This is a genomic window from Streptomyces sp. NPDC097617, assembly GCF_044761485.1.
Classification (GTDB): Bacteria; Actinomycetota; Actinomycetes; order Streptomycetales; family Streptomycetaceae; genus Streptomyces.
Genome location: NZ_JBIWCL010000012.1, coordinates 168165 through 225167, shown reverse-complemented (window position 1 = coordinate 225167; position 57003 = coordinate 168165). Strand labels below are relative to the sequence as shown.

The following is a 57003-nucleotide window of genomic DNA, read 5'->3' as shown; positions in this document are numbered from 1 at the left end:
GCCAGCACGTCATCCCGTTGTTCAACTGACGCCGGCGGCGCGGGGCCGACCGAAGGGTCGGCCCCGCCCCGCGTTCAGGCCCGTGAGGTCCTCCGGTGGGACAGGGCGTTCAGGAGCGAGCGTGCGTTCCGCAGCGTTGAACTGAGGGCTCTCGAGCTGAGGACGCAAGGGGCCGAGCAGGGCGGCCAGCAACACACCGGGTCTGACGAGGGACGTGGGCGGGGCCTGGAGGGCCAGGACGTCCGTCAGCGCCGTGGCGGCACGGAACGAGCCGGTCGCCGTGCGGGACAGGCGGCTGACGCTGACATCGCCGAGCGGTTCGGCGTGCTGCAGCAGGTCGGCCAGGATGGGGTGGCGCAGCGTACGGGCGAAGGGCTCGAAATGCTCGGCGGCGCGGGTGGGCTCCCCGCCTGGGGCTCCCATCAGGCTGACGTGCCGGCGGTCGCCGTCGATCGGCAGAATGCCGCCGGCCTTGGCGGGCTGCCGCAGAAGCGGGTCGGCCTGCACGCCGACGACCGGCCAGCCGCGTGTGGGGACCGGGGCCCGGTAGAGGCGGCTCGCATAGACCATGCCGGAGTCGAGACGCTCCTCGGCGAGGCCGGTGAGTCCGAGCCGGGCAAGCTACCGGGGCAGCCGGGAGGCCCGGCCGGAGGCGTCGCTGACCAGGTCGGCCCGTAGTTCCGCCTCGATGCCGTCGGCATCACGCAGTCGTACGCCCTTGACGGCACGGCGGTCGCCGAGCAGCCCGACCACCTTGGTGTGCGTACGGACGGTGACCCGCGAGTCCTTCAGGACCTGCTCGCGGACCACGAGGTCTGTCAGGTCCCGGCTCGCGGTGATCACGTAGTGGGTGGCGCGCTGCCAGCGCCGGTACCAACCCTCGGGCGAGTAGATCACCATGTCGGTGGTCACCGGTATGCGGTCGGCGCCCGCGGCCATCAAAGGGTCGATGCTGCCCGGCAGCAGGGCGTCGATGGCCTCTGCGCCGCCGGCCTGCAGCCAGTGGATATGGGCGGCTGGGGAACCCCGGTGCGCGGTTCGGGCCCTGCGGGCAGCTCGTGGGCCTCGAGGATCTCGACGGAATCGGCATGTTCCTTGACCGCTGCTGCCGCGAGCATGCCGGCGAGGCTGCCCCCGATGATGACGACACGCCTGGGGGCGTGGCTCGTGGCTCGGCTCATGGCGGGCTGCCTTCTGCGCGGGCGCGATGGTGCGCATGGACGTTCCGGACTGCGGGCGAAGCGAGCGCCAGGAACAGCGGAACCGGGTCCCCGGCGCGCAACTCCGATGTCGAAGGGGTGTCTTGCAGGGACTCGGTATGCGTCCACTGCCGCTCGCGAGCGGCCCGGATCATGGTCGCATCCGCGGCGACCGCCGCGGAAGAACCACCCGTCCACGTGCGTCCGGGGCGGCGGCCGACGGCCGCCGCCCCGGACAGCCGGCCCGCCCCGGCCCGTGGCGGGCCGGAGCGGTGACCGGTGTTCGGTCAGGGAAGGAGCGGGACGAGGACGAGTGTCAGCGGCGCAGTCACGGAGGAAGCGGCGTAGCAGCTCGTCCCCGCGAAGGACGCGGTGTAGCTCGTCGCCGTGATCACCGTGCTGGGAACCGTCAGCGTCGGCGGGGCCAGTGTCGCCACCCCGCCGACGTTGGTGAGTGCGGTCCCGAGGACGACGGGCCCGAGCGTCGTGTTCGCCCTGAAGGTGACCAGTTGTCCCGGGAGCGGAGCGGCGGTGGAGGTGACCTTGAGCGTGGCGCTCATCGACTGGATGACGAACGTGCCGTTCGTCCGCAGGCGGATCTGCGCCGGGGCCGCCGTCAGCGTCGTGGGAGCCGGGTTCACGGTCAGGTTGGCCGACGTTGCCGAGGGACTGTGGCAGGTACCACCGTTGTAGACGGCGGTGACCGTGCCGCTGGCGCCCGCGGTGGTGGTGACGCAGGCCGTGCCGCCGGCGTTGAGTGTCACGGTCTGGACGAAGCCGCCGGGGCCGGTGAACGTGACCGTCCCGGCGGGCGTGCCGCTGCCCGGCGCGACGGTGGTGACCGTGGCGCAGAACGTCACCGGGCGGCCGCAGACTGCGGGGTTGGGGGTGATGGTGAGCGCGGTCGCGGTCTGGGCGTTGTTCACGGTCACGCTCGTCGCGCCCTTCACCGGCTTGAAGCATCCGTCGCCGTTGTAGACGGCGGTGACGGTGCCGCTGGTGAGGCTGCTGGTGGTGACGCAGGCCGTGCCGGCGGCGTTCAGGGGGACGGTCGTGTTGAGTCCGCCGGGGCCGGTGAAGGTGACGGTTCCGGTGGGGGTGCCGCTGCCGGGTGCCACTGCGGTGACCGTCGCGCACACCGTCACGGACTGGCCGCATACCGAGGGGTTGGGGGTGACCGTCACCGAGACCGCGCTGGCCGCCTGGTTGACGGTCACCGGCGCGGTGCCGGTCGACGATGAGAGGCATGCGTCGCCGTTGTAGACGGCGGTGACGGTGCCGCTGGTGAGGCTGCTGGTGGTGACGCAGGCCGTGCCGGCGGCGTTCAGGGGGACGGTCGTGTTGAGTCCGCCGGGGCCGGTGAAGGTGACGGTTCCGGTGGGGGTGCCGCTGCCGGGTGCCACTGCGGTGACCGTCGCGCACACCGTCACGGTCTCGCCGCATACCGAGGGGTTGGGGGTGACCGATACGGTGGTGGTGCTGGCGGCCTGGTTGACCGTCACGTCGAAGGGAGCGCCCGAGCCGGCGAAGCAGGTGTCGCCGTTGTAGGTGGCCGAGTACGTGCCGCTGGTGAGGCTGCTGGTGGTCAGGCAGGCTGTGCCGTCGGCATCCAGCGTCAGTGTCACGTTGAGTCCGCCGGGGCCGGTGAAGGTGACGGTTCCGGTGGGGGTGCCGCTGCCGGGTGCGACTGCGGTGACGGTGGCGCACACGGTCACGGTCTCGCCGCATACCGAGGGGTTGGGTTCGACCGTCACCGACACCGTGCTGGCCGCCTGGTTGACGGTCACGTCCAGTGAGCCCGTCGACGGCAGGAAGCAGGTGTCACCCGCGTAGGTGACGGTGACCGTGCCGGTCTCCAGCGCGGTCGTGGTGACGCAGGCCGTGCCCCCGGCGTCCAGCCCCGCGACAAGAGTGCTGCCGTCGGGCAGCAGGAAGGTGACGGTTCCGGTGGGGGTGCCGCTGCCGGGTGCCATTGCGGTGACGGTGGCGCACACGGTCACGGTCTCGCCGCATACCGAGGGGTTGGGTTCGACCGTCACCGACACCGTGCTGGCCGCCTGGTTGACGGTCACGTCCAGTGAGCCCGTCGACGGCAGGAAGCAGGTGTCACCCGCGTAGGTGACGGTGACCGTGCCGGTCTCCAAGGCGGTCGTGGTGACGCAGGCTGTGCCGGCGGCGTTCAGGGGGACGGTCGTGTTGAGTCCGCCGGGGCCGGTGAAGGTGACGGTTCCGGTGGGGGTGCCGCTGCCCGGCGCGACCGCGGTGACGGTGGCGCACACGGTCACGGTCTCGCCGCACACCGACGGGTTGGGCTCCGCGGTCACCGCCACCGCACTGGATGCCGGGTTGACCGCCAGATCCACGGTGCCGGTGGACGAGGAGAAGCATTCATCGCCGTTGTAGGTGGCGGTGACCGTGCCGGTCTCCAGTGCGGTCGTGGTCAGGCAGGCTGTGCCGCCTGCGTCCAGGGTCACGGTCTCGTTGAGTCCGCCGGGGCCGGTGAAGGTGACGGTTCCGGTGGGGGTGCCGCTGCCCGGCGCGACTGCGGTGACCGTGGCGCACACCGTCACCGTCTCGCCGCACACCGACGGGTTGGGCTCCACCGTCACCGACACCGTGCTCGACGCCTGGTTGACGGTCACCGGCGCGGTGCCGGTGGACGAGGAGAAGCATCCGTCGCCGTTGTAGGTGGCGGTGACCGTGCCGGTCTCCAGTGCGGTCGTGGTCAGGCATGCGGTGCCGCCGGCGTCCAGGGTCACCGTCTCGTTCAGTCCGCCCGGGCCGGTGAAGGTCACCGTTCCGGTGGGGGTGCCGCTGCCGGGTGCCACTGCGGTGACCGTCGCGCACACGGTCACGGACTGGCCGCATACCGAGGGGTTGGGGTCCACGGTCACCGAGACCGTGCTCGACGCCTGGTTGACCGTCACGTCGAAGGTGCCGGTCGACGAGGAGAAGCAACCGTCGCCGTTGTAGACGGTGGTGACGGTGCCGCTGGTGAGGCTGCTGGTGGTGACGCAGGCTGTGCCGGCGGCGTTCAGGGGGACGGTCGTGTTGAGTCCGCCGGGGCCGGTGAAGGTGACGGTTCCGGTGGGGGTGCCGCTGCCCGGCGCGACTGCGGTGACGGTGGCGCACACGGTCACGGTCTCGCCGCACACCGACGGGTTGGGTTCGACCGTCACCGACACCGTGCTCGACGCCTGGTTGACGGTCACCGGCGCGGTGCCGGTCGATGCGGAGAAGCAATCGTCGCCGTTGTAGGTGGCGGTGACCGTGCCGGTCTCCAGTGCGGTCGTGGTGACGCAGGCTGTGCCGCCTGCGTCCAGGGTCACCGTCTGGTTGAGTCCGCCGGGGCCGGTGAAGGTGACGGTTCCGGTGGGGGTGCCGCTGCCGGGTGCGACCGCGGTGACGGTGGCGCACACGGTCACGGTCTCGCCGCACACCGACGGGTTGGGTTCGACCGTCACCGACACCGTGCTCGACGCCTGGTTGACCGTCACGTCGAAGGTGCCGGTCCCGCTCGCGTAGCACTCGTCGCCGCCGTAGACGGCGGTGACCGTGCCGGTCTCCAGCGCGGTCGTGGTGACGCAGGCCGTGCCGCCTGCGTCCAGGGTCACCGTCTGGTTGAGTCCGCCGGGGCCGGTGAAGGTCACCGAGCCCGACGGATTGCCGACGCCCGAGGAGACCGGTGCCACGGTGGCGCAGAGCGTCACCGTCTGACCGCAGACCGACGGGTTGGGCACCACCGAGACCGTGACCGAGACGGGCGCAGGGTTGACGACGTGGAGCGTCAGCGGGGAGTTCGACCCGTTGAAGTCCGCGTCGCCGGTGTAGAAGGCGGCTGCCTGGTGGAGGCCGACGTCCAGGCCGCTGAAGCTGACCTGCGCCTGCCCGTTTATGGCCACGGGGGCGGTCAGTACCGGACCGTCGTCGCTGACGATGAAGGACACCAGCCCGGTGGGAGTTCCCGCGCCCGGCGGAACGGGGGTCACCTGGGCGGTGGCGGTCACCGTCTCTCCGCAGACCGAGGGTTCGGGGGCGAAGGCCAGCGTGGTGGTGGTGTTCGCGAGCGTGACCTCCTGGGTGTCCGCGCCCGTGGACGGGTCGTACTCCGCGTCGCCGGAGTAGTTGGCCTCCATCCCGTGGAGACCGACCTCCAGATCGCTGGTCGTGTACTGTGCCGTGCCGCTCATGTCGAGCGGCACGGTCACGACGGGCGTGCTGTCGACGACGAACTCGACGCTGCCGGTCGGGGTGGGGCCGGCGACTTCCGGCTGGACGGTGGCGGTGAAGGTGACCGACTGTCCGAAGACGGACGGATCCGGTGCCGAGGTCACGGTGGTGGTCGAACTGGCCATGCTGTGGCTCCCTTTCGGATGACCCGCGGAAGCAGATGAATCTCCTCGCCCGTATGGCGCTCGGCGAAGCACGGAACGCACGGGAAAACGCTGGTGGGACGTTCCGTTAAGAGCCCTTGTCCACATGGAGTCGGGGCACATCACCTGCTGATATCAGCAGTAGGCCTTCCGGCTGAGGACTTCGGCTAGACGGGTGAACAGAACACCACTCGTTCGGCTCAGCGCACTCAGGCGCGCGAGAGGCGATAAACCCGGATTATGCGGCGCCTTGGTGCACTCTCGCGAGAGGAAAGGTTTCCCTTTCGGTCGTTTTCCCGGGCACACAACTGGGCGGTGCCGGGGGTGTACTCACGCTCTCAGGACAGTCTGGCGGACTCACGGGCGTAAGAGAAAGGATTCCGCGCTGAGTGAATCATGTTATTCCTTCGCGGCATTTGCAATACCAGGGGTGCCACGGCACGCCGCAGCCCCCCGGTGCACCGGCTGTGCGGTACGCCGAGGGGCTGCTGGTGGGGGCGTCGCCCTTCCGGCGGTCCGCCGGAGTGGGCGGGCCTACTGGCGGACCGCCGTGATGGAACCTTGCCCGCCTGCCCTCTTGTTGGCGGCGTCGGCCTCCTGCCGCGTGGGGTACTGGCGCGTGACCCCGTTGGGCAGGACCAGCCGGTAGACGAGCGTGGACCGGCTGGCGCGTCCGCAGTTGCATGCCATGGTCTTCCTCCTTCTGTTCGGCCGCTCCGGCGGCCGGTCAAGGGGGAGGGCCGGGGGAGTTCCGGGGCAGGACCGAGCCCCCGACTCGTTCCCTTTGCCCTTTATCCCCGGGCACCGCACGCCGACACTCGCCGCCGTATAGTCATATTTATGCGTGGCGGCGATGATGGGGACTATTCCAACGTGCCGGTCAGTCAAGCCAGTTGGCGGCGAGGCCGGTGAGGTAGGAAAGGGTGAGCGCCGTGGCGCCCGCCTGGAACCACGTTTCCTCGCCGGCCCAGTGGGCGAGCACGGTGACGGCGCCCGCGACCCAGATGCTGACGCACCATCCGCAGGTGACCAGATAGGCCGGGTGGGAGTCTTCGCCGAAACGGTCGGCGATCCGGGAGCGGAACCCCGCGGCGAGGGCGTCCTTGGTGACGAATCGGGTGACGCGACAGACTGTGCCGAGCGACAGGAGGAAGATCAGCGCACTCATGGAATTCATCGTAGGGTTCCGCCCTCCTCCCCTCTCGTGTTTTCTCGAATCCGGCGGGAGGTCGGATCGGCCGGGAATGCGGGTAAGCGCCTGAGTGCCGTGCGGAAAATTTCGAGTCGGGTGAGACGGTTGGGTCGCCATGTAGCTTTTGGTGTGGGTTTCCTGCGCTTGGCCGGATCGTTAATTCATGACGTCTGCGGCATTTCGGGAGGCCGAACCGCTCGGGGTGGTCGCCCGCGTACTTCGAGTTCGCGAACCGGCTCTCGCTGTACGGGTCGTCGTTCCCGAACAGCAGATCGCCGCCGGGAACGTACTCGAAGGTGGCGCGAGCGGACATGGGGGCGACGGAGCCCGCCGCGCGAGACCTGCCTTCTCCGGAGCCGCTTCACCCGGTGGACATCCCGTGTCCAGACGCCGGTACGGAATCGGCAGTGGGGTTTGTCGGTCGGGCGTGCTTTGCTGGAGGCATGATCGATGAGTTCCTGGCCCAGGGCCTGTCCGATGTGGAAGAAGCCGTCCGCAAAGCGGCGGCGATCGAGATCATGCCGAGATTCAGGCAGCTCGCCGAGCACGAGGTCGACGAGAAGAACGGCCCCCACGACCTGGTGACCGTGGCCGACCGCAAGGCCGAGGAGTACCTCACCGTCGCCCTGACGCGGCTGCTGCCCGGCTCCGCCGTGGTCGGCGAGGAGGCCGTGCACGCGGACCCCACCGTCTACGAGGCGCTGCGCGCCGACGCCCCGGTGTGGATCGTCGACCCCGTCGACGGCACCCGCCAGTTCGTGAACGGGGACCCCGCCTTCTGCACCCTGGTGGCGCTGGCCGTGCGCGGGGAGATCCTCGCCTCCTGGACCTTCGCCCCGGCGCTGGAGGAGTTGGCGACCGCCGTGCGCGGGCAGGGCGCGTACGTCAACGGCGAGCGGATCCGCAGCGGTTCGCCGGATCCGGGCTCCGCGCTGCGCGTCGCCATCGCCCACCCGCTGTACACCAGCGACGAGGACAAGCGCACGCTCGCCCGCCTCGACGTGCCCGGTGTCGCCTCCCGGCCGTGCGGTTCGGCGGGCCTGGAATACCTGAAGGTCGCCCGCGGCGAGATGGACGGCCTGGCCTTCACCTGGCCCTCGGCCTGGGACCACGCGGCCGGTCTGCTGCTGGTCGCGGAGGCCGGCGGCGCGCAGAGCACGGTCGGCGGGGTCCCCTTCCGGGTGGACCGGGACAATGCGCTGCCGTTCGCGGTCGGCCGCGACGAGGCCACCGCCGTACGGATCCGGGAGCTGCTCAAGGGGGCCTGACCCGAATCAGGGGTGTCCCGGCCGCCGCGTGCGGAGCAATATCCTGGGGGTGCAGGCGCCGCCGGAAACGAAGGAGTCGCAAGTGCCGTCGATTCTCGATGTGGTCGTGGTGGGGGCGGGGCCCAATGGGCTGACAGCCGCCGTCGAACTGGCCCGGCGCGGCTTCTCGGTGGCCGTTTTCGAAGCCGCCGACACGGTCGGCGGCGGAGCCCGGACCGAGGAGCTCACCCTCCCCGGCTTCCGGCACGACCCCTGTTCGGCGGTGCACCCGCTGGGCGCCGGCTCGCCGGTCTTCGCCACGATGCCGCTGAAGCGGTACGGGCTGGAGTGGCTGCACGCCCCGCTGCCCATGGCGCACCCCTTCGACGACGGCACGGCCGCCGTGCTCTCCCGCTCGGTCGCGCAGACGGCGGCGTCCTTCGGGCCGCGCGACGCGGGAGCCTACCGGCGTCTGGTCGGGCCGTTCCTCGGCAAATGGGACACCCTGGCCCGGGACTTCATGTCGCTGCCGAGCACCGCACTGCCCCGGGATCCGCTCACCCTCGCCCGCTTCGGGCTCAAGGGGCTGCCGCCCTCCACCTGGCTGCTGAGCCGCTTCCGCGACGAACGGGCCCGGGCGCTGTTCGCGGGCCTGGTCGCACACGTCATCGCACCGCTCGACGGGATCGCCACCAGCGCCGTCGGCCTCGTCTTCGCGCTGGCCGCGCACGCGAACGGCTGGCCGATGCCGCGCGGCGGCTCGCAGTCCGTCTCCGACGCCCTCGCCGGGTACCTGCGCGACCTCGGCGGCACCATCCACACCGGCTTCGAGGTCAAGCGGCTCGACGACCTCCCGCCGGCCCGCACCTACGTCTTCGACACCTCGCCGACCGCGCTGGCCCGGATCGCCCGCCTGGGCCGCGCGTACGACGGCTACCGGTACGGCGCCTCCGTGTTCAAGCTCGACTACGCGCTGGACGGCCCGGTCCCGTGGACGGCCGAGGAGCCGCGCCGCGCCGGCACCGTGCAGATCGGCCCGCGCGCCCGGGACATCGACGCCGCCCTGCAGCTCGCCTCGGGCGGCCGGGCCCCGCGCGCCCCCTTCCTCATCACGGCGCAGCCCAGCCTGGTCGACCCCGGCCGGGCGCCCGAGGGCAAGCACGTGTTCTGGGCGTACGGACACGTCCCGGCGGGCTGGGACGGCGATCTCACCGAGGCCGTCGAATCCCAACTGGAGCGCTTCGCCCCGGGCTTCCGCGACCTGGTCCTCGCCCGCGCCACGGCCGGCCCGCCCCAGCTCGCCGCCCGCAACCCCAACTACGTGGGCGGGGACATCGCCTGCGGGGCCGCGTCGGGACTCCAGCTCCTGCTGCGCCCCAAGCTCTCCCTCACCCCCTACACGACGGCCCACCCGGCGGTCTTCCTGTGCTCCTCGGCGACGCCGCCGGGCCCGGGCGTCCACGGCATGTCCGGGCACAACGCCGCGAAGGCGGTCTGGCGCCACCTGCGAAAGGACTCCTGATGGTCCGCATCGTCCTGGTCCTCGGCGACATCACCGCCGAGAAGGCCGACGCGATCGTCAACGCGGCCAATTCCTCGCTGCTCGGTGGCGGCGGCGTGGACGGAGCCATCCACCGGCGCGGCGGCCCGGAGATCCTGGCGGCCTGCGAGGACCTGCGCCGCTCGCACTACGGCAAGGGCCTGCCGACGGGCGGGGCGGTCGCCACCACGGCCGGCCGGCTCCCCGCCGAGCACGTCATCCACACCGTGGGCCCGGTCTTCTCGCGCGACGAGGACCGCTCCGCGCTGCTGGCCTCCTGCTACCGCGAATCGCTGCGGGTCGCCGACGAGCTGGGAGCCCGTACGGTCGCCTTCCCGGCCATCTCCACCGGCATCTACGGCTGGCCGATGGACGACGGGGCGCGGATCGCGGTGGAGACGGTGCGCGGCGCCCGTACCGAGGTGCGGGAGGTGCGGTTCGTGCTCTTCGACGCGGCCGCCTTCGAGGTCTTCGAGGCGGCGGTGGCCGCCTCCGGCTGAGGCGTACCGCGGGATGCTGTCAGCGCGGCGACCTGCCCGCCGCGCCCGGGGCGGGCCGCGGGTAGGTCCGGGACTGCTTGACGCTGCCGAACGCGAAGCTCGACTCGATCGAGGCGATCCCGGGGATGGCGTGGATCCGGTGGCGCACCAGGGATTCGTAGGCTTCGAGGTCCTCGATGACGACCCGGAGCAGGTAGTCGCTGCTGCCCGCCATCAGGTAGCAGTCCTGGATGTGCTCGATGACCGCGACGTGCTCCTCGAAGAGCCGTACCGCCTCCGCCGTGTGGCGCTCCAGGCGGATCCGCACGAAGACGGTGACCGGGAGTCCGAAGGCGACCTGGTCGACCATGGCCGTGTAGCCGCGGATCAGACCCGCCTCCTCCAGCCGTCGTACGCGGCGCAGACAGGGGGAGGGGGACAGTCGGACACGGTCGGCCAGGTCCTGGTTGGACAGGCGCCCGTCGGCCTGCAATTCCCTGATGATCTGCAGATCGACTGCGTCCATGACCCCTCCTTGGCAGATTCTGCCCCAAACGTATGTCCGAGCGGCAGAACTGGCAATCGGCTGCCCCGGCCGAAGCCCTAGCGTTGCCCTGGCACGGACCGGACCGGTCCGTGCATCAGAGGCTGGAGCAATTCCTTGGTCGCGACGCACACCACCCGGGCGACCCCGCCTCCCGATGCGGCGGGCCCGCGGGCCGGACACCCCGGCCGGCGCGGGCTCTCCCCGCAGGCCGAGGGCATGCTGGCGCTGCTGGTGACCGTGTCGATCTGGGCGGCCTTCGCGCTCAGCGCCCGCGCCCTGAGCGGCTCCTCCCTGCTGCCCGCCGACGCGGCCCTGCTGCGCTTCGGCGTCCCCCTCGTCGTCCTGCTCCCCGCCCTGTGGCGGCGCCGTCGCGCCATCGCCGCGGTGCGCCCCGGACCCGCCGTGAAGATCATCTGTGGTGCGGGGGTGCCCTTCTTCCTGGCCGCGATGCACGGCGGCGCCCTGACCTCCGCCGCCTTCGTCGGCTCCATCGTCCCCGGTATGGTCCCGCTGTTCGTCTCTGCGATCATGATCCGCCGCGGCCACGCCGCTCCCCGGGGCATGCAGGCGGCCGGGCTCGCGCTGATCGCGGCCGGTGTGGTCGCCCTGGTCTGGCGCTACGTGGTCCCCGTGGACACCGACGTCCTCGAGGGCGCCGGCACGCTCCTGGTGGCCAGCGGGCTGTGGGCGCTCTACACGGTGGGTCTGCGCGAAGTGGACCTCGATCCCGTCGGATCGATCGGACTGCTGTGCCTGCCCTCCTTCGCCGTGATCGGGGCCCTGGTCCTGACCGGGGTGCTGCCGACCGGGATCGCGCACGCCGCGGGCAGCGACATCGTGCTGTTCCTCGTCGTGCAGGGGCTGGGCGTCGGACTGTGCGCGGGCCTGCTCTACGCCTTCGCCATCCGCCGGCTCGGCGCCGAGCGCAGCGCCGTCGTCGGCAGCCTCAGCCCCGTCGCCGTCGTCCTGCTCGCCGTCCCGCTGCTCGGCGAGACACCGACCCTCGCCGTGCTCGTCGGCGTGCCCCTCATCACCGCCGGCGTCTTCCTCGCCAACCGCCGCCCCCGACCCGAGGTTCCCGCAGATGCTTGAGCTCCTTCCCCCGCCGCCCACCGACCCGCTGTGGGACCTGACGTACGAGTTCGGCAGCGACGAGCGGCCCGAACGCCTGAACCTCGTCCTCGGCGTCTACCGGGACCAGACGGGCACCACGCCCGTCATGACCGCCGTGCGCGAGGCCGAGATCAGGCTGGCGGAGCGCTCCGACTCCAAGGAGTACCGCGGGCTCTCCGGCAACGCCGCCTTCAACCGCTCCCTGCTGGAGCTGGTCCTCGGACCGAGCGGGCCCACCGACCGGGCCGCGGCCGTGCAGACCGTCGCGGGCTCCGGCGCGCTGCGGCTGCTGGCCGACCTGATCTGCCGGACCCGCCCCGGGACCACGGTGTGGATCAGCGATCCCGCCTACGTCAACCACCGGCCCATCCTGGAGGCCGCCGGGCTGCGCGTGCGCACGTACGGCTGGCGCGACGCCGAGGGCGGCTTCGACACGGCCGGCGTGCTGAGCCAACTGCGGGACGCGCAGCGGGACGATGTCGTCCTGCTCCAGGGCTGCTGCCACAACCCCACCGGCGTGGACCCGCTGCTGGACGACTGGGAGGCGCTCGCCGAGTCCGCCGTCCGCGCCGGCTGGGTGCCCTTCGTCGACCTGGCCTACCACGGGCTCGGCGACGGCCTGGAGGCCGACCTGCTGGCCACCCGGATGCTGGCGGCCCGCGTCCCGGAGATGCTGATCGCGGTCAGCTGCTCGAAGAACTTCGGCCTCTACAGCGACCGCGTGGGCTGCGCCCTCGTGATCGGCTCCTCGGGCCAGGCCGTCCGGCACGCCGAGACGGCCCTGCAGAACGCCGCCCGGACCCTGTACTCGATGCCGCCCGAGCACGGCGCGGCCGTCGTGACCACGATCCTGCAGGACGAAGGGCTGCGCGCCGCCTGGCGGGCGGAACTGGACGTCATGCGGGGCCGGATCATGGACAACCGGGCCGATCTGGTCGCCCACCTGAGCGCGCTCGGCTGCGCGGAGCAGGCCCGCTCGCTCGTCCGGCAGAAGGGCATGTTCTCGATGCTGCCGCTGTCCTCGCACCAGATGCTCCGGCTGCGCAGGCAGTACGCCGTCTACGGCACCACCTCGGGGCGCATCAACATCGCGGGCATCCCGGCCCACCGGATCCCCGACCTCGCCCGGGGCATCGCGGGCGTGCTCGACGGCCCCGAGCCGGCCGACCGGATCCGGATGCTCCCGCGGCAGCAGTCCGCACCTGCCGCCGTGCTGCCGTAGGCCGCGGCGGCGTCCGGGTACGGCGGCCCTGCCCGGACGTAGGCTGTAAGGAGATCCGCGTCGTGCTCCGCACGAGCCCGACGGAAGGGGCAGCCATGAGCGCATGGCCTCTCTCGCGAGACGGCCCGGGGCCCGGGGCCACGCTCTGGGCGCCCGAAACGGTCACCGCCGTCCCGTACAACGCCCAGACCCCCGCGGCCGCGCTGACCGAGCCGGTCACCCCGGTGGGAGCCTTCTTCGTACGCGACCACTTCGGCATCCCGGGCACCGCCCCCGGCCGCTGGCGGCTGCGCGTCGGCGGCGCCGCGGCCGCCCCCTTCGCCATCGGCTACGAAGAGCTGCTCGCCATGGAGCACCGGGAACTCGACGTCGTGGTCGAGTGCGCGGGCAACGGCCGCGGCGAGATGACGCCCCGCCCGCCGGGCCTGCCGTGGAGCCAGCAGGCGGTGGGCTGCGCGCACTTCGCCGGCGTGCCCTTCCGCGCCCTCGCCGCACGCGCCCTGATCGCGCCGGCCGCGCTGGAGATCGTCTTCACCGGAGCCGACCGCGGCCCGGTGGGCGGCCGCCCGACCCCCTTCGAGCGCAGCCTCCCGCTCGCCGTGGCCCTCCACCCCGACACCCTCCTCGTCACCCGTATGAACGGAGAGCCGCTCGCGCGCGAGCACGGGGCGCCGGTCCGGCTCGTGGTCCCCGGCCGCTATGCGGTCGCCGACGTGAAGTGGCTGGTCGGGGCCCGGGCGGTGACCAGCCCGTTCATGGGGGTCTTCCAGAGCGAGGAATACCTCTACCTGGCCTCGCGCGGCACCCCCGAGGGCCCCGTGACGAGCGTGCGGGTCAAATCGCTCATCACCGAGCCCGAACCCGACACGGCCGTGCGCCGCGGCCACGAGACCCTCGTGCGCGGCCGCGCCTGGTCCGGCGGCGGGGTGGCGCTGCGCCGCGTCGAGGTGCGGGCCGAGTACGAGGACGACGACCGGCACCGCGAGTGGGGCTGGCACGAGGCCCTCCTCGAACCGCCCGCCGGCCCCTACGGCTGGAGCGGCTGGTCGTACCGGTGGACACCGCGGCGGCCCGGACCGTACCGGCTGGTGTCCCGGGCCACCGACGCACGCGGCGAGACACAGCCCCCGCACGCCCCGTGGAACGCCCGCGGATACGGCTGCAACCCGGTGGCCGGCGTTGAGGTGGTGGTCGTGTAGCGGCGGACACAGAGCCCCGCGCCCACGCCTCGGATAGGGTGAATCGGTAGGAATCAGGCCCCCCGGGGTGAGGTCGGTGCGTTGGACACTTACCAGTCGACGAGCGAGGTACCCGAGCAGCCGGCCGCGGCTGTCGGGTACGCGGGCGTGCTCCGCGAGCTGCTGCCGATCGCCCTGTGGCGGGAGGACGCCGACGGGTGCATCGTCGAGTGGTCGCTGGCCGCCCAGGACCTGCTCGGGCACCGCCCCGAGGACATCATCGGGCGGCCCGGCGCCGCCGTGCTGGTCCCCGAGGCCAACCGCGAGCTCGCCGACCAGCTGACCCGGCGCGTCCAGTCCGGCGAGACCGTCGTCGGCACCCTCCCCGTGCGCCACCGCGACGGCCACCGGGTGCCGATGGAGATGTGGATCGTCCCCGCCGTCGACCCGCGGGGCCGGATGGGGGCCATGCTCATCGCCGTGGAGACCTCCGAGGTGCTCCACATGCGCGACTCGCTCGCCGCCCTCCAGAGCCTCTTCACCCAGTCGCCCATAGGCCTCGCCACCCTCGGCACCGACCTGCGCTTCCTCCGGGTCAACGACGCCCTGGCCCGGATGAACGGCGTCTCCGCCGCCGAGCACCTCGGCAAACGGCTCACCGAGGTGGTCCCCGGGGTGAACGCCCTCGCCCTGGAGGCGACGATGCGGCAGGTCCTCGAACGGGGCACCGCCGTCGTCGACGTCCGCCGCACCGGCCGCACCCCCGCCGACCCGGACAACGACCGGACCTGGTCCTGCTCCTACGCGCCGCTGCTGGACGGCTCCGGCCGGGCCCTCGGCGTGATCGCCTCGCTCATCGACATCACCGAGGGCCAGCAGGCCCAGGCCGACGCCGAACGGGCCCGGCACCGCTTCGCCCTGCTCGCGGAGGCGGGCACCCGCATCGGCACCACCCTGGACCTCCACCAGACCGCCCAGGAGATCGTGGACGTGCTGGTGCCGCAGCTCGCGGACTCGGCCGACGTCCAGCTCCTCGAAGCGGTCCTGGGCCCCGACGAGGGCCCGGTCCCCGCGGCCTCCACCCGCGGTGTGCTGCGCCGCCTGGCGGCCCGGTTCCCCGACCCGGCCGCCCCCACCGCGAAACTCGCCCCCGGCCAGACCTTCCAGATCCCCATGGGCACGACCTACGAGCAGGTCATCACCGAGGGGCGGCCCATGAACCTCTACCTCTGCGACATCCCGGCACTGATCACCTCACCGCGTGCCGAGGCCCTGCGCGGCTACCTCGCCACCCTGGGCTCGGCCCGGCTGATCCCGCTGGTCGCCCGCGGCACGGTGCTCGGCGCGGTCGCCGTGACGCGCACGCGCGAGCGGGAGCCCTTCGACGAGGAGGACTGCGTCCTCGCCGACGAGCTGGTCGCCCGCGCGGCCCTCAACATCGACAACGCCCGGATGTACACCCTCCAGCGCCAGGCCGCCCTGACCCTCCAGCGCAGCCTCACCAACAGCGCCCTGCCCGAGGTCCCCGGCCTCGAACTCACCGGGCGCTACCTGCCCGCCAGCGACCACGACGTCGGCGGGGACTGGTTCGACGCCATCCCGCTGCCCGGCGGCCGGACCGGTCTGGTCATCGGGGACGTCATGGGCCACGGGGTGCACGCGGCCGCCGTCATGGGGCAGCTGCGCACGGCCGTACGGACCCTCGCGCGCCACGGCGTACCGCCGGCGCAGTTGCTGCGCTCCCTCGACGCCGTCGTGGCCGACCTCGGCGAGGACGAGATGGCCACCTGCGTGTACGCCGTCCACGACGCGACGTCCGGGGTCTGTGCGATCGCCCGCGCCGGCCACCCGCCGCCCGCCGTGGTCCGCCCCGACGGGAACATCACCTTCCTCGACGGCCCGCCCGGGACCCCGCTGGGCGCGGGCGGGCGGGACTTCCGCACCGAGGAGGTGCGGCTGCCCCCGGGGAGCCTCCTCGTGCTCTACACCGACGGCCTCATCGAAGCCAGGGACCGCGACCTCGACGAGGGCATGGAGCAGCTGGCGGGGGCCCTGCGGCAGGTGGAGCGGCCGTTGGAGGAGCTGTGCGACGGCATCCTTCGGCTGCTGCTGCCCACCGCCCCGCAGGACGACGTGGCGGTGCTGCTGGCCCGTACCCGGCAGGCCTGAAGCCCGAGCCCCCCGACCGCGGGGCCGCGGCCCCGCGGTTCACCAGGCCAGGTCCTCCAGGGCGTCCAGGTCCAGCGGGTCCGCCTCCTGCGGCTCGGGTCCCGCGGTCAGCGGCAGCTCGGCCCAGATGACCTTGCCGCGTTCGGTGTAGCGGGTGCCCCACCGGTCGGCGTACTGGGCGACGAGGAACAGTCCGCGCCCGCCCTCGTCGGTGGTGGCCGCGTACCGCAGGTGCGGTGAGGTGCTGCTGCCGTCGGAGACCTCGCAGATCAGGCTGCGGTCGCGCAGCAGGCGCACCCGCACGGGCGCGCTCCCGTACCGGATGGCGTTGGTGATCAGCTCGCTGAGGATCAGCTCCGTGGTGAAGGAGATCTCCTCCAGCCCCCACGCGGCGAGCTGGGCGGCGCCCGCGTTGCGTACGCGCGAGACGGCCGAGGGCTCGCCGGGCACCTCCCACTCGGCGATCCGGTCGGCCTCCAGCCGCCGGGTGTCGGCGACCAGCAGGGCGATGTCGTCGCTCGGCACCGGGAACAGCATCTCGGCGAGCACGTCCGCGCAGGTCTGGTCGGGGCTGCGGCCGGGCCGTGCGAGGGTCTCGCCCAGCAGGCGCAGTCCGGCGTCGAAGTCGCGGTTGCGGTCCTCCACCAGGCCGTCGGTGAACAGCACCAGCCGGCTCCCCTCGGGGAGCGTGAACGCGGCCGCCTCGAAGGGCATTCCGCCGACGCCGAGCGGCAGTCCGGCCGGCAGCTCGGGGAACTCGACGTCCCGGCCGGGGCGGATCAGCGCGGGTCCGGGGTGGCCGGCGCTGGCCATCTGGCACCGCCCGGAGACCGGGTCGTAGACCGCGTAGAGGCAGGTGGCACCGGTGACCCCGGCGGACTCGGCCACCCCGTCCGGGGCCTCGGCGTCCGCCGTGTCCCCGTCGACGCCCGCGATCGCGATCCCGGTCTCGTTCTGGTCGATCCGGTTGATCAGCTCGTCGAGATGTCCCAGCAGCTCGTCGGGCGGCAGGTCCAGGGTGGAGAAGTTGTGCACCGCGGTCCGCAGCCGGCCCATGGTGGCCGCGGCGTGCACCCCGTGTCCGACGACGTCGCCGACGACCAGCGCCACCCGGCCGCCCGGCAGCGGGATCACGTCGAACCAGTCCCCGCCCACCCCCGCCTTCGCGGGCAGGTAGCGGAAGGCGACGTCCACGGCGTTCTGGGCGGGCAGCACCCGGGGCAGGAGGCTGCGCTGGAGGGTCACGGCCATCGCGTGCTCGCGGGTGAAGCGGCGGGCGTTGTCGATGGAGACGGCCGCGCGCGCACCCAGTTCGGCGGCGAAGGACCGATCCTCCTCGTCGAAGGCGTCCGGGGTGTCGGCCCGCCAGAAGTTGGCCATGCCCAGCACCACGCCCCGGGCCCGCAGCGGTACGGAGATCAGCGAGTGCAGCCCGTAGTCCAGGGCCACCCGGGTGCCCTGGGCGTCCTGGGCCCGCCAGCCCATGGCCGCCTCCAGATCGGCCGCGAGCACCGCGTGCCCGGCGTTCAGGGCCGCCGCCATCGGGGCCGTCGGCACGACGAAGCGGATGATGTCGCCGACCGGCTGGAGCGGGGAGTCCGCGCGGATGCCGGTGATGGCCGCCCGGCGCATCTCCGTGTAGACGCCACCGGCCGGCGAGGGCTCGTCGCCGTTCAGCACCGGCTCCAGCAGCTCCACCGTGACGAAGTCCGCGAACCGCGGGACGGCGACTTCCGACAGCTCCTCGGCGGTCCGCACCACGTCGAGGGTCGTACCGATCCGCACGCCGGCGTCGTACAGCAGCTGGAGGCGGCTGCGGGCCACCTCGGCGCGGCCGGAGAGCGCGGCGAGCTCGGTGGAGTCGCGCAGGGTCACGACGCTGCCCGTCGACATGCCCTTGTACTTCGCGGTGGGCCGCACGTTGACGGCGAGCAGCCGGTCGCCCGCCAGGTGCACGTGGTCCGTCACGACCAGGCCGGAGGAGAGCAGCTCGGCGGTGCGCGGGTCGAGGCCCAGGTCGGCGACGTGCCGGCCCTCGGCCTCGTCCGGCAGCGCGAGGAGCCGGCGGGCCTCGTCGTTGGCCAGCACGAGCCGCTGGTCGGCGCCGACGATGACCACGCCCTCGCGCACGGCGTGCAGGACGGCCTCATGGTGCTCGTTGATCCGGCTCATCTCCGCGGCGCCCAGGCCGCGGGTCTGGCGCCGCAGCCGACGGCTGACCAGGGCGGCGCCGCCGGTGCCGAGCAGCAGGGCGCCCGCGGCCGCGCCCAGCAGGAGAGGGAGCTGGCCCTCGACGACCTCGGAGACGTTCTCGATCTGTATGCCGGTGCCGACCAGTCCGACGACCACGCCGTCCGCGTTGAACACCGGGACGACGGCCCGGACGGCGTCGCTCGGTTCGCCCGTGAACGTCTCGGTGAAGGCGTGACCGGCGACGGCGCGGCTGAGGTCACCGGTGGCCCGCCGGCCGATCAGCTCGGGCTGCGAGTCGGTGTAGCGGATGCCGTCGGTGGTCATCACGGCGATGAAGTCGACGCCCGAGTCGCGGCGGGCGGCCTCGGCCAGCGGCTGGAGCACGGCGGTCGGATCCGCGGCGATCAGCGCCGATGCGAGACCGGGGGAGTGCGAGAAGGCCTCGGCCGCCGCCAGCGAGCGGTGGCGGGCATCGCGCTGGCTGTCGAACTGGGCCTGCAGTACCAGGGCCACCGCTCCGGCGGCGATCAGCAGGACCACGATCACCGCCTGGAGGGCGAAGACCTGACCGGCGACGCTGTGGGCCCACCGGGACGGGCGTGCGAGCAGGCGCGAGCCCCACCCGGTCGGCTGGCGACCAAAACGTCCGGTCATGAGCCATTTCTAACACTGTCCGGAGGGTTTGGTGTGGCCGCCGGTGCGGCTACCGGTACGCAGGAGGCCGCACGGTACGCCCGAGGGCCGAGACCGACGTGCGCGGTGAAGTGCTGGCGGAAGGTGACCTCGCTCGCGAAACCGGCCCGCCGGGCCACCTCCGGCACGGGATGGTCGGTGCGTTCCAGCAGCTTGCGGGCGGCGTCCAGCCGGTGGCGCAGCAGCCACCGGTGCGGGGTGGTGCCGGTGGCGGCCGCGAAGTGCCGGGCGAAGGAGCGCGGGGACATCCCGGCCCAGCCCGCCATGGTGGCCACGGACAGCGGCTCGTGCAGTGAGCGCAGGGCGCGGGACCGTACGGTGGCCAGCGCCTCGGCGGTGCGGTCCGCGGCCGGGACGGGCCGGTCCAGATACTGGGCGTGGTCCCCGGTGCGGAAGGGGCCCGTCACCATGGAGCGGGCGACGGCGGCGGCGGCCTCGGCGCCGTGCGCCTCCCGGACCAGGTGCAGGCACAGGTCGATCCCGGAGGCCACCCCGGCGGAGGTCCACAGCCCGCCGTCCTCGACATAGAGCGGGGCCTCCTCGACCAGGATCCCCGGATAGCGGGCCGCGAGCTGCGGGGCCAGCCACCAGTGGGTCACCGCCCGTCGGCCCTCCAGCAGGCCCGCTTCGGCCAGGATGAACGCCCCGGCGCACAGGGCGGCGACCGGCACGCCCCGGGCGTGCGCCTCGCGCAGGGCGTCGAGGACCGGCTCGGGCGTCGGATCGGCCGGTTCGTCCAGGGCCGGTACGACGACCAGGTCCGCCGTGGCCAGCCAGTCCAGCCCCCGGTCCGGTTCCAGGGTCAGCCCGCCGGGCAGCGGGATCGGACCGGGCTCCGCCGCGCACCGGCGCAGCTCGAAGCCGGGCACCCCGGCGCGGCTGCGGTCGGGGCCCCAGACCTCGGTGATGACAGCGAGGTCGAAGCTGCGGATACCGGGCTGGACGACGATGGCGACACGGCGCATCCCGTCAGTCTGCCAGGGGCCCTACTGCCGGGGGGAACTACTGCCAGCCTGGCAGGATCCCATCGGTACCGGACCCTGCGGCCGCTGTCGGGCCCGCGCCCCCGCGGACAGCATGGAGCCATGACAACGACCGCGATCGAGATCGCCCCCGACAGTGCCCTGCTGGTCATCGACGTACAGAAGGGCTTCGACGAGGAGTCCTTCTGGGGGCCCCGCAACAACCCGGCGGCGGAGGAGAACATCGCGGCCCTGATGGACGACTGGCAGGCGGCCGGCCGGCCGGTCGTCCTGGTGCAGCACACGTCCGTGCAGCCGGGCTCCGTCCTCGCCGCCGACCGTCCCGGCCACGCCTTCAAGGACCTGGTCGAGAAGCGGAGCAACGGCGCCCTGGTGGTCACCAAGACCGTGAACTCCGCCTTCTACGGCACCCCGGACCTGGCCGAATGGCTGCGGGAGCGGGGTATCGGTCAGCTGGTGGTGGTCGGCATCCAGACCAACATGTGCGTCGAGACCACCGCCCGGATGGCGGGGAACCTGGGGTACGACGTGCTCGTCCCGTTCGACGCCACCCACACCTTCGACCTCGAGGGTCCGGCGGGGCTCTCCCTGACGGCGGACGAGCTCGTCACCGCCACGGCGGTCAACCTCCAGGGCGGCGGCTTCGCCCGCGTGGTCAACACGGCCGACCTCCTGTCATAGCCCTGTCCGGGCAATTCCACGGCCGTGCCCGCGCCGAATTCAGCCCCTCCGGCGTTTGAGGAGCGGGTCCGGGCGGAGCCCGGTGCCCGGCGGAGCCGGGTTTCCCGGGGGCTCCGCCCGGACCCCGCGCCAAACGCCGCCGAGGCCAAAAAGACGGCGGCCGGTTCAGAGAATGTCGGCGGCGACGTTGGCGGCCACCTGCTCCAGCAGGGGGCCCGCGTTCGGGATGGACTTGGCCGGGTCGGGCTCCAGGTCCGTGAGCGGGTACGCCTTGCGGATCCCGGCCCCCTCGAGGGCCTCCTGGGTCAGCAGCAGCCGGCCGCAGACCGCCACCACGGGCTTGCCCGCCGCGCGCGCCGCGGCCGCGACGCCCGCCGGGGCTTTGCCGTGCAGGGTCTGCTCGTCGAGGGAGCCCTCACCGGTGATGACGAGCGTGGCCCGCTCCAGCGCGGGGGCGAAGCCCAGTACCTCCAGCATCAGCTCGATGCCGGGACGGAACGTCGCACCGAGCAGCAGGGCCCCGTAGCCGATGCCGCCCGCGCCGCCGGCACCCGGGAGCACCGCGCACCCGGCGGCCTTCGCGCCGATCGACTTCTCCAGTACCACCGCGAAGTGGGCCAGCGCCGCGTCGAGCGTCGCCACGTCCTCGGGCGAGGCGCCCTTCTGCGGGCCGTAGACAGCGGCGCAGCCCTTCGGGCCGGTCAGCGGGTTGTCCACGTCGCTCGCGAGGACGAAGTCCACCTCGGCGAACCGCGGGTCGACGCCGGACAGGTCGGCCGAGGCCAGGTCGGCCAGTGCGCCGCCGCCCGGACCGACCGGTTCGCCGTTCGCATCCAGGAACACCGCGCCGAGCGCGGCCAGCATGCCGGCGCCGCCGTCGGTGGTGGCGCTGCCGCCCACGCCGAAGACGATCGATCGCGCGCCCGCGTCCAGCGCGGCCTTGAGGAGTTCGCCCGAGCCGTACGTGGTCGCCGTCAGTGCGGCGAAGGTCCCCGCCGGCAGCAGCTGGAGGCCGGAGGCCTCCGCCATCTCGACCACCGCGGTGCCCTCGCGCAGCGCGAAGGCGGCCGTGACCTGGTCGCCGAGGGGCCCGGTGACCCGTACCTCCCGGCGCTCGAAGCCGGCTGCCACGGCTGCCGCGACCGTTCCGTCGCCGCCGTCCGCGACGGGGAGGGTCTCGATCTCCACGTCCGGTACGGCCCTGCGCAGGCCTGCCGTGACCCGCTCCGCGACCTGAACGGCCGTGAGCGAACCCTTGAATTTGTCCGCGGCGATGAGCACGCGCGCGGCCTCAGTTACTGCTCCGTCCGTCACCTTGCTATTCCCTTGCTATCGAACAGTGCAGTCGCGCCCCCATGAGCTTATCCGGAGGATCCTCCTACGCCCATGAGTGGCCTGGGCCACACCCGGCGCGCCATGCCCCTAAAGAGTGATATACGCCTGCATAGTGTGGCCGCATGAGCGCGGAATCACTGGAACAGTCACCTCCGGACCCTCCCGGAGGGGGATCCGACGGTCCGGCGGACGGCGCCCCCGACCACGTCGTCGTCACCGTGGGTGTGCTCGCCGTGTTCGCCGTCGTCGCCTGGGCGGCCCTGGGCAAGGACTCCTTCGACACCGCGTCGGGCACCGCGCTCTCCTGGGTGCTGGGCAACTTCGCCTGGCTGTTCGTGATCGCCGCCGACGTCTTCCTCGTCATGTGCGTCGTGCTCGCCATCAGCCGGTTCGGCCGGATCCGCCTCGGCGCCGACGACTCCGAGCCGGAGTTCACCAACCTCGCGTGGATCGCGATGATGTTCAGCGCCGGCATGGGCATCGGCCTGGTGTTCTACGGGGTGGGCGAGCCGCTCACCCACTACCCGGCGCCGCCCCCGGCCTCCGGGGCGGCCCCCGGCACCGGCGCCGCCGCCCTCGAGGCCATGGAGTACCCCTTCTTCCACTGGACCCTCACCCCCTGGGCGATCTACGGCATCGTTCGCGATGCTGGACGCCCTGCCGCTCTCCACGGTCACCTCGTGGGTCGCCATGGTCCTGGTCATGACCTACTTCGTCACCAGCGCCGACTCGGCTTCCCCCTGGTGATGGGCTCGCTCACCAGCCGCGGCTCCCTCAACCCGCCCACCTGGCTCGTCGTCACCTGGGGCGTGCTGATGGCCGCCGTCGCCGCCGTCCTGCTCGTCGCGGGCGGCCTGAAGTCGCTTCAGACGGCCACCATCCTGGTCGCACTGCCCTTCGTCGTCGTCATGCTGCTGCTCTGCTGGGCCCTGGTGAAGGAACTCCGCACGGACCCCGGCGCCGGCCCCACCCGCCACCACGCCCTGCACGGGATGCGCGACGCGGTCCGGGCCATGGTCGGCGACGCCATCACCGAACAGGGGACGGCCCGCCACATGCGGCTGCGGCGCGCCGCGGAGTCCAGGGGGCGGGACCACGAGGACGGGCCCGGCGCCACCGCGACCTGACGTCGGTAGGGTGGCCGCGTGACCACCACGGATGACTACGCCACGTACATCGCGAGCCTGCCCCGGGTGCTGGCCGGTGCCGCCGCCCTCTACCGGGACGTCGAGGGCCGGGTCCTGCTCGTCGAGCCGAACTACCGCGAGGGCTGGGCCCTGCCGGGCGGCACCATCGAGTCGGACCAGGGCGAGTCGCCGCGCACCGCGGCCCGCCGCGAGAGCGCCGAGGAGATCGGCCTCGACCTCCCCCTCGGCCGCCTGCTCGCCGTCGACTGGGTGCTGGGCAGCGGTCGCCCGCCGCTGGTCGCGTACGTCTACGACGGCGGCGTGCTCGACGAGGCCCAGCTCGCCTCGATCAAGCTCCAGGAGGACGAGCTGCTCTCCTGGCGGTTGGCCGAACCCGGCGAACTCGCCTCCTACCTGCTCGGATCGCTCGGCCCGCGCATCCAGGAGGCGTACCGGGTCATGCGGTCGGGCGAGGGCACCGCCGAACTCGAGAACGGCCGCCGCCCGGTCGCCCCGTAGACGACGCGGATAACACCGGGCTTACTTCGACCAGGACAGAATCAGCAGATGATCACGATGTACGCCTGGCCCAGCACGGCCGACGGGCCCGACGCCCTTCCCATGGTGCACTTCACCACCGACCAGCAGGCCGGTGGTGAAGTCACTGCGGAGGGGACCCCGGTCTGGCTGTTCGACACCGCGATACGCGAGGGCGGCTGGGTCCAGTTCACCGACTTCGAGGGCTGGTCCGTGCCCGCCGCCGGCTGGCAGGCCTTCTACCGCCGCGAGGACGACCTGCTCGCCGTCACCGGACCCGGCTCCTGCGAGGGCTGGTACCAGGGCAACCTCGGCGCGGACGGCGACTGGGTGGCGGCCGCCGCCACCCAGCAGAGCGTCGTCCTGCTCGCCGCCCCGGTCCAGCACCCCTCGCTGTACAGCTACGCGGTGGAGGCGGGCGCCGCGTTCGCCCTGCTGGTCCCGCTCCTCGTGGTCTGACCGGTCCGGCCCCCGCGCGGTCAGGCCAGCAGCTTGGCCTTGGCGCGGTCGAACTCCTCCTGCGTGATGTCGCCCTTGTCCTTGAGCGCGGAGAGCTTGTGCAGCTCGTCCGCGCTGCCGCCGGAGCTCGCCGTCTTCTGGACGTACTCCCGGAAGGCGGCCTCGTTCTCCTGGACCTGCTTCACGTCCCGCTCGCCCATGCTCCTGCCCCGGGCGATGAGGTAGACGAACACGCCCAGGAAGGGCAGCAGGAGTACGAAGATCAGCCAGCCGGCCTTCCCCCAGCCGCCGAGGCTGTGGTCACGGAAGATATCCGTGATGATCTTGAAGAGCAGGAAGAACCACATGATCCACAGGAACAGGTACAGCATCGTCCAGAAGATGTTGAGAAGCGGATAGTCGTCCATGCCGGACTCCGATCATGTAGCGGTATCTCATTGATACAACCGCTTCATGAGGTCCGCACGCGGAGCGCTCAGGCCCCCTCACCGGACTCGAAGGCGAGCAGGCGCACCTTGCGGTCGACCCCGCCGCCGTAGCCGGTCATGCCGCCCGACGCGCCGATCACCCGGTGGCAGGGGACGATGATTCCGACCGGGTTCTTCCCGTTCGCCAGGCCCACCGCGCGCGAGGCGTTGGGCTTGCCGAGCCTGGCCGCGAGCTCCCCGTAGGACCACGTCTCGCCGTACGGGATCCGTACGAGCTGGTCCCAGACGCTGCGCTGGAAATCAGTGCCCTCCAGGCGCAGCGGAAGATCGAACGCGGTGAGCTCCCCGGCGAAGTACGCGCTCAGCTGCCGCACCACTTCGGGGAAGGGTGCCTCCTCGGCGGCCACCCGCTCCCCGAAGGACTCCTCGGCGGGCCGGTGCCGCTGCCCGGTCATGTAGAGGCCGCTCAGGACCCCGTCCGTGGCGACCAGCGTCAGCGGGCCGTAGGGGCTCTCGACGAGGGTGTGCCGCTGGGTGGCGTTCGTGGTGGTAGGCATCGCTGGTGCTCCTCAGACGGGCAGGTGGTTGATCGGGTGGGCGTCCGTGGCCCACAGGTACTGGACGGCGTACGCACGCCAGGGCCGCCAGCCGGCCGCCCTGGCGGTCAGCGCCGAGGGGGTGGACGGCAGCCCGAGCCCCTGAGCCGCCCGCCGGACCCCCAGATCGGACGGCAGGAAGGCATCGGGGTCGCCGAGCGCCCGCATCGCGATCACCTCGGTGGTCCACGGGCCGAAGCCGGGCAGCGCCGAGAGCTGCGCCCGCGCCGCTTCCCAGTCGCTGTCGAAGCCGAGCGGCAGGGAGCCGTCGGCGAGCGCGGCCACCAGGGTCATGAGGGTGGCGCGCCGGCTGCGCGGCAGGGCCAGGGACTCCGGATCCAGCCCGGCGAGCGCCTGCGGGGAGGGGAAGAGGTGGGTCAGCCCGCCCAGCGGGTCCTCGACGGGCTCGCCGTACGCGGTGACCAGGCGGGCCGCGTGCGTGCGCGCCGCCGCGGTGGACACCTGCTGGCCCAGCACCGCCCGTACGGCGAACTCCGCCGCGTCGACCGTACGGGGCACCCGGCGCCCGGGGGCCTTGTCCACGAGAGGGGCCAGCAGCGGATCGGAGCGCAGCTGCTCGTCGACGGCCTCGGGATCGGCGTCCAGGTCGAGCATCCAGCGGCAGCGGCTGATGGCGATGGTGAGGTCGCGCAGGTCGGTCAGGGCGAGCCGGCAGCCGATGTGGTCGGGTTGCGGGGTCAGCGCCACCACGCCGGTGCCGTACGGCAGGCGCAGCGTGCGGCGGTAGGCGCCGCCCCGCCACTCCTCGACGCCGGGGACGGCGGTCGCGGCGAGGTGCCCGAAGAGGTTGTCGGGGTTCAGCGGGGCCCGGAACGGCAGCCGCAGGCTGATCGTCCCGGGGATCCGGGGCGGGGCGTTCCTGCCGCGGCCGGCCTTGACGGCCCGCTCGCGCAGCTCGCTCGGGGACAGGGCGAAGACCTCGCGGACCGTGTCGTTGAAGGTCCGGATGGAGGAGAACCCGGCGGCGAAGGCCACATCGCCCATCGGGAGCTCGGAGGTCTCGATCAGCACCCGGGCGGTCTGGGCGCGCTGGGCCCGGGCCAGGGCGAGCGGACCGGCCCCCAGCTCGGCGTTCAGCTGCCGCTCCACCTGGCGGGCGGAGTAGCCGAGCCGGGTGGCCAGCCCCGGCACGCCCTCGCGGTCCACGACCCCGTCCTGGATCAGCCGCATCGCACGCGCGACGGCGTCGGCGCGGGCGTTCCACTCGGGCGAACCGGGACTCGTATCGGGCCGGCACCGCTTGCAGGCCCGGAACCCGGCCTGCTGGCAGGCGGCGGCGCTGGGCAGGAAGGTCATGTTCTCGACCTTGGGAGGCACCGCGGGGCAGCTGGGCCGGCAGTAGATCCGGGTGGTCAGGACGGCGGTGAAGAACCAGCCGTCGAAGCGGGCGTCCTTCGACTGCACGGCCCTTACGCAGCGCTCGGTATCGGTGTGCATGGCTCTAGGATCCGGTGTCGCCGTACCGCCGGCTGGCGGTTTTCCGACATCAAGCCTAGCGCCGACTGCGGGTCGGTCGCGTTCGTCGCCCCGGGCCCCGGGAAGCGAGAAGCCCCCGGATGCCAACGGCATCCGGGGGCTTCTCCTGGTACAGCTAGCGCAGCGTCGCGGCGCGGGCCTCACGGCGGTTGTGCCGGAAGGTATTGGCCTTGCGGGTCGTCGCGAACAGCGGAATCGTCGCCGCCATCGCGATCTGCAGGGCGCAGCCCGCCTGGAGCAGCAGCTGACCGCCGGGGGCGTCGAACGCCCAGGCCGCCAGCAGCCCCATCGCGCTGATGATCCAGCAGAGCATCGCCACCGCGAGGACGCCCCGCGGCTTGGGGTACTCGACCCGGCTCACCATCAGCCAGGCCACCCCGATGATCGCCAGCAGCGTCGGGACGAACGGCAGCTCCAGCAGCACGATCGAGACGACCGTCAGCGCGCCGAAGGGGCTCGGCATGCCCTGGAACATGCCGTCCTTCATCGTCACGCAGCTGAATCTCGCGAGTCTGAGCACCACCGCGAGCAGCACGACGATCGCGGCCAGCGCCGACATCTTCTGGTGCGCGTCGACGGCGACCATGCCGTAGACGAGCACGAAGTAGGCCGGAGCCAGGCCGAAGCTGATCAGGTCGGACAGGTTGTCGAGCTCGGCACCCATCGGAGAGCTGCGCAGCTTGCGGGCCACGATCCCGTCGAAGAGGTCGAAGACCGCGGCGAGCAGCATCAGTATCACCGCCGTCGCGGCGCTGTTACGGGCCATGCCCGATTCGCCACCGCCGGTGAGGTGCGGAATGAGGATTCCGGTGGTGGTGAAGTACACCGCCATGAATCCGCACGTCGCGTTGCCGAGCGTGAGGGTGTCCGCTATCGACAGCCGCAGCGAGAGCGGCATGTCGTCCTCGGCGGACTCCTCCCCGGCAGGTTCGGGAACCCAGCCCGCGGCCGGAGTCTCAGGGTCAGTCACGGTCAATTCGTGTCACCCCCGCGGTGGTGGCCTGACCGACCTCGACCGCGACCTCGACGCCCTCGGGGAGGTAGATGTCGACGCGGGAGCCGAAGCGGATCAGACCGATGCGTTCGCCCTGCTCCACCTTGGTGCCGGCCGGCAGGTAAGGGACGATGCGACGGGCGACGGCGCCGGCGATCTGCACCATCTCGATGTCACCGAGTTCGGTGTCGAAGTGCCAGACAACGCGCTCGTTGTTCTCGCTCTCCTTGTTGAACGCCGGGACGAATCCGCCGGGGATGTGCTCCACGGACGTCACCGTGCCCGCGAGGGGCGCGCGGTTGACGTGGACGTTCAGCGGGCTCATGAAGATCGCGACCCGGGTCCGTCCGTCCTTCCACGGCATGATGCTCTGCACCACACCGTCGGCGGGCGAGATGACACGGCCCTGAGCGATCTCGCGCTCGGGGTCGCGGAAGAACCACAGCATGCCCGCGGCGAGCGCGGTGGCGGGCACGGCCGCCGCGGCCCAGCGTCCGGACTTGCGGGCCCGGGTGAGGCTGAGCGCCGCGGTGGCGACGGTCGGCAGAAGCCACGGCGATGCTCCGCGCGCGAGGCGTACGCCAAGGAGGCTGTCGCGAGGTGCAGAGGTTTGGCTGTGGGGCATGGATGACCTTCGTAGCGGGTGATTGCCGCGCCGCAAACAGGGGGACGGGACGGCGGCTTTACTGGAATGCTATCGGTTGCACGCAACAACTGGGCAAGCCAGAAGCCGAGTCGATGACCGTCAGCCAGTTACTGCCAGTGATCCTTTCGCAACGAACCCATGGACGATTCGCCGCAAAAGGGACTTTCAGCCCTGGAGTCGATACTCCTCGAGCAGGCGTCGCCCGATGATCATTTTCTGGATCTCGGCGGTACCCTCGCCGATCAGCAGCATCGGGGCCTCCCGGTAGAGACGCTCGATCTCGTACTCCTTCGAGAATCCGTATCCGCCGTGGATGCGGAAGGCGTCCTCCACGACCTCCTTGCAGTACTCGGAGGCGAGGTACTTCGCCATCCCTGCTTCGAGGTCGTTTCGTTCCCCGGAGTCCTTTTTGCGTGCCGCATTGACCATCATCGCATGGGCGGCCTCGACCTTGGTAGCCATCTCGGCCAGCTTGAACTGAATCGCCTGGTGCTCGGCGATCGGCTTGCCGAAAGTATGACGTTGCTGGGCATAAGAGACACCCAGTTCGAAAGCACGCTGAGCGACGCCGCAGCCACGGGCCGCCACGTTGACGCGGCCGACCTCGACCCCGTCCATCATTTGGTAAAACCCTCGGCCGGTCTGGCCGCCGAGGACCCGATTGGCCGGAATGCGCAGTCCGTCCATGATGAGCTCGGTCGTGTCGACGCCCTTGTAGCCCATCTTGTCGATCTTGCCGGGGATGGTCAGGCCCGGACGCACCTCACCGAAGCCCGGCTCCTTCTCCACGAGGAAGGTCGTCATCGACTTGTGGGGCGCCGTGCCCTCCGGGTGTCCTTCGTCACTTCGCACCAGAACGGCCACCAGGGTGGAGCTGCCGCCGTTCGTCAGCCACATCTTCTGGCCGTTCAGGACGTACTCCTCGCCGTCCTTCACCGCCTTGGACGAGATGGCCGACACATCGGAGCCCAGCGCCGGCTCGGACATCGAGAACGCGCCGCGCACCTCGCCCAGGGCCATGCGCGGGAGGAAGTGGTCCTTCTGTTCCTGCGTGCCGTGCTGCTTGATCATGTACGCCACGATGAAGTGGGTGTTGATGATGCCCGAGACGGACATCCAGCCGCGGGCGATCTCCTCGACGCACAGGGCGTAGGTGAGGAGCGACTCACCCAGGCCGCCGTACTCCTCCGGGATCATCAGGCCGAAGAGGCCGAGTTCCTTGAGGCCGTCGACGATCTGCTGCGGGTACTCGTCGCGGTGCTCGAGCTCGGTCGCGACCGGGATGATCTCCTTGTCGACGAACTCCCGGACGGTCTTGAGGATCTCCCGCTGGACGTCGGTCAGCCCGGCGGTCTGGGCGAGTCGGGCCATGGCTACTTCCCCTGTTCCTTCAGCGTGGGGCGGCCGGGCTGCTCGCCGCCGCGCTCCTTGATGTACGTCTCGGTCGGAACCATCACCTTGCGCCGGAAGACGCAGACGAGGGTGCCGTCCTGCTTGTAGCCCTTGGTCTCCACGTAGACGATCCCGCGGTCGTTCTTCGACTTCGACGGGGTCTTGTCGAGGACCGTGGTCTCGCCGTAGAGGGTGTCGCCGTGGAAGGTCGGCGCCACGTGCCGCAGGGACTCGATCTCCAGGTTGGCGATGGCCTTCCCGGAGACGTCCGGCACGGACATGCCGAGCAGCAGCGAGTAGATGTAGTTGCCCACGACCACGTTCTTGCCGAAGTCGGTGGTGTTCTCGGCGTAATTGCTGTCCATGTGGAGCGGGTGGTGATTCATGGTCAGCAGACAGAAGAGATGGTCGTCGTACTCGGTGACCGTTTTTCCGGGCCAGTGCTTGTAGACCGCCCCGACCTCGAACTCTTCGTACGTGCGTCCGAACTGCATGGTGCTCAGGCCTCCGGGATTTCGAACTTCGTCGTGCGCTCCATACCGCCGGCCCGGCCCTTGCCCGCGATGACCAGGGCCATCTTGCGGCTGGCCTCGTCGATCATCTCGTCGCCGAGCATCGCGGAGCCCTTCTTGCCGCCGGCCTCCGAGGTGCACCAGTCGTACGCGTCGAGGATCAGTTCGGCGTGGTCGTAGTCCTCCTGGGAGGGGGAGAAGACCTCGTTGGCCGCGTCGACCTGGCCGGGGTGCAGCACCCACTTGCCGTCGAAGCCCAGCGCGGCGGCCCGGCCGGCCACCTCGCGGTAGGCGTCCACGTCGCGGATCTGGAGGAAGGGGCCGTCGATCGCCTGGAGGTTGTGCATGCGGGCCGCCATCAGGATCCGCATCAGGATGTAGTGGTAGGCGTCCGCCGGGTAGCCGGGCGGCTGCATGCCCACGACCAGGGACTTCATGTTGATCGAGGCCATGAAGTCGGCCGGGCCGAAGATGATGGTCTCCAGCCGCGGCGAGGCGGCGGCGATCTCGTCGACGTTCACCAGGCCCTTGGCGTTCTCGATCTGTGCCTCGATGCCGATCTTGCCGACCTCGAAGCCCATGGTCTTCTCGATCTGGGTCAGCAGCAGGTCCAGCGCCACGACCTGCTGGGCGTCCTGGACCTTCGGCAGCATGATGCAGTCGAGGTTCTGGCCCGCGCCCTCGACCACCGTGACGACGTCACGGTAGGTCCAGTGGGTGGTCCAGTCGTTGACGCGCACGACGCGGGTCTTGCCGGTCCAGTCGCCGTTGTTCAGCGCGTCCACGATCGTGTGGCGGGCGCCTTCCTTGGCGAGCGGCGCGCAGGCGTCCTCCAGGTCCAGGAAGACCTGGTCGGCCGGCAGGCCCTGGGCCTTCTCCAGGAACCGGGGGTTCGATCCGGGCACCGCGAGACAGGAGCGACGCGGGCGAAGGCGGTTCACCGGGTGGACTGGCGTGGTCATGCGGGGACCTCCGTGCTTGCAACGAGTGCGTTGTCGATGTCGAGGGGGGCGAGCTTGTTGGCCTTGCGGATCTCGTCGACGATACGGCCGATGATCTCCGTGATGCCGAAGTCCTTCGGCGTGAAGACGGCGGCGACACCCGCAGCCTTGAGCGTGACGGCATCGGCGTTCGGAATGATGCCTCCGACGATGACGGGGATGTCACCCGCCCCCGCCGTACGCAGCCGTTCCAGGACGTCCGGGACCAGAGCGCAGTGCGAGCCGGACAGGATGGACAGTCCCACGCAGTGCACGTCCTCGGCCAGCGCCGCGGAGGAGATCTCCTCCGGCGTCAGCCTGATGCCCTGGTAGACCACCTCGAAGCCGGCGTCGCGGGCCCGGACGGCGATCTGCTCGGCGCCGTTGGAGTGCCCGTCCAGGCCGGGCTTGCCGACCAGCAGGCGCAGCCGGCCCGCGCCGAGCTCGTCGGCCGTACGGGACACCTTCGCGCGGACCTCGTGCATCGGCGTGCCGGGCTCGGCGGTGACGGCCACGGGGGCCGAGGAGACCCCCGTCGGGGCGCGGAACTCGCCGAACACCTCGCGCAGGGCACTGGACCACTCGCCGGTGGTGACACCGGCGCGGGCGCACTCCAGCGTGGCCTCCATCAGGTTCTCGGTGCCCGCCGCGGCCTCCTTGAGGCGCTCCAGCGCCTGCTGGGTGGTGGGGAAGACGAACGGGTCGCCGTTCCCCTGGCGGTCCGAGGACTCCTGGCGCTCGGCGCGCCAGCGGCCGATGCGCTCCACGGTCAGCGCCTCCACGGCGCTGTCGACCGTCATGATGGCGCCGTCCAGGTCGGCCGTGAGCGGGTTCTCCTCGGTCTGCTGGAAGCAGTTGACACCGACGATCTTGTCCTCGCCGGCCTCGATCCGCGCCCGCCGTTCGGCGTGCGAGGAGACCAGCTCGGACTTCAGGTACCCGGACTCGACGGCCGCCATGGCGCCGCCCATCTCCTGGATCCGGTCGATCTCGGCCAGGCAGTCGGCGACCAGGGAGTCGACTTTGGCCTCGATGACGTGGGATCCGGCGAAGATGTCCTCGTACTCCAGCAGGTCGCTCTCCAGCGCCAGGACCTGCTGGATGCGCAGCGACCACTGCTGGTCCCAGGGCCGGGGCAGGCCCAGCGCCTCGTTCCAGGCGGGCAACTGCACGGCGCGGGCGCGGGCGTCCTTGGAGAGGGTGACCGCGAGCATCTCCAGCACGATGCGCTGGACGTTGTTCTCCGGCTGCGCCTCGGTCAGCCCCAGGGAGTTGACCTGGACGCCGTAACGGAAGCGACGCTGCTTCGCGTTCTCGATGCCGTAACGCTCCTGGGTGACCTTGTCCCAGATGCGGCCGAAGGCGCGCATCTTGCACATCTCCTCGATGAAGCGGACGCCCGCGTTCACGAAGAAGGAGATCCGGGCGACGACCTCGCCGAAGCGCTCCTCGGGCACCTGGCCCGAGTCGCGCACCGAGTCGAGGACCGCGATCGCCGTGGACATCGCGTACGAGATCTCCTGGACCGGGGTGGCCCCGGCCTCCTGGAGGTGGTACGAGCAGATGTTGATCGGGTTCCACTTGGGGATGTGGTTGACCGTGTAAGCGATCATGTCCGTCGTCAGCCGCAGGGACGGCCCCGGCGGGAAGACGTGCGTCCCGCGCGAGAGGTACTCCTTGACGATGTCGTTCTGGGTGGTGCCCTGGAGCTGGGCGATGTCCGCGCCCTGCTCCTCGGCGGCCACCTGGTAGAGCGCCAGCAGCCACATGGCGGTGGCGTTGATCGTCATCGAGGTGTTCATCTGCTCCAGGGGTATGTCCTGGAACAGCCGGCGCATGTCGCCCAGGTGGGAGACCGGGACCCCGACCCGGCCCACCTCGCCGCGGGCGAGGATGTGGTCGGGGTCGTATCCGGTCTGGGTCGGCAGGTCGAAGGCGACCGACAGACCCGTCTGGCCCTTGGCGAGGTTGCGGCGGTACAGCTCGTTGGACGCCTCGGCCGTGGAGTGGCCGGCGTACGTCCGCATGAGCCACGGACGGTCCTTCTGGCGCTCTGTCATCTCAGGCTGTCCCTTAGGCCTTTGAACGATCTCAGACGTTTCGGCTGTGCTGGTGGGTCCGCCCGCTCACGCGTTGCGGAACCGGTTGATCGCGTCGAGGTGCGTCGCACGCAGCTCGTGGTCGCGCACGCCCAGGCCCTCCTCGGGGGCCAGCGCGAGGACGCCGACCTTGCCCTGGTGGAGGTTGCGGTGGACGTCGTAGGCGGCCTGCCCGGTGTCCTCCAGGGAGTAGACCTTCGACAGGGTGGGGTGGATCTTGCCCTTGGCGACCAGGCGGTTCGCCTCCCACGCCTCGCGGTAGTTCGCGAAGTGCGAGCCGACGATCTTCTTGAGGGACATCCACAGGTAGCGGTTGTCGTACTCGTGGTTGTAGCCCGAGGTCGAGGCGCAGGTGACGATCGTGCCGCCCTTGCGGGTGACGTAGACGCTCGCGCCGAAGGTCTCGCGGCCCGGGTGCTCGAAGACGATGTCCACGTCCTCGCCGCCGGTCAGCTCGCGGATGCGCTTGCCGAAGCGCTTCCACTCCTTCGGGTCCTGGGTGTGCTCGTCCTTCCAGAACTTGTAGCCCTCGGCGTTGCGGTCGATGACCGCGTCGGCGCCCATGGCCCGGCAGATCTCGGCCTTCTCGGGGCTGGAGACCACGCAGATCGGGTTGGCGCCGCCGGCGAGCGCGAACTGGGTCGCGTACGAGCCGAGGCCGCCGCTGGCGCCCCAGATCAGGACGTTGTCGCCCTGCTTCATGCCGGCGCCGTTGCGGGAGACCAGCTGGCGGTAGGCGGTGGAGTTGACCAGGCCGGGGGAGGCGGCCTCCTCCCAGCTGAGGTGGTCGGGCTTGGGCATCAGCTGGTTCGACTTGACGAGGGCGATCTCCGCCAGGCCGCCGAAGTTGGTCTCGAAGCCCCAGATGCGCTGCTCGGGGTCGAGCATCGTGTCGTTGTGGCCGTCCGAGGACTCCAGCTCGACGGAGAGGCAGTGGGCGACGACCTCGTCGCCCGGCTTCCAGGCGTTGACGCCGGGGCCGGTGCGCAGCACGACGCCCGCGAGGTCGGAGCCGATGATGTGGTACGGCAGGTCGTGGCGCTTGGTGAGCTCCGACAGGCGCCCGTAGCGCTCCAGGAAGCTGAAGGTGGACACCGGCTCGAAGATCGAGGTCCACACGGAGTTGTAGTTGACCGAGGAGGCCATGACGGCGACCAGGGCCTCGCCCGGGCCCAGCTCCGGCACCGGGACGTTGTCCAGGTGGAGGGACTTGCGCGGGTCCTTCTCGCGTGTCGTCAGCCCCGCGAACATTTCCGCCTCGTCCTTGTGCACGGTGATCGCGCGGTACGAGTCGGGCAGCGGCAGGGCCGCGAAGTCTGCGGCGGTGGCGGACTGCGACTGAATCGCGTCCAGGATGTCCTTCACGGTAGAGCCTCCGGCTAGCGCTGATGAGGGTGCGCTGAGGTAAACGGGGGTGCGTGGTGCGGGTGCGGTGTGCCGTCGGTCCGGCTGGTGCGATGGTGCTCGCTGTGGTGCGGTGCGACGCCCGTGGTGAGGCGTGCGGTGCCTGGTGACGCAGGCAATCCGGGGCGCGTTCCGTGCCGTGTGGGCGTGGGTCGCGGGGACATCCGGACAACTTCAACGTATGGCACCCCGTGTCACCCGGCAAGGCACCGCGTGCCAAAACTTTCTCTCATTTGCCGATTGACCTGCACGGATGAGCGATGATCGATCAGAGTTACCCGCGAGTAGGGGCAAGCCGGACAAACGAAAGCGGCCGCCCCCGGAACGGGAGCGGCCACTGTGACCGGGAGCACCCCCAGCGGTGGCCGGGGGTGCGACTGCTTCGACTACTTGGCGCGCAGTGCCTCTTCGATGGTCCGCATGACCTCGTCCAGCGGGGCGTCGGTACGGGCCACCGCCACCAGCACCTCGCCCTGCGTGCGGACGGCCGCCGGCGCGGCCGGCGCCGTGCCCAGGGTGCGGCCCGCGCCGATGCCCGAACCGAAGGTCTTCCGTACGATCGAGAAGGCGTGGTCCAGCTGCGCCTCCACGTCCCCCTGGCCGCCCGCGCGCAGCCAGCGCCGCAGCACGTGGTTGTGGGCGGTGACCACCGCCGAGGCGGCCACCTCGGCCAGCAGCGGATCGTCGTTGCCGTCGTGGTGGTCCTGCTCGTCGAAGTGGGCGAGCAGGTAGCGCGTGAACAGCCGCTCGTAGCGGGCCACCGAAGCGATCTCCCGCTCCCGCAGCGCCGGCACCTCGCGGGTCAGCCGGTAGCGCTCCACCGACACCGCGGGCGAGGCGGCGTACATCTTCATGACTTCCTTGATCCCGCGGCACACCGTGTCGAGCGGGTGCTCGTGCGCCGGGGCCACGTCCAGGACGGCCTCGGCGCGGGTCAGGGTGTCGTCGTGGTCGGGGAAGATCGCCTCTTCCTTGGACCGGAAGTGCCGGAAGAAGGTCCGGCGCGCCACTCCGGCGGTCGCGGCGATCTCGTCGACCGTCGTCGCCTCGTACCCCTTGGTCGCGAAGAGCTCCATGGCCGCGGCGGCGAGCTCGCGGCGCATCTTGAGCCGCTGCGCGGCCGCCTTGGTGCCGGCCGGACTCTCCGGGGTGTCGGAGGCCGTGGCGGCGTGGGGCGAGGTCTTGGCGGGCTGGGACATAGAGCGAAAGTACTTCATTCGTGCAGGGGAGCGCGCCTGCGGGGGGTGAGAGAGGGGTGGATGCGGGGGAGGGCCCGCACTGGGCTCGTGAGGGTTGGCCCGCCGTGAGGGTCCGGCGGGCCCGAGCAGCCCTCCCCACGCATCCGGCTCGTGGCCCGACCGATTACCGGCGGGCGGCGTACTCACGGAAACCGCGGCCGGTCTTCCGGCCCAGGCAGCCCGCCGCCACCAGGTGCTCCAGCAGCGGGGACGGGGCCAGGCCCGGGTCGCGGAACTCCTTGTGCAGGACCTTCTCGATGGCCAGCGAGACATCGAGGCCGACCACGTCCAGGAGCTCGAACGGCCCCATCGGGTAGCCGCCGCCCAGCTTCATCGCCGCGTCGATCTGGTCGATGTCGGCGTAGTGCTGCTCGACCATCTTGATCGCGTTGTTGAGGTACGGGAACAGCAGCGCGTTCACGATGAAGCCGGCGCGGTCGCCGCAGTCCACCGGGTGCTTGCGCACCTTGAGGCAGATCTCGCGGACCGTGGCGTGCACGTCGTCGGCCGTCAGGACGGTCCGGACCACCTCGACCAGCTTCATCGCCGGGGCCGGGTTGAAGAAGTGCATGCCGATCACGTCCTGCGGACGCGAGGTCATGCGGGCGATCGCGATCACCGGCAGCGAGGAGGTGGTGGTGGCCAGCACCGCACCCGGCTTGCAGACCTTGTCCAGCGTCGCGAACAGCTCCTGCTTGACCGCCAGGTCCTCGGCGACGGCCTCCACGGCCAGGTCCACCTCGGCGAAGGCGTCCAGCGAACCGGCCGGGGTGATCCGCTCCAGGGTCTGCGCGGCACCCTCCTCGGTCAGGCGGCCCTTGGACACCGCACGGCCCAAGGACTTCCCGATCGCGGCCTTGGCGGCCTCGGCCTTCTCCTGGCTGCGGGCGGCGAGCACCACGTCGTAACCGGCCTGCGCGAAGACCTGGGCGATGCCGCTCGCCATGGTTCCCGAGCCGGCCACGCCGACGGAGGTGACGGGACGGCCCCCGCCGACCAGCGACCCGTCGAGCGGGGTCTGGAGGTCGCGGACGATCACCGAGCTGCCCGGTGCCTCGTACGTGTAGAAGCCGCGGCCCGACTTCTGCCCCGTCAGGCCCGCCTCGGCGAGCTGGCCCAGGATCGGGGCCGGGGCGTGCAGCCGGTCGCCGGAGGAGACGTACATGGCCTCCAGGACGGTACGGGCGGTGTCCACGCCGATCAGGTCGAGCAGCGCGAGCGGGCCCATGGGCAGGCCGCAGCCGAGCCGCATCGCCGCGTCGATGTCCTCGCGGGAGGCGTACCGGGCCTCGTACATCGCGGCGGCCTGGTTGAGGTAGCCGAAGAGCAGGCCGTCGGCGACGAAGCCGGGCCGGTCGCCGACCGGGACGGGCTCCTTGCCGAGCTCGCGGGCCAGTTCGGTGACCGCCTCGACGGCCGGCGGGGCGGTCAGGACGCAGGAGACGATCTCGACCAGCTTCATCGCCGGGGCCGGGTTGAAGAAGTGCAGGCCCAGCACGCGCTCGGGGTGCAGCGACTCGGCGGCCATGCGCGTCACCGACAGGGCGTTGGTGCCGGTGGCCAGGATGGTGTCGGGCCGGACGATCGAGTCGAGCTCGCGGAACACCTGCTGCTTGATCTCGTACGTCTCGGGCACGACCTCGATGACGAGATCGGCCTCGGCGGCCGCGCCCAGGTCGGTGAAGGTGCGGAAGCGGGCGAGCACGTCCGCCCGCTCCTGCTCGGTGAGCCGCTCCCGGGCGACGGAGCGCGCGGTGGCCGCGGCGAGGGCGGTCGCGGCCCGGTGGCCGGCGGCCTCGCTGATGTCGATGCCGATGACCTCGCGACCGGCCCGGGCGAGGATCTCGGCGATGCCGGTGCCCATCGTGCCGAGGCCGACGACGGCGATGGTCTGGAGGGTGGGGTGACTGGACTGACGGTCCATCGAGGGACTCCAGTGGAAGAGGGTGACGACTGAGGGGCGCGCGGCGCACGGCGCGCGCGGATGCCGTACGGAAGAGCCGTGCGGTGAAAAGGGCCCGGAGTGAGGGAGCCCGAGGAGAAGAGCCCGCGGGGAGCAGCTCCCCGGGGCGGGAACGGCGGAACCCTGTCCCGGGGTCTCACCGTGGAAAAACGAACCGACCGGCACGAGGCGGCTGCGTCACCAGGCCGCCCTCGTACGTGTTGCAACGACAGTAACTCGCCGGTAACTGGTCCGCCATAGCTGGGAGATGTGACCTGTACCGCCGAAATGTACCGATCATCGATCATCGATCAACCGGCTGTCGCTGATGTCCCGAAACCCGGCACGGCGACCGCTGTGTCCCCCTAGGGTGGCCGGGTGAACGACGTGCTGGAGCGCCTGCGGGCGGAGGCGGGACCGTCACCCGAGTACGAGGTGCTGCTCACGGCCGGCCCCGACGCCCTGGCGGCCTCCCTGACCACGGCGGGCGCGCCCCTGTGGGCCCGCGAACTGGCCGCGTACCGGCTGGGCCTCGCCGGAGACCGCCGCGCCTTCGAATCCCTCGTGCTGCTCCTCAACCACCGCGAGCCGGCCCGCTGCGCGGCCGCCGCCGAGGCGCTGGCCGTCCTGGACGACCCGCGCACCGCCCGCGCGGCGGCGGCCCTCGCCACCAACAGCCTGCGCACGGCCTACGCCCTGCAGCCCGTGCGGCTGCTCACCGCCCTGCGCGCCCCCGAGTCCGTACCGGCCCTGATGGCCACCCTGGGGCGGCTGCTGTCCCCGCACGACCCGTACTGGCGGGTCGCCCTTGCCTGCGTCGAGGGCCTCGGCGCCCTCGCCGACCCCCGCGCCCGCGAACTCCTCACCCGCGCCCAGTCCCACCCCCGCCTCGCGGTGGCGGCGACGGCCGCGCTCCGCGGGCTGGGCTGAGGGCCCGTACGGGATCGCCCGACGGGCCCGGGCCCGGCGCCTCCCGACCCGGTCGGGGTCAGCCGCGGAAGCCGAGCAGGCCGTGCAGGGCCGCGCCGCCCGCCGACGGGGGCACGGCGCGGGTCGCCGTGGCCGGCTTCGGAGCGGCCTGGGCGGGGCAGGTGGCGTCCGAGGCCTGGCCCGACTTCAGGTACGCCGCGACCTTCTCGTCCAGGCACTTGTTGCCGCTCAGGGCGATGCCGTGGTTGCCGCCGCCCTCCTCGACCACCAGGGACGAACCCGACAGCTTGTCCCGCATGCTGAGCGCCCCCTCGAACGGGGTCGCCGCGTCCTCCGTCGCCTGGAGCAGCAGGGCGGGCGGGAGATCCGCGTTGGTCACGTCCGGCGCCCGCAGCGCCTCCGTCGGCCAGAACGCGCACGGCGCGTTGTACCAGGCGTTGTTCCAGGTCATGAACGGCGCCTTCGCGTGCGTGCGCCACATGTCCGCGCGCCACTGGTTCCAGTCCTTCGGCCAGGCCGAGTCCCGGCACTGCACCGCCGTGTAGACGCTGTAGCCGTTGCCGGCCGAGGGCTCCACCGCGCCGAACCGCTGGTAGGCGGCGACCAGCGGCTTCGGGTCCTTGCCCACCGCGTACGCCGCGAAGGCCTCGGCGAGGTTCGGCCAGTAGCCGTTGAAGTAGCCGCCCGGCATGAAGGTGTCCTCCAGCTCCGCCGGACCCACCACGGCGCCCGCCGGGGTCGCGCGCAGCGCGTCCCGCATCGCGTACCAGCGCCGCTCGACCGCCGCCGGGTCGGCGCCGAGCCGGTACGTGGCGTCGTACTGGGCCACCCAGGCCAGGAAGGCCTTGTGGCGGGCGTCGAAGGCGAGGTCCTGGGCCAGGTTGTCCTCGTACCAGACCCCGCCCGGGTCGACCACGGAGTCCAGGACGAGCCGGTGCACCCGGCCCGGGTGCAGTTTGGCGTACACCGCGCCCAGGTAGGTCCCGTACGAGTAGCCGAAGTAGCTGATCCGCTCCGCGCCGAGCGCGCCGCGCAGCGCCTCGATGTCCCGGGCGGCCGAGACGGTGTCGATGTACGGCAGCACATCCGCGTGCTTGGACCCGCAGGACTCGGCGAAGGACCGCACCCGGTCCAGGTTGGCCCGCTCGGTCTGCTCGTCCAGCGGCACCGAGTCCGGCCGGACGGGCTTGAAGTGGCCGGCCGCGCAGTCCAGCGTCGGCTCGCTCTTGCCGACGCCCCGGGGGTCGAAACCGATCACGTCGAACTGGGCGGCCACCTCCTTGGGGAGGGCGGAGGCGATGTACCCGGCCAGGCTGCGGCCGCTGCCGCCCGGGCCGCCGGGGTTGACCAGCAGCGGGCCCTGGGAGGTGGGGCCGGTGTGGGGGACCCGGGTCAGGGCGAGGGTGATCTGCCGGCCGGTCGGCCGGGCGTGGTCGAGGGGCACCTTGAGGGACGCGCACTGCAGCGTGGGGTACCGCGGGGTCGTGCAGCCGGTCCAGCGCAGCGCCGCCCGCGCTGGCACCGCGGCGGCCGGATCGGCGCCCGCAGCGGGCGCGGCCGTGACCGGGCTCGCGAGGGCGGCGGCCACGGTGGCGGCGACGGTGGAGATCGACAGCAGGACAGCGGCGCGCTTCTTCAAGGGGTGGAGCATGGGGCCTCCCAGCCGAGGGTTCTGGGCGGAATCGTCCCGGAAACCACGGCTGGAAGGGGGGATTGGGCCACCTATTGGCCCGATGTGATGACCGTTCAGGCGGCCCCGTGCCTCACAGCAGGCTGAGCTGGGTGGCCCCGGCGGGCGCCGGGTCGTCCGGGCGCTCCGGGGTGACGATCTTGTGGACCGTGCCCCGGCGGGACGGACCGATGCCGAATTCGGCCGCGAGTTCGTGGACTTGGCGGGTGATCCGGCGCTGGTACCAGGTGGGCGCGTACGGCCCGCCCGCGTACATCCGCTCGTACCGGGGGACCAGGTGCGGGTGGTGGGCGGCCAGCCAGGCCGTGAACCACTCGCGCGCCCCGGGCCGCAGATGGAGTACCAGGGGTGTCACCGAGGTCGCGCCGGACTCGGCCACGGCGCGCACGGCTCCCCGCAGCTGTTCCGGGGAGTCCCCGAGGAAGGGGATCACCGGGGCCATCAGCACCCCGCACTCGATCCCCGCGTCGGTGAGGGTCCGTACGGCGGCCAGCCGGGCGGCGGGGGAAGGGGTGCCGGGCTCGACCGTCCGCCAGAGCCCGGGGTCGGTGAAGCCGACGGAGACCGAGATGCCGACCTCGGTGACAGCCGCGGCCTCCCGCAGGAGGGGAAGGTCGCGCAGGATCAGCGTGCCCTTGGTGAGGATCGAGAAGGGGTTGGCGTGGTCGCGCAGCGCCTCGATGATCCGGGGCATCAGCCAGTAGCGGCCCTCGGCGCGCTGGTAGCAGTCGACGTTGGTGCCCATGGCGATGTGCGCGCCGGTCCAGCGGGGCGAGCCGAGCTCGCGGCGCAGCAGCTCGGGGGCGTTGGTCTTGACGACGATCTGGGAGTCGAAGCCGATGCCGGTGTCCAGGTCGAGGTAACTGTGGGTCTTGCGGGCGAAGCAGTAGACGCATGCGTGGCTGCACCCGCGGTACGGGTTCACGGTCCATTCGAACGGCATGCGCGAGGCGCCGGGCACCCGGTTCACGATCGACCGCGCCCGTACCTCGTGGAAGGTGATCCCCCGGAACTCGGGGGTGTCGATCGTGCGGGTCGCGACGGCGTCGGCGCCGAAGAGCGCGGCGGGGCCGCCGGCGCCCTCGGTCAGGTTCTCCCAGCGCATGGTGCCTCCTCGATGGTTCACCCGGAGAATAGAACAAACGTTCCCATGATCGTGCGAGGGCTTCCTGACCAGGGGCGACCCGGCCGGAGCGCCGAGTCGACCGGGAGTTCGTCCACCGGCCCACCGGTCGGTCACCCTGTCGGCCCGCCCGCCGGCCACCCACCGGACCGCCCGCCCCTGATCCGTGCGGCGTCCGGGCACCTCGGCGGCCGGTGGCCGCGGGGGGCCGGATTTGGGCGCCCGGCCCGGAGGTGGTTGGCTTCGCCGTGACGAGCGATCACAACTGCTGGAGGAACAGCTATGGCGCAGGTCGAGGCCACCACGGAGCGGATCATCGCGGCCGACGCGGAGACCGTGTTCGACGCGCTGGCGGACTACACCGGGACCCGCGGGAAGCTGCTGCCCGAGCACTTCAGCGAGTACGAGGTGCGCGAGGGCGGCGACGGCGAGGGCACCCTCGTGCACTGGAAGCTCCAGGCCACCAGCAAGCGCGTGCGCGACTGCCTGCTGGAGATCACCGAGCCCACCGACGGCCAGCTGGTGGAGAAGGACCGCAACTCCTCCATGGTCACCACCTGGGTGGTCACCCCCGCCGGTGAGGGCAAGTCCAAGGCCGTGGTCTCCACGGTGTGGAACGGCGCCGGCGGCATCGGCGGCTTCTTCGAGCGCACCTTCGCCCCCAAGGGCCTCGGCCGGATCTACGACACCCTGCTCGAGAACCTGGCCACCGAAGTCGAGGGCTGAGCGGCGGTGTTGGCGGTGGGGCCGGGGCGGCGGCCTCACCGGATCGGGTGAACCGGCCGCCCGGCGGGCGGTGCGCCGAGCGCCGGGACGTGCGCCGCGCCGGGACGCGAGCCCCACGGCGACCGGGGGCCCCGGCGGCTAGGGTGGGCCTCCTGAGCGCAACCGACCGCCCGGGGGCCCGATGAAGATCCTCATCTCCGCCGACATGGAAGGCGCCACCGGCGTCACCTGGCCCGCGGACGTGCTGCCCGGTACCCCGCAGTGGGAACGCTGCCGGGCGATGTTCACCTCCGACGTCAACGCCGCCGTCCTCGGTTTCTACGACGGCGGGGCCGACCAGGTCGTCATCAACGAGGCGCACTGGACCATGCGGAACCTGCTGCTGGAGAAGCTCGACGCCCGCGCCGAGATGCTCACCGGCCGCCACAAGACCCTCTCCATGGTCGAGGGCGTCCAGCACGGCGACGTCGACGGCATCGCCTTCGTCGGCTACCACACCGGAGCCGGCTCCGAGGGGGTCCTCGCCCACACCTACCTCGCCAACTCCATCACCGGGGTCTGGGTCAACGGGGTGCGCGCCAGCGAGGGCCTGCTCAACGCCCACGTCGTCGCCGAGTACGGGGTCCCCGTCATCCTGGTCACCGGCGACGACCTCACCTGCGTCGACGCCGCCGGATACGCCCCGGGCGCCGCGACCGTCGCCGTCAAGGACCACGTCTCGCGCTACGCCGCCGTGTGCCGGACCCCGGCCCGCACCGCCGCCGACATCCGGGCCGCGGCCAAGGAGGCCACCGGGCTGGCCGTGCGCCACGATCCGGTCCGCGGCGGCCCCTTCACCGTGGAGCTGGAGTTCGACGCCGCGCACCTGGCCATGGCCGCGACGGTGGTGCCGGGCGTGGAGCGGAGCGGGGAGCGCAGGGTCGCGTACAGCACCGGGACGATGTACGAGGGGATCCGCGCCTTCAAAGCGGTCACGACGGTCGTCTCGGCGGCCGTGGAGGAGCAGTATGGCTGACATGTGCGCAATCAACGCCCAGGGTCCGGCCGGTGCCGTCGACGCGGCGGACCGGGTGGACCGGGTGGACCGGGTGGACGGGGTGGACCGGGTGGCCCGGACGGACGGGGCGGGCGTGGCCGACGCGGTGGACGTGGTCGACGGGGTCGCCCTCGACGAGGCCGTCGAGTTCACCTCCGGTCTCATCAGGATCGACACCACCAACCGGGGCAGCGGCGACTGCCGCGAGCGCCCCGCCGCCGAGTACGTCGCCGAGCGTCTCGCCGCCGCGGGTCTGGAGCCCCTCCTGCTGGAGCGCACCCCGGGCCGTACCAACGTGGTCGCCCGGATCGAGGGCACCGACCCCTCGGCCGAGGCCCTGCTCGTCCACGGCCACCTCGACGTGGTCCCGGCCGAGGCCGCCGACTGGAGCGTCGACCCCTTCTCCGGGGAGGTCCGCGACGGCGTGGTCTGGGGCCGCGGCGCCGTCGACATGAAGAACATGGACGCGATGGTGCTTGCCGTCGTACGGGCCTGGGCGCGCGCGGGAGTGAAGCCCCGCCGGGACATCGTGATCGCCTACACCGCCGACGAGGAGGACAGCGCGGTCGACGGCTCCGGCTTCCTCGCCGACCACCACCCGCACCTCTTCGAAGGCTGCACCGAGGGCATCAGCGAGTCCGGCGCCTTCACCGTGCACACCGGCCCCGGCGGCCACGCCCTCTACCCGATCGCGGCCGGCGAGCGGGGCACCGCCTGGCTCAAGCTGACCGCGCACGGCACCGCCGGTCACGGCTCGAAGCCCAACAGGGCCAATGCCGTCAGCCGGCTCGCCGCCGCCGTCGCACGCATCGGCGAGCACGAATGGCCGGTCCGCCTCACCGACACCGTCACCGCCTGCATCACCGAACTCGCCGCGCTGCAAGGCCTGTCGGTGGACCCGCGCCGACCGGACCTCGACCTCGACGAGCTCCTGGAGCGGCTCGGCCCGGCCGGCGCCCTGGTCCGGGCGACCGTGCGCAACAGTGCCAACCCGACCATGCTCAGCGCCGGTTACAAGCTCAACGTGATCCCCGAGCACGCCACCGCCTACGTCGACGGCCGGACCGTGCCCGGCGGCGAGGCCGAGTTCGCCGCCACCCTCGACGCCCTCACCGGCCCCGACGTGCGCTGGGAGTACCATCACCGGGAGGTCGCCCTCCAGGCTCCCGTGGACGGGCGGACGTACGGGATCCTGCGCGAGTCGGTCGAGCGGTTCGACCCGGCCGGACACGTGGTCCCCTTCTGCATGGCGGGCGGCACCGACGCCAAGCAGTTCTCCCGCCTCGGCATCACCGGCTACGGCTTCTCCCCGCTCAAGCTGCCGCCCGGCTTCGACTACTGGGCCCTCTTCCACGGCGTGGACGAGCGGGTCCCCGTCGAGGCCCTGCACTTCGGCGTCCGCGTCCTCGACCACGCGCTGCGGACCCTGTGAGCGGGGCCCGGTGATGGAGGCGACGACCAGGCCCTACGGCAGCTGGCCCTCACCCATCGACGCGGGGCTCGCCGCCTCCCTCGACGGGCGGCCCGAGTACCTCGGCACGGTCGGCCCCGAAGTGTGGTGGACCGAACCCCGGCCCGATGAGGCCGGCCGCCGCACCCTGGTGCGCCGCCGCCTCACCGGCGACGGCCCCGAGATCACCGAACTGCCCGCCCCGTGGAACGTGCGCAGCCGCCTCACCGAGTACGGGGGCCTGCCCTGGGCCGGGGCGCAGCGGCCCACCGGCGGACCCCTGCTGGTTTTCGTCCACTTCGCCGACCAGCGGCTGTACGCGTACGAGCCCGACGCACCCGGCGACCCGGCGCCGCGCCCCCTCACCCCGCTCTCCCGGACCGGCGGCGGACTGCGCTGGGCCGATCCGGTGCTGCGCGGCGGCGAGGTCTGGTGCGTGCTGGAGGAGTTCACCGGGCCCGCGCCGACCGACGTACGCCGGGTGCTGGCCGCCGTACCGCTGGACGGGTCGGCCGCGCGGGAGCGCGGCGCGGTGCGGGAACTCACTCACGACCGGTACCGGTTCACCACCGGGCCCCGGCTCTCCCCGGACGGCCGGCGCGCGGCCTGGCTGGTGTGGGACCACCCCCGGATGCCCTGGGACGGTACCGAGCTGCGGGTGGCCGAGGTCACCGGGGACGGGCGGCTCGCCGACCCCCGGACCGTGCTCGGCGGCCCCGACGAGGCCGTCGCCCAGGTCGAGTGGACGGCCGAGGGGAGCCTCCTCGCGGTCAGTGACCGCGGCGGCTGGTGGAACCCGTACGGCGTGGACCCCCGGACCGGCTGGGCGATCAACCTCTGCCCGCGGGAGGAGGAGTTCGGCGGCCCGCTGTGGAAGCCGGGGCTGCGCTGGATCGCACCGCTCCCCGGCGACACCCCGCACGCTGCGGGCTCGGGACCCGGGCTCGTCGCCGTCCTGCACGGGCAGGGCTCCTCGGTGCTGGGCATCCTCGACCCGGAGAGCGGAGACCTGGTGGACGCCGCCGGGCCGTGGACCGCCTGGCAGCCCACCCTCGCCGTGCACGGCACCCGGGTCTACGGGGTCGCCGCCAGTCCGCGCAGCGCGTACGAGGTGGTCGAGCTGGACACCGCCACCGGGCACGCCCGGGCGGTCGGCGCGCAACGCCCCGACCCGGTGGACCCGGCCTACTACCCGGAGCCGCAGAGCCGTACCTTCGTCGGCCCCGACAACCGCCAGATCCACGCGCACGTCTACCCGCCGCACCACCCGGCCGTCCGGGCCCCCGCCGACGAACTGCCCCCGTACGTGGTCTGGGCGCACGGCGGCCCCACCGACCACGTGCCGCCCGTACTCGACCTGCACATCGCGTACTTCACCTCGCGCGGCATCGGCGTGGTCGAGGTGAACTACGGCGGCTCCACCGGATACGGCCGCGCCTACCGTGAGCGGCTGCGCGAGCAGTGGGGCGTGGTGGACGTGGAGGACTGCGCGGCGGTGGCCCGCGCGCTGGCCGCCGAGGGCACCGCCGACCCCGCCCGGCTCGCCATCCGCGGCGGCAGCGCGGGCGGTTGGACGGCGGCGGCCTCGCTGGCCGCCACCGACCTGTACGCCTGCGCCGCGATCATCTACCCGGTGCTGGACCTGCTGGGCTTCGCCGAGGAGACCCACGACCTGGAGTCCCGCTACATCGACGGCCTGGCCGGGCCGCCGCAGACCCTCGCCGTCCTCAGCCGCGAGCGCTCCCCGGTGGCCCGGGCCGACGGGATCACGGCCCCGTTCGTCCTCCTCCAGGGGCTGGCGGACCCGATCTGCCCGCCGGCCCAGGCGGAGCGGCTGCTCGCCGCCCTGCGGGGCCGGCCGGTGCCGGTGCCGCACGCATACGTGACCTTCGAGGGCGAGGGCCACGGCTTCCGGCGTGCGGACACCATGATCCGTGCGCTGGAGGCCGAACTGTCCCTGTACGCGCAGGTCTTCGGCATCGAACGCACCGACGTCCCACGGCTGGAACTGGACGGATAGCGGGTGCGGAGGCTCCGGGCGACGGAGCCGGGCAGCAGGACGCGCCAGACCGGCGGCGAGGATGCCGGCCGGCGCGGCGACCACCTCGCGGCCACGACGAGGCCGTAGCCGACCACAACCAGCTCCGGCCACCGGGCGGTGACCGCGTCGAGAAGCCCCGCCCAGGCGGCCCCGAACACATTCGACACCCCGACCACACCCCCGCCGGTGTTCGCGACGCCCCCGGCGACGATCCGGCCCCCGAAATGCCGGGTTTCGGGGGGTCGCATCGCACAGGATGAGGGGATGCGAACCCTCGTGCTTCTCGACGCTCCCTCCAACCTCGGCCTGCGCCCGCCCGCGCCCGGTGTCGTCCCGGGTGTCTACAAGCTCGCCGGGGCCCTGCGCGAGCAGGGGCTGCTGGCCCGGCTCGGTGCCGTCGAGGGCGGTGTGGTGGTGCCTCCGCGCTATGACCGCGGCGACTGGCGGGAGGGCGACGGCGTGTTCCACGCCGAGGCCCTCGCCGCGTACACCGTCACCCTCGCCGACCGGATCGAACGGCACCTGCGGGCCGGGGAGTTCCCCGTCGTGCTCGGCGGCGACTGCTCCATCCAGCTCGGCGCGGCCCTCGCAATGCGCCGCCTGGGGCGCTACGGACTGGCCGCGATCGACGGCTCCGCCGACTTCCGCCACCCCGGCAACGCGGCCGTGAACGGCTCCGTCGGCGCGGCCGGCGGCGAGGAGCTGGCCCTCTCCACCGGGCGCGGCCAGCCCGACCTGTCGGACCTGGAGGGGCTCTCGCCGTACCTGCGCGACGAGGACGTACGCCTCTTCGGGCTCCGCGACGGCGACCCGGACCTCCCCGAGCTGCACGCCGCCGGGATCTCCGCGGCCACCGTCGGGGACATCCGCCGGCGCGGCGCCGACCCGGTGGCGCGGGCGGCGCTGGACGGGCTGCACCCGCCGCACACCGCAGGGTTCTGGGTGCACCTGGACGCCGACGTGCTGGACCCCGGCGTCATGCCGGCCGTGGACAGCCCCGACCCCGGCGGCCTGGTACCCGACGAACTGGCCGCACTGCTCGCGGTGTTGGTCGGCTCGCCGCGCTGCGCCGGGCTCAACGTCACCATCTACGACCCGGACCTGGATCCGGACGGGCGTGCGGGCGCCCTCCTCGCCGACCTCGTCGCGGGTGCGTTCGCCTAGGGAGTCTTTGCGTAATCCTGACCGGTGGTCCTCCGCGGAACCCCTGTGCACCGGCCGCCGTGGCGTGTTCCATTTCCTTCATGGCCACCACCGTCCGACGCGCCGTACTGACCCTCCCCGCAGCCCCGTTGGGCTCGGACAACCCCCTGCCCGCCCTGCGCGCGCCCGACGAGGTGCACATCCTGGACGAGCGTGCGCGCGAGGGCATGCCGCGCGACATGGCGCGCCAGATCGGCTACGAGCCGCTGCGCTCGCTGCTGCCCGTACGGATCCGGGACGGGTACGGACGGGAGCGCGCGGAGCGGGAGTTCGAGTCGATCGTCATCGAGAACGACCACCTCCGGGTCACCGTGCTCCCGGAGCTGGGCGGGCGCGTCCACTCGCTCGTGCACCTGCCGACCGGGCGGGAACTCCTCTACCGCAACCCGGTGTTCCAGCCCGCCAACTTCGCGCTCAACGGAGCCTGGTTCTCCGGCGGCATCGAGTGGAACACCGGCGCGACCGGGCACACGACCCTCTCCTGCGCCCCGCTGCACGCCGCGCTCGTCCCGGCCCCCGACGGGGGCGTGATGGTCCGGCTGTGGGAGTGGGAGCGCCTGCGCGACCTGCCCTTCCAGGTGGACCTGTGGCTGCCCGGGGACGCGCAGTTCCTCTACGTCGGCGTCCGCGTTCGCAACCCGCACGAGCGGCCCGCCCCCGTCTACTGGTGGTCCAACATCGCCGTCCCGGAGGACCCCGGCACCCGGGTGCTCGCCCCCGCCGACGAGGCCTGGCACTTCGGGTACGAGCGGGCGCTGCGCCGTATCCCCGTACCGGAGTGGGAGGGCGCGGACCGCACGTACCCGCTGCGAGGCGAGTACCCGGCCGACTTCTTCTACGAGGTCCAGGGCGCGGCCCGGCCCTGGATCGCCTCGCTGGACGCCGCCGGGCACGGGCTCGTGCAGACCTCCACCGCGCGGCTGCGCGGGCGCAAGCTGTTCGTGTGGGGCGCGGGCGGTGGCGGCCGGCGCTGGCAGGAGTGGCTCACCGAGCCCGGTACGGGCGGCTACGCCGAGATCCAGGCCGGACTGGCCCGGACCCAGCTGGAGCACGTACGGCTGGAGGGCGGCGCGGAGTTCAGCTGGCTCGAGGCGTACGGGCCGCTGTCGGCGGAGCCGGTGCAGGTGCACGGCGCGGACTGGGCGGCGGCCCGCGGGGCGGCGGAGGGCGCGCTGGACGCCGTACTCCCGCGGGAGCGGGTGGATGCGGCGTACGAGGCGTGGCGCGGCTGCGCCGACACCGAGCCGGGGGAGCGGCTGGCCCAGGGCTCGGGCTGGGGCGCGCTGGAGGTGCTGCGCGGGGGCTTCGACCTGCCGGGCACCCCCTTCGGGGAGTCCGCGCTCGGTGAGGAGCAGGAGCCGTGGCTCCAGCTGTGGCACACCGGCGTCCTGCCCGCTCCGCGCCGGGTGGTCCCGCCGGGGCCGAGCCTGGTCTCCGCGCACTGGCGGGACATGCTGGAGACGGCCCCGGCGGATCCGCTGACCGAGTACCACCTGGGCGTGGCCCAGTGGCACGCCGGCGACGTGGCCCAGGCGGTGCGCAGTTGGGAGCGCGGGCTGGCGCTGGCCCCCTCGCGGTGGCCGCTGCTGCGGTGCCTGGCGGTGGCGGACGCCCTGGCGGGGGACGCGGAGCGGGCGGCCGACGGTTTCGCGGCGGCCTTCGAGGACCTGGCCGTGGAGAGCCGCGGCGGCGAGCCGTGGACGGCCGCGGAGTCGGCGCTCGGCCAGGAGGCGATGGCCGCCCTCCTCGCGGCGGGCCGGCTGCCGCAGGCCCGCGCCGTCTGGGACCGGCTGCGGCCGGCCCAGCGCGAGCAGGGCCGCTTCCGGTTGCTCGCGGCCCGGTTGCTCGCGGCCGAGGGCCATGTGCGGGCGGCCCGCCGGGTCTTCGAGGACGGCTTCGAACTCCCGGACCTCCGGGAGGGCGAGGAGACCCTCGCCGAGGTCTGGTCCACCCTCACCGACTGCCCGCTGCCGGCCCGCTACGACTTCCGCATGCGGCCGCCCACTCCTTCGTGATCCCGTCGAGGCGGGGCACGAACCGCTCGCCGGACTGGTGCCGGGCCCGGTCGGCCTGCTCCTCGTAGCCGATGTCCGACACGCCGTGGCACTCGGCGGTGTCGGCGGTCGCTCCCGCGGGCGAGTCGCCGGTGCGTCAGACCCGGCACAGGATCTCGGCGTTCAGGACCGAGAACCACGCGTCGGGGTCCGCGCCCCAGGTGTGCCAGGCCGCGCCGATGGCCGCCAGGTCCTCGGCCGTGGTGTGGCCGCCGCGGGTGGCGATGGCCGCGTACGCCGAGGCCCGCGTGCGGTCCGCCCACAGGGACGACCACCAGGCGGTCTCCTCCGGGGTGGCGAAGCACCAGGCCGCGGCCGAAGAGGTCACGTCCGTGAAGCCCGCCTCTCGGGCCCAGGCCCGCAGGTGGCGGCCCGCGTCCGGTTCGCCGCCGTTGGCGCGGGCCACCCGCCGGTACAGGTCCAGCCAGTCGTCCAGACCCGGCGCGGCCGGGTACCAGGTCATCGCCGCGTAGTCGGCGTCCCGCGCTGCCACGATCCCGCCCGGCCGGCACACCCGTCGCATCTCGCGCAGCGCCCGCACCGGGTCGCCGACGTGCTGGAGCACCTGGTGGGCGTGGACCACGTCGAAGGAGTCGTCCGGGAAGTCCAGCGCGTGGACGTCCGCGGGGGCGAAGGACACGGCGTCGCCCAGGCCGCGCTCCTGCGCGTACGCGCGGGCCTGCTCCAGGACGTCCCCGGCGGCGTCGACGGCGGTGACGCGACCGCCCGGCGCGACCAGGTCCGCCAGGTCCGCGGTGATCGTGCCCGGGCCGCAGCCGACGTCCAGCACCCGCATCCCGGGTCGCAGCCTGCCGATCAGGTACGCGGCGGAGTTCTCGGCGGTGCGCCAGCGGTGCGAGCGCAGGACCGACTCGTGGTGGCCGTGCGTGTAGACGGCGGTCTCCTTGGCGGCGTTCATGGCCGGGCCCCTCTTCGTCTCGTCGTCGAAGCGTTGCTTCCCACCGTAGGCGATCAGTTCGTCATATGAGACTGGCGTTTTGATATGTGGACACCACCCATGCGTGCCAAGGGCGTTGGAAGGGGCGGTGGCAGGGGCATGCGGGTGCGAGGAGAGTGACTGCGAGGGGGCACCACATCCCCGGGGCAGAGGCGGTGAAGGACATGACGGACACGCTGCTCGAACGGCACGCCGAGGCGCTGAGGCTCTTCGGTGAGCGGGTGCGGGACGTCCGCGGCGACCAGTGGGGCGAGGCGACGCCGTGCGCGGAGTGGAACGTGCGGGAGCTGGTCAACCACGTCACCGCGGAGCACCTCTGGATCCCGCCGCTGGTCGCCGAGGGCCGCACCGTCGAGGAGCTGGCGGGCAGCTTCTCCGGCGACGTGCTGGGCGACGACCCGGTCGCGGCCTGGGACCGGGCCTCGGCCGCCGCGCACGCCGCCTTCGCCGCGTCCGGCGCGATGGACCGCAGCGTGCGGCTCTCGTACGGGCCCGCGCTCGGTTCCGCGTACTGCTCGGAGCTGACCGCCGACTGTGTCGTGCACACCTGGGACCTCGCCCGGGGCATCGGCGCCGGGGACCGGCTGCCCGACACCCTCGTCGAGTTCTCGATCAAGGAGATCATGCCGTACGCCGACGGGCTCGCGTCCAGCGGTGCGTACGCCGAGCCGGTGGAGGTCCCGGCGGGCGCGGACGCGCAGACCCGGCTCCTCGCGATGGTGGGCCGGAAGGGCTGACGTGCGGAGGCGGCCCGCGCACACAACAGGCATGCAGTCCCAAATAATCGTATAAAGGTCAGGTCTGGCGGGGTCTCGCGAAGCCCGGCAGGTGCGACAGGTCCGGCGGGCCCGCCCGGTCCGGCAGGCGTGGCAGGGCGAGCGCGGAAGGCGGAAGCAGTGGCGGGGATGCAACGCACGGCGGCGGAGGGCCGCGGCCCGGTCCGGTACGGCCCGCCCGCCCCCCAGCCAGGCCTGCCCGTGCTCCCCGAGCTGGTCTCCGTCCTCGCCGCGGCCGCCGGGCGCGCCGCCCCCGAGCCCCCCGGCGGCGGCGACGCACTGCGGGAGGCCGCGTGCCGGCACTGGGGTCGGCGCGGGCTCGCCACCTCCCCGGAGAACGTGGCCGCGGGCCCCGGAGCCCCGGCGCTGCTGCTGGCCCTGCTCGGGGCGTACGGGGGAGACGTGATGCTGCCCCGGCCCTGTCCCGCCTGGTGGACCCCGCAGGTCCGGCTGCTGGGACGGCGGGCCTACCACGTGCCGACCCCGGCCGAGTGCGGCGGCGTACCGGACCCCTACGCCCTGCTGGAGACCGTACGGCGGGTGCGCGCCGAGGGCGGCGATCCGCGGGTGCTGCTGCTGTCGGTCGCCGACGACCCGACCGCGACCGTGCCGCCGCCCGAGATACTGCACGAGGCGTGCGAGGCCGCCGCCTCCGCCGGACTGTTCGTCGTCAGCGACGAGAGCTGGCGCGACACCGTCCACCGCCCCCACGACACCCTGGTCCTGAGCCCCGCCGAGATGCTCCCCGAACGGGCGGCGGTCCTCATCGACCTCTCCGGGGCGCTGCTGCCCGCCGGCTGGCCCGCCGCCGTCGTCCGCTTCCCCGACACCCCGCGCGGTACCTGGCTGCGCGCCCGCACCCTCGACGTCCTCACCGCCACCGGCGCGATGATCGCCGGACCCGTCGCGGGAGCCGCCGCGCACGCTCTCGACGAACCCGACGCCGTCGCCGGACGCGCCTACGCCGCCGCGGCCCTGCACGGCGTGGTGGCCGCCGAGGCGCACCGCCGGCTGCTCGAGGCCGGGGTGCTGGCCCGCCCGCCGCAGGCCGGCCGGCACCTGTACGCCGACCTCACACCGCTGCGCGCCGGACTGGCCCGGCACGGGGTCGGCGACGCCATGGAGCTGGAGGACTGGCTCGGCGGCCGGCTCGGCGCGCCCACGCCCGGCGGGCAGCGGTTCGCCGACGAACCGGTCGCGCTGCGGGTGCGGTTGTCCACCGGGCCGCTGCTGGGCGCCACCCCGCAGGAGCGGCTGGCGGCCCTCACCGCCCCCGACCCGCTCGCCCTCCCGTACGTACGCGACTCCCTGGAACTCCTCGGATCGGTCCTGGCCGGGCTGGCGTGACCTCCCGAGCCCGGTCCCGCCTGCCGGCCCCGGAGGAGTCCGGGACCGGCGGCTGAGCGGCGCGCGGACTCGGCGGCGCCGCCGGTCAGTGGTGCCAGGCCTGGCCGCCCACGTTGTGGATGAACCGCTGGAGCACCTTGAGCGTGAGCAGGTACTCCTCGTCGGAGATGCCCGCGTGCCGCTCGTCCCACAGGTCCTTCTGGAGGGCCGAGGCCTTGTCGAAGAACGTCCGGCCCTCGCGGGTCATCTCCAGGCGCCCTTCGGAGTCCTGGGTGATCCAGCCCTGGACGATGACCGAGTCCATCTCCTCGGACAGCGACTCCTCGCCCACCGCGAGGTAGCCCCGCAGGGTCTCGGTCACCTCGTCCCGGGTCCTGACCTCGTCACCGGCCAGCGCGACCCGGGCGAGGATCCACCACTGGGGCTGGGTGGTGCCGAGCCCGGCGAGCGCGCCGCGGGTGCGGGCCACGACCGCGTCGTAGGCGGCCCAGCTCCAGTAGCCGATGGGCTGGCGGATCAGCTCGGCGTCGTCGTGCGAGTACTCCATGGTGGATCGTCTCCCCGTTGGCTGTGCAGGATCATGCGCTGGGCAAGACCCTATGAACTCAAGCGCACTTGAGGTCCAGCCCGCGGCCGAATCGCTGGCGGTGCGCGGCCTGTTCCGGTCGGTCCCGTCCGGTCCGGGTCCCGCCCGCATCACGTGCCAAGATCGTCCCCATCACATGCCGGTCCCGGTCCGGTCGGATGGATCGTCCTGACCGTCCTTCTGCTGCCGTTCCGGTAGTTCCTCCCCGGCGCCGGCAGGGGATGGGTGATCCAGTACCTGGACTGGATCCGCAGGGTGTGACAAAGCCTGCGCTGATAAAATCGGGGGTTCCAGCCGTGTCGGGGGCCGAGCGCAACGGTCGTGATGCGCGCATGAAGACCCCCCGAGCGATGCACCGCCCCGGCAGCCGCCCCCGGGCCCTGCTGGCGCCCTGCGCGGCCCTCCTGATCGCCGGCGGCGCCCTCGCCGCCGGGCCGAGCGCCCTGGCCCTCGCGGACCCCTCGGGCACACCCTCCGCCACCGCGAGCGCCCCGGCCGCCGACCCCGACTCCTCGGCGCTGAAGCCCATCGACCCGGCCGCCTTCCAGGCCTCCGTCGAACGCGCCGCGAAGAAACTCATGGTCCCCGGAGCGGTGGTGCTGCTCCGTACACCGCAGGGCACCTACCGGGCCGTTGTCGGCACCACCGAGCGGGGCGCGGCCACGCCGCCGGACGCGCAGGACCACTTCCGGATCGCCTCCAACACCAAGACGATGACCTCGGCGCTGATCATGCTCCTCGCCCAGGACGGCCGACTCCGCCTGAGCGATCCGGTCTCCAGGTACGTGGCCGGCGTACCGAATGGCGCGAATATCACTGTCGCCGAACTGCTCAGGATGCGCAGCGGGCTCTACAACTACACCAACGCACCCGAACTCGCCGCCGCCCTGGACGCCGACCCGGGCAGGGCCTACACCCCGCAGGACGTCCTCGCCATGGCCTTCCGCCGGCCGCCGAACTTCGCCCCCGACTCGGAATACGAGTACTCCAACACCAACTACGCCCTGCTCGGCCTCGTCGCCGAGAAGGCCGGCGGCCGCCCGCTCGCCCAGCAGTTCCGCGACCGGCTCTTCACCCCGCTGGGGCTCGCGGGGACCTCGCTGCCCGCTCTGCACGACCGCTCCCTGGCCGATCCCTTCTCCCACGGCTACATGTACGGCGGGACCGCGTACGCCCTGGTCGACAAGCCGTACCCGGACGCCGTGCGCGAGGCGGCGGAGTCGGGGAAGCTCGCGCCCCTCGACTACACCCACCAGAACCCCTCCTACGCCACCGCCGCCGGCGGAGCCGTCTCCACCGCGCAGGACCTGGCCACCTGGATCCGGGCGCTGGTGACGGGCAAGGTCCTGGACCCCACGACGCACCGGCAGTGGCTCGACAGCCCGCAGGCCGAGGACCCGGCCGCGCCCGACGGGCAGAAGTACGGCTACGGCATCGCCTACCAGAAGTTCGGCCCGAAGGCGTCCATGTACTACCACGGCGGTGAACTGCCGGGCTTCAACTCGTTCATCGGCCACGATCCGGTCAACGACGTGACACTCGTCGTCTGGACGAACCTGACGCTGTCGCCCGACGGCCGGACCACGGCCCAGGCCCTGCTGCCCACCCTCTTCAACCAGATCTACACGGGCCTCGACCTCCCCACCGTCTGAGACCTGCCGTCCGACCCCGCAGTACGCCCCCGCCGCCCGAACCCCGCCCGGCATTGGAGTGGCCGGCGCCCGCTGCGGGGCGTGGCTCCCGCGTCGGCGGGCGTCGCTTCCTAGGGTCGGCGGGGGTACGGCACCGGGCCGACCGTCCAGATCAGGTGGGTGAGTCGTGGAACGCATGACGGCCGAGTCGCGAACGATCGGTCCCCCGGCCGGCGCCGGCCGCACGCGCGCCGCCCGGCGGTGGACCCGGCGACTGGCCGCCGCGGCGGGGCTGCTGATGCTCTGCGCGCTCCCCGTGGGAGCGGCGGGAGCCGCGCAGCCCGATGACGTACGGTCGCCCGCGGGCCCGCCCCTGTACGTGTCCGACTACGGCAACAACCGGGTGCTGTCCCTGCCCCTGGACGGCGGCGAGCAGAGCACCGTCCCCCTCGACGGCCTGGTGCGGCCGACCGGCATGGCCTGGGACGCCGCGGGCCGGCTCTACGTCTCCGACACCGGCAACAACCGGGTGGTGGTCCTGCCCCCGGACGGCGGGGAGCAGTCCGTCGTCCCCGCGGTCGACCTGTCGCGCCCGCTGGGGCTCGCCGTCGACCCGGCCGGCAACCTCTACATCGCCGACAGCTTCAACGACCGGATCGTGCGGGTGGCAGCCGGCGGCGGGGCCCGGACGACCGTCCCCACCACCGGGTTGCTGCACCCCTGGGGGCTGGCCTGGGCGCCCGGCGGGGAGCTGTACGTCTCCGACTTCGTCAACGACCGGGTCGTCAGGGTGGCCGTGGACGGCAGCGGCCAGACCACGGTGCCCACCACCGGGCTCTCCCAGCCGACCGGCCTGGCCGTGAACCCGGCCGGTGACCTCTACATCGCCGACAGCGGCAACAATCGCGTGGTGAAGGTGGCCGCGGCCGGCGGGGCGCAGAACACGGTGCCCGTCACCGGTCTGAACTCACCGCTGGGCCTCGCACTCGACGGCTCCGGCAACCTGTATGTGGCCGACGGCTTCAACAACCGCGTGGTGCGCGTCCGCGAGACGGGCGGCGGACAGGTCACGCTCTCCTTCACCGGCCTCAACACGCCGACGGGGCTGTCGTTCCCACCGGTCGCCGCGCGGCCGGGGCACGGCGCCGACCGCCAGCGGCCGGCCCGGCTCAGGGCTTCGGGCGCAGGCGGCGCCACAGCGAGGGGCCCGCGCTGATCGCGAGGGCCAGGGCGACCGCCAGCGCCACGCCCTTCCAGGGCTCCGAGAAGAGGGTGCCGCCCAGAATCCCGATCAGGCCGTACGTCGCCGCCCAGGCCAGGCAGGCCGGGGCGTCGCCGCGGGCGAAGCGGCGCAGCGGCATCCGCGCCAGCAGGCAGGCCAGCATCACCGGGATCCGGCCCGCCGGAACCAGCCGGGACAGGACCAGGACCGCCACCCCGTGCTCGTCCAGCCTCGT

The 57003-nt window shown here is 72.6% G+C and carries 48 protein-coding genes and 1 pseudogene (2 of these 49 running past the window's edge); 23 read left to right on the top strand and 26 right to left on the bottom strand.

The window, feature by feature from the left end; genetic code table 11:
• Positions 1-29: the 3' portion of a TIGR03842 family LLM class F420-dependent oxidoreductase gene (locus tag ACIQZO_RS21145; protein WP_403628157.1), read on the top strand. Its footprint begins 970 nt before the window's first position; 29 of the gene's 999 nt are visible here — the last part of the coding sequence; the start codon falls outside the window, past its left edge; the stop codon is at positions 27-29.
• Here the strand turns inward: ACIQZO_RS21145 and ACIQZO_RS21140 are convergent.
• The 5 genes from ACIQZO_RS21140 to ACIQZO_RS21120 form a co-directional block, all read right to left on the bottom strand.
• Complete coding sequence (locus ACIQZO_RS21140) at positions 22-570, bottom strand: hypothetical protein (RefSeq protein WP_403628155.1); 549 nt, start codon at positions 568-570, stop codon at positions 22-24. The two genes, ACIQZO_RS21145 and ACIQZO_RS21140, sit on opposite strands and share 8 nt — an antisense overlap.
• 51 nt (positions 571-621) lie before the next feature.
• Positions 622-939 (bottom strand): NAD(P)/FAD-dependent oxidoreductase, encoded by a 318-nt coding sequence (locus tag ACIQZO_RS21135; RefSeq protein ID WP_403628153.1) that lies wholly within the window; start codon positions 937-939, stop codon positions 622-624.
• 547 nt (positions 940-1486) lie between these two features.
• The gene (locus ACIQZO_RS21130) at positions 1487-5554 is read right to left on the bottom strand and encodes an Ig-like domain repeat protein (RefSeq protein WP_403628151.1); all 4068 of its coding nucleotides are present in this window, start codon (positions 5552-5554) and stop codon (positions 1487-1489) included.
• 552 nt (positions 5555-6106) lie between these two features.
• Entirely contained in the window at positions 6107-6262 is a 156-nt protein-coding gene (locus tag ACIQZO_RS21125; RefSeq protein WP_351148445.1) for a hypothetical protein, read from the bottom strand.
• Positions 6263-6452: 190 nt separating this feature from the next.
• On the bottom strand, positions 6453-6740 hold the full coding sequence (locus ACIQZO_RS21120) for a hypothetical protein (RefSeq protein ID WP_328960952.1): 288 nt from the start codon (positions 6738-6740) through the stop codon (positions 6453-6455).
• A 467-nt stretch (positions 6741-7207) separates the two neighbouring features.
• Between ACIQZO_RS21120 and ACIQZO_RS21115 the strand changes: the two genes are divergently transcribed.
• The 3 genes from ACIQZO_RS21115 to ACIQZO_RS21105 all read left to right on the top strand — a co-directional run bounded on the left by ACIQZO_RS21115 (position 7208) and on the right by ACIQZO_RS21105 (position 10051).
• On the top strand, positions 7208-8032 hold the full coding sequence (locus ACIQZO_RS21115) for an inositol monophosphatase family protein (RefSeq protein WP_403628149.1): 825 nt from the start codon (positions 7208-7210) through the stop codon (positions 8030-8032).
• An 82-nt stretch (positions 8033-8114) separates the two neighbouring features.
• Positions 8115-9533 carry a phytoene desaturase family protein gene (locus ACIQZO_RS21110; RefSeq protein WP_403628147.1) on the top strand — a complete coding sequence of 473 codons (1419 nt, stop codon included), beginning with the start codon at positions 8115-8117 and terminating at the stop codon, positions 9531-9533.
• Positions 9533-10051: an O-acetyl-ADP-ribose deacetylase gene (locus ACIQZO_RS21105; RefSeq protein WP_403628145.1), complete on the top strand. Its 519-nt coding sequence runs from the start codon at positions 9533-9535 to the stop codon at positions 10049-10051. Before ACIQZO_RS21110 ends, ACIQZO_RS21105 begins: the two co-directional genes overlap by 1 nt.
• Before the next feature lie 19 nt (positions 10052-10070).
• Here ACIQZO_RS21105 and ACIQZO_RS21100 read toward each other — a convergent pair whose 3' ends face one another.
• The gene (locus tag ACIQZO_RS21100; RefSeq protein ID WP_383201232.1) at positions 10071-10556 is read right to left on the bottom strand and encodes an Lrp/AsnC family transcriptional regulator; all 486 of its coding nucleotides are present in this window, start codon (positions 10554-10556) and stop codon (positions 10071-10073) included.
• A 135-nt stretch (positions 10557-10691) separates the two neighbouring features.
• Between ACIQZO_RS21100 and ACIQZO_RS21095 the strand changes: the two genes are divergently transcribed.
• The 4 genes from ACIQZO_RS21095 to ACIQZO_RS21080 all read left to right on the top strand — a co-directional run bounded on the left by ACIQZO_RS21095 (position 10692) and on the right by ACIQZO_RS21080 (position 16259).
• Positions 10692-11669 carry a DMT family transporter gene (locus ACIQZO_RS21095; protein ID WP_403628143.1) on the top strand — a complete coding sequence of 326 codons (978 nt, stop codon included), beginning with the start codon at positions 10692-10694 and terminating at the stop codon, positions 11667-11669.
• The gene (locus ACIQZO_RS21090) at positions 11662-12912 is read left to right on the top strand and encodes an aromatic amino acid transaminase (protein ID WP_403628141.1); all 1251 of its coding nucleotides are present in this window, start codon (positions 11662-11664) and stop codon (positions 12910-12912) included. The genes ACIQZO_RS21095 and ACIQZO_RS21090 overlap by 8 nt, the downstream gene beginning before the upstream one ends.
• A 95-nt stretch (positions 12913-13007) precedes the next feature.
• A complete protein-coding gene (locus tag ACIQZO_RS21085) occupies positions 13008-14111 on the top strand; it encodes a molybdopterin-dependent oxidoreductase (protein WP_403628139.1) in 1104 nt (367 codons plus the stop codon).
• Between the two features lie 81 nt (positions 14112-14192).
• Positions 14193-16259 carry a SpoIIE family protein phosphatase gene (locus ACIQZO_RS21080; RefSeq protein ID WP_403628137.1) on the top strand — a complete coding sequence of 689 codons (2067 nt, stop codon included), beginning with the start codon at positions 14193-14195 and terminating at the stop codon, positions 16257-16259.
• 39 nt (positions 16260-16298) lie between these two features.
• On the opposite strand, the gene ACIQZO_RS21075 is transcribed toward ACIQZO_RS21080, so the two are convergent.
• Positions 16299-19106: a SpoIIE family protein phosphatase gene (locus ACIQZO_RS21075; protein ID WP_403628135.1), complete on the bottom strand. Its 2808-nt coding sequence runs from the start codon at positions 19104-19106 to the stop codon at positions 16299-16301.
• A complete protein-coding gene (locus ACIQZO_RS21070) occupies positions 19103-20110 on the bottom strand; it encodes a GlxA family transcriptional regulator (protein ID WP_403628133.1) in 1008 nt (335 codons plus the stop codon). Before ACIQZO_RS21070 ends, ACIQZO_RS21075 begins: the two co-directional genes overlap by 4 nt.
• 120 nt (positions 20111-20230) lie before the next feature.
• Between ACIQZO_RS21070 and ACIQZO_RS21065 the strand changes: the two genes are divergently transcribed.
• A complete protein-coding gene (locus tag ACIQZO_RS21065) occupies positions 20231-20809 on the top strand; it encodes a cysteine hydrolase family protein (RefSeq protein WP_403628131.1) in 579 nt (192 codons plus the stop codon).
• A 165-nt stretch (positions 20810-20974) separates the two neighbouring features.
• Here ACIQZO_RS21065 and ACIQZO_RS21060 read toward each other — a convergent pair whose 3' ends face one another.
• Positions 20975-22123 (bottom strand): glycerate kinase, encoded by a 1149-nt coding sequence (locus ACIQZO_RS21060; RefSeq protein WP_403628129.1) that lies wholly within the window; start codon positions 22121-22123, stop codon positions 20975-20977.
• A gap of 143 nt (positions 22124-22266) precedes the next feature.
• Here ACIQZO_RS21060 and ACIQZO_RS21055 point away from each other — a divergent pair.
• From ACIQZO_RS21055 to ACIQZO_RS21045, 3 genes and pseudogenes are all read left to right on the top strand, one after another.
• A pseudogene (locus ACIQZO_RS21055) lies at positions 22267-23271 on the top strand (BCCT family transporter).
• Positions 23272-23289: 18 nt separating this feature from the next.
• On the top strand, positions 23290-23790 hold the full coding sequence (locus ACIQZO_RS21050) for an NUDIX domain-containing protein (protein ID WP_403628128.1): 501 nt from the start codon (positions 23290-23292) through the stop codon (positions 23788-23790).
• Between the two features lie 48 nt (positions 23791-23838).
• The gene (locus tag ACIQZO_RS21045) at positions 23839-24267 is read left to right on the top strand and encodes a hypothetical protein (protein ID WP_403628126.1); all 429 of its coding nucleotides are present in this window, start codon (positions 23839-23841) and stop codon (positions 24265-24267) included.
• 20 nt (positions 24268-24287) lie between these two features.
• Here ACIQZO_RS21045 and ACIQZO_RS21040 read toward each other — a convergent pair whose 3' ends face one another.
• The 12 genes from ACIQZO_RS21040 to ACIQZO_RS20985 all read right to left on the bottom strand — a co-directional run bounded on the left by ACIQZO_RS21040 (position 24288) and on the right by ACIQZO_RS20985 (position 37977).
• Positions 24288-24674, bottom strand: a complete 387-nt coding sequence (locus ACIQZO_RS21040; RefSeq protein WP_403628124.1) for an SHOCT domain-containing protein — start codon at positions 24672-24674, stop codon at positions 24288-24290.
• Positions 24675-24742: 68 nt separating this feature from the next.
• Positions 24743-25252, bottom strand: a complete 510-nt coding sequence (locus ACIQZO_RS21035; RefSeq protein ID WP_403628122.1) for a methylated-DNA--[protein]-cysteine S-methyltransferase — start codon at positions 25250-25252, stop codon at positions 24743-24745.
• 12 nt (positions 25253-25264) lie between these two features.
• Positions 25265-26749 (bottom strand): AlkA N-terminal domain-containing protein, encoded by a 1485-nt coding sequence (locus ACIQZO_RS21030; RefSeq protein ID WP_403628120.1) that lies wholly within the window; start codon positions 26747-26749, stop codon positions 25265-25267.
• Positions 26750-26903: 154 nt separating this feature from the next.
• Positions 26904-27764, bottom strand: a complete 861-nt coding sequence (gene pssA / locus ACIQZO_RS21025; protein WP_403628118.1) for a CDP-diacylglycerol--serine O-phosphatidyltransferase — start codon at positions 27762-27764, stop codon at positions 26904-26906.
• Positions 27751-28407, bottom strand: a complete 657-nt coding sequence (locus tag ACIQZO_RS21020) for a phosphatidylserine decarboxylase (protein ID WP_030010161.1) — start codon at positions 28405-28407, stop codon at positions 27751-27753. Before ACIQZO_RS21020 ends, pssA begins: the two co-directional genes overlap by 14 nt.
• A gap of 186 nt (positions 28408-28593) precedes the next feature.
• Entirely contained in the window at positions 28594-29799 is a 1206-nt protein-coding gene (locus ACIQZO_RS21015) for an acyl-CoA dehydrogenase family protein (protein WP_403628116.1), read from the bottom strand.
• Between the two features lie 2 nt (positions 29800-29801).
• Complete coding sequence (locus ACIQZO_RS21010) at positions 29802-30314, bottom strand: MaoC family dehydratase (RefSeq protein WP_112450492.1); 513 nt, start codon at positions 30312-30314, stop codon at positions 29802-29804.
• Between the two features lie 5 nt (positions 30315-30319).
• Positions 30320-31294 carry an HpcH/HpaI aldolase/citrate lyase family protein gene (locus ACIQZO_RS21005; protein WP_403628114.1) on the bottom strand — a complete coding sequence of 325 codons (975 nt, stop codon included), beginning with the start codon at positions 31292-31294 and terminating at the stop codon, positions 30320-30322.
• Entirely contained in the window at positions 31291-33372 is a 2082-nt protein-coding gene (locus tag ACIQZO_RS21000) for a protein meaA (RefSeq protein WP_403628112.1), read from the bottom strand. Before ACIQZO_RS21000 ends, ACIQZO_RS21005 begins: the two co-directional genes overlap by 4 nt.
• Positions 33373-33438: 66 nt before the next feature.
• The gene (gene ccrA, locus ACIQZO_RS20995; RefSeq protein WP_403628110.1) at positions 33439-34776 is read right to left on the bottom strand and encodes a crotonyl-CoA carboxylase/reductase; all 1338 of its coding nucleotides are present in this window, start codon (positions 34774-34776) and stop codon (positions 33439-33441) included.
• Between the two features lie 425 nt (positions 34777-35201).
• A complete protein-coding gene (locus ACIQZO_RS20990; protein ID WP_403628108.1) occupies positions 35202-36014 on the bottom strand; it encodes a TetR family transcriptional regulator in 813 nt (270 codons plus the stop codon).
• 163 nt (positions 36015-36177) lie between these two features.
• Entirely contained in the window at positions 36178-37977 is a 1800-nt protein-coding gene (locus ACIQZO_RS20985; protein WP_403628106.1) for a 3-hydroxyacyl-CoA dehydrogenase family protein, read from the bottom strand.
• Positions 37978-38373: 396 nt separating this feature from the next.
• Here ACIQZO_RS20985 and ACIQZO_RS20980 point away from each other — a divergent pair, with 396 nt between their 5' ends.
• Positions 38374-38925 (top strand): adenylosuccinate lyase, encoded by a 552-nt coding sequence (locus ACIQZO_RS20980; protein ID WP_403628104.1) that lies wholly within the window; start codon positions 38374-38376, stop codon positions 38923-38925.
• 58 nt (positions 38926-38983) lie between these two features.
• Here ACIQZO_RS20980 and ACIQZO_RS20975 read toward each other — a convergent pair whose 3' ends face one another.
• Together ACIQZO_RS20975 and ACIQZO_RS20970 are read right to left on the bottom strand one after the other, a co-directional pair.
• Positions 38984-40576, bottom strand: coding sequence for an alpha/beta hydrolase (locus tag ACIQZO_RS20975; protein WP_403628102.1), 1593 nt, complete (start codon positions 40574-40576; stop codon positions 38984-38986).
• Positions 40577-40688: 112 nt separating this feature from the next.
• Positions 40689-41720: an Rv2578c family radical SAM protein gene (locus tag ACIQZO_RS20970; protein ID WP_403628100.1), complete on the bottom strand. Its 1032-nt coding sequence runs from the start codon at positions 41718-41720 to the stop codon at positions 40689-40691.
• 300 nt (positions 41721-42020) lie between these two features.
• Here ACIQZO_RS20970 and ACIQZO_RS20965 point away from each other — a divergent pair, with 300 nt between their 5' ends.
• The 6 genes from ACIQZO_RS20965 to ACIQZO_RS20940 all read left to right on the top strand — a co-directional run bounded on the left by ACIQZO_RS20965 (position 42021) and on the right by ACIQZO_RS20940 (position 50209).
• Complete coding sequence (locus ACIQZO_RS20965; protein ID WP_403628098.1) at positions 42021-42464, top strand: SRPBCC family protein; 444 nt, start codon at positions 42021-42023, stop codon at positions 42462-42464.
• Between the two features lie 181 nt (positions 42465-42645).
• Positions 42646-43479, top strand: coding sequence for a M55 family metallopeptidase (locus ACIQZO_RS20960; protein WP_403628096.1), 834 nt, complete (start codon positions 42646-42648; stop codon positions 43477-43479).
• A gap of 64 nt (positions 43480-43543) precedes the next feature.
• Positions 43544-44932 (top strand): M20/M25/M40 family metallo-hydrolase, encoded by a 1389-nt coding sequence (locus ACIQZO_RS20955; protein WP_403628185.1) that lies wholly within the window; start codon positions 43544-43546, stop codon positions 44930-44932.
• A 13-nt stretch (positions 44933-44945) separates the two neighbouring features.
• Positions 44946-46970, top strand: coding sequence for a prolyl oligopeptidase family serine peptidase (locus ACIQZO_RS20950; protein ID WP_403628095.1), 2025 nt, complete (start codon positions 44946-44948; stop codon positions 46968-46970).
• A gap of 285 nt (positions 46971-47255) precedes the next feature.
• The gene (locus tag ACIQZO_RS20945; RefSeq protein WP_403628093.1) at positions 47256-48155 is read left to right on the top strand and encodes an arginase family protein; all 900 of its coding nucleotides are present in this window, start codon (positions 47256-47258) and stop codon (positions 48153-48155) included.
• An 80-nt stretch (positions 48156-48235) separates the two neighbouring features.
• Entirely contained in the window at positions 48236-50209 is a 1974-nt protein-coding gene (locus ACIQZO_RS20940; RefSeq protein ID WP_403628091.1) for a DUF5107 domain-containing protein, read from the top strand.
• Positions 50210-50345: 136 nt separating this feature from the next.
• Here ACIQZO_RS20940 and ACIQZO_RS20935 read toward each other — a convergent pair whose 3' ends face one another.
• Positions 50346-51167 carry a methyltransferase domain-containing protein gene (locus ACIQZO_RS20935; RefSeq protein ID WP_403628089.1) on the bottom strand — a complete coding sequence of 274 codons (822 nt, stop codon included), beginning with the start codon at positions 51165-51167 and terminating at the stop codon, positions 50346-50348.
• A 203-nt stretch (positions 51168-51370) separates the two neighbouring features.
• Here ACIQZO_RS20935 and ACIQZO_RS20930 point away from each other — a divergent pair, with 203 nt between their 5' ends.
• On the top strand, positions 51371-51943 hold the full coding sequence (locus ACIQZO_RS20930) for a TIGR03086 family metal-binding protein (RefSeq protein ID WP_403628087.1): 573 nt from the start codon (positions 51371-51373) through the stop codon (positions 51941-51943).
• A 168-nt stretch (positions 51944-52111) separates the two neighbouring features.
• Positions 52112-53329, top strand: coding sequence for an aminotransferase class I/II-fold pyridoxal phosphate-dependent enzyme (locus ACIQZO_RS20925; RefSeq protein WP_403628085.1), 1218 nt, complete (start codon positions 52112-52114; stop codon positions 53327-53329).
• Between the two features lie 85 nt (positions 53330-53414).
• On the opposite strand, the gene ACIQZO_RS20920 is transcribed toward ACIQZO_RS20925, so the two are convergent.
• Positions 53415-53876, bottom strand: coding sequence for a MarR family transcriptional regulator (locus ACIQZO_RS20920; RefSeq protein WP_403628083.1), 462 nt, complete (start codon positions 53874-53876; stop codon positions 53415-53417).
• Positions 53877-54247: 371 nt separating this feature from the next.
• On the opposite strand from ACIQZO_RS20920, the gene ACIQZO_RS20915 reads away from it, so the two are divergent.
• Together ACIQZO_RS20915 and ACIQZO_RS20910 are read left to right on the top strand one after the other, a co-directional pair.
• Positions 54248-55567 carry a serine hydrolase domain-containing protein gene (locus ACIQZO_RS20915; RefSeq protein ID WP_403628081.1) on the top strand — a complete coding sequence of 440 codons (1320 nt, stop codon included), beginning with the start codon at positions 54248-54250 and terminating at the stop codon, positions 55565-55567.
• Positions 55568-55742: 175 nt separating this feature from the next.
• The gene (locus ACIQZO_RS20910; RefSeq protein ID WP_403628184.1) at positions 55743-56762 is read left to right on the top strand and encodes a hypothetical protein; all 1020 of its coding nucleotides are present in this window, start codon (positions 55743-55745) and stop codon (positions 56760-56762) included.
• On the opposite strand, the gene ACIQZO_RS20905 is transcribed toward ACIQZO_RS20910, so the two are convergent.
• On the bottom strand, positions 56716-57003 hold the 3' end of the coding sequence (locus ACIQZO_RS20905) for a DedA family protein (protein WP_403628079.1). It continues 339 nt past the right edge of the window; 288 of the gene's 627 nt are visible here — the last part of the coding sequence; the start codon falls outside the window, past its right edge; it ends in the stop codon at positions 56716-56718. The genes ACIQZO_RS20910 and ACIQZO_RS20905 overlap by 47 nt on opposite strands.

Coding starts and splice junctions, on each gene's coding strand:
- ACIQZO_RS21070 (WP_403628133.1), bottom strand. CDS start 20,110: ATGCGCCGTGTCGCCATCGTCGTCCAGCCCGGTATCCGCAGCTTCGAC.
- ACIQZO_RS20935 (WP_403628089.1), bottom strand. CDS start 51,167: ATGAACGCCGCCAAGGAGACCGCCGTCTACACGCACGGCCACCACGAG.
- ACIQZO_RS20945 (WP_403628093.1), top strand. CDS start 47,256: ATGCGAACCCTCGTGCTTCTCGACGCTCCCTCCAACCTCGGCCTGCGC.
- ACIQZO_RS21085 (WP_403628139.1), top strand. CDS start 13,008: ATGAGCGCATGGCCTCTCTCGCGAGACGGCCCGGGGCCCGGGGCCACG.
- ACIQZO_RS21125 (WP_351148445.1), bottom strand. CDS start 6,262: ATGGCATGCAACTGCGGACGCGCCAGCCGGTCCACGCTCGTCTACCGG.
- ACIQZO_RS20925 (WP_403628085.1), top strand. CDS start 52,112: ATGCAACGCACGGCGGCGGAGGGCCGCGGCCCGGTCCGGTACGGCCCG.
- ACIQZO_RS21030 (WP_403628120.1), bottom strand. CDS start 26,749: ATGCACACCGATACCGAGCGCTGCGTAAGGGCCGTGCAGTCGAAGGAC.
- ACIQZO_RS21140 (WP_403628155.1), bottom strand. CDS start 570: ATGGTCTATGCGAGCCGCCTCTACCGGGCCCCGGTCCCCACACGCGGC.
- ACIQZO_RS20940 (WP_403628091.1), top strand. CDS start 48,236: ATGGCCACCACCGTCCGACGCGCCGTACTGACCCTCCCCGCAGCCCCG.
- ACIQZO_RS21005 (WP_403628114.1), bottom strand. CDS start 31,294: ATGACCACGCCAGTCCACCCGGTGAACCGCCTTCGCCCGCGTCGCTCC.
- ACIQZO_RS20920 (WP_403628083.1), bottom strand. CDS start 53,876: ATGGAGTACTCGCACGACGACGCCGAGCTGATCCGCCAGCCCATCGGC.
- ACIQZO_RS21010 (WP_112450492.1), bottom strand. CDS start 30,314: ATGCAGTTCGGACGCACGTACGAAGAGTTCGAGGTCGGGGCGGTCTAC.
- ACIQZO_RS20930 (WP_403628087.1), top strand. CDS start 51,371: ATGACGGACACGCTGCTCGAACGGCACGCCGAGGCGCTGAGGCTCTTC.
- ACIQZO_RS21135 (WP_403628153.1), bottom strand. CDS start 939: ATGGCCGCGGGCGCCGACCGCATACCGGTGACCACCGACATGGTGATC.
- ACIQZO_RS20965 (WP_403628098.1), top strand. CDS start 42,021: ATGGCGCAGGTCGAGGCCACCACGGAGCGGATCATCGCGGCCGACGCG.
- ACIQZO_RS21040 (WP_403628124.1), bottom strand. CDS start 24,674: ATGGACGACTATCCGCTTCTCAACATCTTCTGGACGATGCTGTACCTG.
- ACIQZO_RS20950 (WP_403628095.1), top strand. CDS start 44,946: ATGGAGGCGACGACCAGGCCCTACGGCAGCTGGCCCTCACCCATCGAC.
- ACIQZO_RS21120 (WP_328960952.1), bottom strand. CDS start 6,740: ATGAGTGCGCTGATCTTCCTCCTGTCGCTCGGCACAGTCTGTCGCGTC.
- ACIQZO_RS20975 (WP_403628102.1), bottom strand. CDS start 40,576: ATGCTCCACCCCTTGAAGAAGCGCGCCGCTGTCCTGCTGTCGATCTCC.
- ACIQZO_RS21015 (WP_403628116.1), bottom strand. CDS start 29,799: ATGGCCCGACTCGCCCAGACCGCCGGGCTGACCGACGTCCAGCGGGAG.
- ACIQZO_RS20915 (WP_403628081.1), top strand. CDS start 54,248: ATGAAGACCCCCCGAGCGATGCACCGCCCCGGCAGCCGCCCCCGGGCC.
- ACIQZO_RS21130 (WP_403628151.1), bottom strand. CDS start 5,554: ATGGCCAGTTCGACCACCACCGTGACCTCGGCACCGGATCCGTCCGTC.
- ACIQZO_RS21020 (WP_030010161.1), bottom strand. CDS start 28,407: ATGCCCCACAGCCAAACCTCTGCACCTCGCGACAGCCTCCTTGGCGTA.
- ACIQZO_RS20910 (WP_403628184.1), top strand. CDS start 55,743: ATGACGGCCGAGTCGCGAACGATCGGTCCCCCGGCCGGCGCCGGCCGC.
- ACIQZO_RS20985 (WP_403628106.1), bottom strand. CDS start 37,977: ATGGACCGTCAGTCCAGTCACCCCACCCTCCAGACCATCGCCGTCGTC.
- ACIQZO_RS21000 (WP_403628112.1), bottom strand. CDS start 33,372: ATGACAGAGCGCCAGAAGGACCGTCCGTGGCTCATGCGGACGTACGCC.
- ACIQZO_RS21100 (WP_383201232.1), bottom strand. CDS start 10,556: ATGGACGCAGTCGATCTGCAGATCATCAGGGAATTGCAGGCCGACGGG.
- ACIQZO_RS21090 (WP_403628141.1), top strand. CDS start 11,662: ATGCTTGAGCTCCTTCCCCCGCCGCCCACCGACCCGCTGTGGGACCTG.
- ACIQZO_RS21115 (WP_403628149.1), top strand. CDS start 7,208: ATGATCGATGAGTTCCTGGCCCAGGGCCTGTCCGATGTGGAAGAAGCC.
- ACIQZO_RS21045 (WP_403628126.1), top strand. CDS start 23,839: ATGATCACGATGTACGCCTGGCCCAGCACGGCCGACGGGCCCGACGCC.
- ACIQZO_RS20960 (WP_403628096.1), top strand. CDS start 42,646: ATGAAGATCCTCATCTCCGCCGACATGGAAGGCGCCACCGGCGTCACC.
- ACIQZO_RS20990 (WP_403628108.1), bottom strand. CDS start 36,014: ATGTCCCAGCCCGCCAAGACCTCGCCCCACGCCGCCACGGCCTCCGAC.
- ACIQZO_RS21075 (WP_403628135.1), bottom strand. CDS start 19,106: ATGACCGGACGTTTTGGTCGCCAGCCGACCGGGTGGGGCTCGCGCCTG.
- ACIQZO_RS20970 (WP_403628100.1), bottom strand. CDS start 41,720: ATGCGCTGGGAGAACCTGACCGAGGGCGCCGGCGGCCCCGCCGCGCTC.
- ACIQZO_RS21105 (WP_403628145.1), top strand. CDS start 9,533: ATGGTCCGCATCGTCCTGGTCCTCGGCGACATCACCGCCGAGAAGGCC.
- ACIQZO_RS21065 (WP_403628131.1), top strand. CDS start 20,231: ATGACAACGACCGCGATCGAGATCGCCCCCGACAGTGCCCTGCTGGTC.
- ACIQZO_RS21035 (WP_403628122.1), bottom strand. CDS start 25,252: ATGCCTACCACCACGAACGCCACCCAGCGGCACACCCTCGTCGAGAGC.